At 66.7% G+C, this 57671-nt stretch carries 38 protein-coding genes, 1 tRNA gene and 1 pseudogene (1 of these 40 running past the window's edge); 17 read left to right on the top strand and 23 right to left on the bottom strand.

Annotation, left to right across the window (positions count from 1 at the left end):
• Positions 1–287: 287 nt before the first annotated feature.
• Positions 288–2273 (top strand): hypothetical protein, encoded by a 1986-nt coding sequence (locus tag AC1RRV_RS11150; RefSeq protein ID WP_492859688.1) that lies wholly within the window; start codon positions 288–290, stop codon positions 2271–2273.
• 58 nt (positions 2274–2331) lie between these two features.
• Here the strand turns inward: AC1RRV_RS11150 and AC1RRV_RS11155 are convergent, their stop codons facing one another.
• Positions 2332–3234 carry a LysR family transcriptional regulator gene (locus tag AC1RRV_RS11155; protein ID WP_492859689.1) on the bottom strand — a complete coding sequence of 301 codons (903 nt, stop codon included), beginning with the start codon at positions 3232–3234 and terminating at the stop codon, positions 2332–2334.
• A 95-nt stretch (positions 3235–3329) separates the two neighbouring features.
• Between AC1RRV_RS11155 and ilvD the strand changes: the two genes are divergently transcribed.
• Positions 3330–5183: a dihydroxy-acid dehydratase gene (ilvD, locus tag AC1RRV_RS11160; protein ID WP_492859691.1), complete on the top strand. Its 1854-nt coding sequence runs from the start codon at positions 3330–3332 to the stop codon at positions 5181–5183.
• A gap of 25 nt (positions 5184–5208) precedes the next feature.
• Here the strand turns inward: ilvD and AC1RRV_RS11165 are convergent, their stop codons facing one another.
• The gene (locus AC1RRV_RS11165; protein WP_492859692.1) at positions 5209–5964 is read right to left on the bottom strand and encodes a FadR/GntR family transcriptional regulator; all 756 of its coding nucleotides are present in this window, start codon (positions 5962–5964) and stop codon (positions 5209–5211) included.
• Between the two features lie 124 nt (positions 5965–6088).
• The gene (locus AC1RRV_RS11170) at positions 6089–8971 is read right to left on the bottom strand and encodes a TonB-dependent receptor (RefSeq protein WP_492859693.1); all 2883 of its coding nucleotides are present in this window, start codon (positions 8969–8971) and stop codon (positions 6089–6091) included.
• Positions 8972–9231: 260 nt separating this feature from the next.
• On the opposite strand from AC1RRV_RS11170, the gene AC1RRV_RS11175 reads away from it, so the two are divergent.
• The 5 genes from AC1RRV_RS11175 to AC1RRV_RS11195 are packed head-to-tail and all read left to right on the top strand — an operon-like array spanning position 9232 to position 16556.
• A complete protein-coding gene (locus tag AC1RRV_RS11175; RefSeq protein WP_492859695.1) occupies positions 9232–11409 on the top strand; it encodes a polysaccharide lyase 6 family protein in 2178 nt (725 codons plus the stop codon).
• Positions 11410–11414: 5 nt separating this feature from the next.
• Entirely contained in the window at positions 11415–13592 is a 2178-nt protein-coding gene (locus tag AC1RRV_RS11180) for an alginate lyase family protein (protein WP_492859696.1), read from the top strand.
• 8 nt (positions 13593–13600) lie between these two features.
• Positions 13601–14902 (top strand): MFS transporter, encoded by a 1302-nt coding sequence (locus AC1RRV_RS11185; protein ID WP_492859697.1) that lies wholly within the window; start codon positions 13601–13603, stop codon positions 14900–14902.
• Entirely contained in the window at positions 14902–15654 is a 753-nt protein-coding gene (locus AC1RRV_RS11190; protein WP_492859698.1) for an SDR family NAD(P)-dependent oxidoreductase, read from the top strand. The genes AC1RRV_RS11185 and AC1RRV_RS11190 overlap by 1 nt, the downstream gene beginning before the upstream one ends.
• Positions 15655–15668: 14 nt before the next feature.
• Positions 15669–16556, top strand: coding sequence for an alpha/beta hydrolase fold domain-containing protein (locus AC1RRV_RS11195; protein ID WP_492859699.1), 888 nt, complete (start codon positions 15669–15671; stop codon positions 16554–16556).
• 182 nt (positions 16557–16738) lie between these two features.
• Here the strand turns inward: AC1RRV_RS11195 and AC1RRV_RS11200 are convergent, their stop codons facing one another.
• Positions 16739–19534, bottom strand: coding sequence for a TonB-dependent receptor (locus AC1RRV_RS11200; RefSeq protein ID WP_492859700.1), 2796 nt, complete (start codon positions 19532–19534; stop codon positions 16739–16741).
• 368 nt (positions 19535–19902) lie between these two features.
• On the opposite strand from AC1RRV_RS11200, the gene AC1RRV_RS11205 reads away from it, so the two are divergent.
• The 3 genes from AC1RRV_RS11205 to AC1RRV_RS11215 are packed head-to-tail and all read left to right on the top strand — an operon-like array spanning position 19903 to position 24636.
• Positions 19903–21219, top strand: a complete 1317-nt coding sequence (locus tag AC1RRV_RS11205; RefSeq protein WP_492859701.1) for an MFS transporter — start codon at positions 19903–19905, stop codon at positions 21217–21219.
• A gap of 2 nt (positions 21220–21221) precedes the next feature.
• A complete protein-coding gene (locus AC1RRV_RS11210) occupies positions 21222–23081 on the top strand; it encodes a DUF8034 domain-containing protein (RefSeq protein ID WP_492859702.1) in 1860 nt (619 codons plus the stop codon).
• Between the two features lie 22 nt (positions 23082–23103).
• A complete protein-coding gene (locus AC1RRV_RS11215) occupies positions 23104–24636 on the top strand; it encodes a right-handed parallel beta-helix repeat-containing protein (protein ID WP_492859703.1) in 1533 nt (510 codons plus the stop codon).
• Here the strand turns inward: AC1RRV_RS11215 and AC1RRV_RS11220 are convergent.
• The 10 genes and pseudogenes from AC1RRV_RS11220 to AC1RRV_RS11265 form a co-directional block, all read right to left on the bottom strand.
• Positions 24633–26210, bottom strand: a complete 1578-nt coding sequence (locus tag AC1RRV_RS11220; RefSeq protein WP_492859704.1) for a carboxylesterase/lipase family protein — start codon at positions 26208–26210, stop codon at positions 24633–24635. The genes AC1RRV_RS11215 and AC1RRV_RS11220 overlap by 4 nt on opposite strands.
• A gap of 61 nt (positions 26211–26271) precedes the next feature.
• Positions 26272–27282: a LysR substrate-binding domain-containing protein gene (locus AC1RRV_RS11225; protein ID WP_492859706.1), complete on the bottom strand. Its 1011-nt coding sequence runs from the start codon at positions 27280–27282 to the stop codon at positions 26272–26274.
• A gap of 47 nt (positions 27283–27329) precedes the next feature.
• Positions 27330–28274 carry a 5-dehydro-4-deoxyglucarate dehydratase gene (kdgD, locus tag AC1RRV_RS11230; RefSeq protein WP_492859707.1) on the bottom strand — a complete coding sequence of 315 codons (945 nt, stop codon included), beginning with the start codon at positions 28272–28274 and terminating at the stop codon, positions 27330–27332.
• Positions 28275–28679: 405 nt separating this feature from the next.
• A complete protein-coding gene (locus tag AC1RRV_RS11235) occupies positions 28680–31574 on the bottom strand; it encodes a TonB-dependent receptor (protein WP_492859708.1) in 2895 nt (964 codons plus the stop codon).
• 314 nt (positions 31575–31888) lie between these two features.
• A complete protein-coding gene (locus tag AC1RRV_RS11240; protein ID WP_492859709.1) occupies positions 31889–32410 on the bottom strand; it encodes a glycine cleavage system transcriptional repressor in 522 nt (173 codons plus the stop codon).
• Positions 32411–32533: 123 nt separating this feature from the next.
• A tRNA-Cys gene (locus AC1RRV_RS11245) sits at positions 32534–32607 on the bottom strand.
• Positions 32608–32721: 114 nt separating this feature from the next.
• Positions 32722–34981, bottom strand: a pseudogene (locus tag AC1RRV_RS11250) (TonB-dependent receptor domain-containing protein).
• Between the two features lie 63 nt (positions 34982–35044).
• Positions 35045–35545 carry a DUF6702 family protein gene (locus tag AC1RRV_RS11255; protein ID WP_492859710.1) on the bottom strand — a complete coding sequence of 167 codons (501 nt, stop codon included), beginning with the start codon at positions 35543–35545 and terminating at the stop codon, positions 35045–35047.
• A gap of 38 nt (positions 35546–35583) precedes the next feature.
• The gene (locus AC1RRV_RS11260) at positions 35584–38004 is read right to left on the bottom strand and encodes a M1 family metallopeptidase (protein ID WP_492859711.1); all 2421 of its coding nucleotides are present in this window, start codon (positions 38002–38004) and stop codon (positions 35584–35586) included.
• Between the two features lie 89 nt (positions 38005–38093).
• The gene (locus AC1RRV_RS11265) at positions 38094–40091 is read right to left on the bottom strand and encodes a TonB-dependent receptor (RefSeq protein ID WP_492859712.1); all 1998 of its coding nucleotides are present in this window, start codon (positions 40089–40091) and stop codon (positions 38094–38096) included.
• Between the two features lie 142 nt (positions 40092–40233).
• Here AC1RRV_RS11265 and AC1RRV_RS11270 point away from each other — a divergent pair, with 142 nt between their 5' ends.
• Positions 40234–41310 carry a sterol desaturase family protein gene (locus AC1RRV_RS11270; protein ID WP_492859713.1) on the top strand — a complete coding sequence of 359 codons (1077 nt, stop codon included), beginning with the start codon at positions 40234–40236 and terminating at the stop codon, positions 41308–41310.
• On the opposite strand, the gene AC1RRV_RS11275 is transcribed toward AC1RRV_RS11270, so the two are convergent.
• Positions 41307–42254, bottom strand: a complete 948-nt coding sequence (locus AC1RRV_RS11275) for a UDP-glucuronic acid decarboxylase family protein (protein WP_492859714.1) — start codon at positions 42252–42254, stop codon at positions 41307–41309. The genes AC1RRV_RS11270 and AC1RRV_RS11275 overlap by 4 nt on opposite strands.
• 73 nt (positions 42255–42327) lie before the next feature.
• Positions 42328–43233, bottom strand: a complete 906-nt coding sequence (locus AC1RRV_RS11280) for a LysR family transcriptional regulator (RefSeq protein WP_492859715.1) — start codon at positions 43231–43233, stop codon at positions 42328–42330.
• A gap of 105 nt (positions 43234–43338) precedes the next feature.
• Here AC1RRV_RS11280 and AC1RRV_RS11285 point away from each other — a divergent pair, with 105 nt between their 5' ends.
• Genes AC1RRV_RS11285 through AC1RRV_RS11310 form a run of 6 tightly spaced genes read left to right on the top strand, consistent with a single transcriptional unit; the run spans position 43339 to position 48475 of the window.
• Complete coding sequence (locus AC1RRV_RS11285) at positions 43339–43965, top strand: glutathione S-transferase (RefSeq protein ID WP_492859716.1); 627 nt, start codon at positions 43339–43341, stop codon at positions 43963–43965.
• 1 nt (position 43966) lies between these two features.
• Positions 43967–44893, top strand: coding sequence for a pyridoxamine 5'-phosphate oxidase family protein (locus tag AC1RRV_RS11290; protein ID WP_492859717.1), 927 nt, complete (start codon positions 43967–43969; stop codon positions 44891–44893).
• 59 nt (positions 44894–44952) lie between these two features.
• The gene (locus AC1RRV_RS11295; protein WP_492860095.1) at positions 44953–45945 is read left to right on the top strand and encodes an ABC transporter ATP-binding protein; all 993 of its coding nucleotides are present in this window, start codon (positions 44953–44955) and stop codon (positions 45943–45945) included.
• A 9-nt stretch (positions 45946–45954) separates the two neighbouring features.
• On the top strand, positions 45955–46692 hold the full coding sequence (locus AC1RRV_RS11300; protein WP_492860097.1) for an ABC transporter permease: 738 nt from the start codon (positions 45955–45957) through the stop codon (positions 46690–46692).
• A gap of 2 nt (positions 46693–46694) precedes the next feature.
• Positions 46695–47873: a sensor histidine kinase gene (locus tag AC1RRV_RS11305; protein ID WP_492859718.1), complete on the top strand. Its 1179-nt coding sequence runs from the start codon at positions 46695–46697 to the stop codon at positions 47871–47873.
• Positions 47870–48475 (top strand): response regulator transcription factor, encoded by a 606-nt coding sequence (locus AC1RRV_RS11310; RefSeq protein WP_492859719.1) that lies wholly within the window; start codon positions 47870–47872, stop codon positions 48473–48475. The genes AC1RRV_RS11305 and AC1RRV_RS11310 overlap by 4 nt, the downstream gene beginning before the upstream one ends.
• Here the strand turns inward: AC1RRV_RS11310 and AC1RRV_RS11315 are convergent.
• The 7 genes from AC1RRV_RS11315 to AC1RRV_RS11345 form a co-directional block, all read right to left on the bottom strand.
• A complete protein-coding gene (locus AC1RRV_RS11315) occupies positions 48472–49527 on the bottom strand; it encodes a glycoside hydrolase family 43 protein (RefSeq protein WP_492859720.1) in 1056 nt (351 codons plus the stop codon). The genes AC1RRV_RS11310 and AC1RRV_RS11315 overlap by 4 nt on opposite strands.
• Positions 49527–51092 carry an MFS transporter gene (locus AC1RRV_RS11320; RefSeq protein WP_492859721.1) on the bottom strand — a complete coding sequence of 522 codons (1566 nt, stop codon included), beginning with the start codon at positions 51090–51092 and terminating at the stop codon, positions 49527–49529. Before AC1RRV_RS11320 ends, AC1RRV_RS11315 begins: the two co-directional genes overlap by 1 nt.
• Positions 51093–51178: 86 nt before the next feature.
• A complete protein-coding gene (gene bglB, locus AC1RRV_RS11325; RefSeq protein WP_492859722.1) occupies positions 51179–52288 on the bottom strand; it encodes a beta-galactosidase BglB in 1110 nt (369 codons plus the stop codon).
• Between the two features lie 46 nt (positions 52289–52334).
• Complete coding sequence (locus tag AC1RRV_RS11330) at positions 52335–56114, bottom strand: beta-galactosidase (protein WP_492859723.1); 3780 nt, start codon at positions 56112–56114, stop codon at positions 52335–52337.
• A 1-nt stretch (position 56115) separates the two neighbouring features.
• Positions 56116–56451 carry an L-rhamnose mutarotase gene (gene rhaM / locus AC1RRV_RS11335; protein ID WP_492859724.1) on the bottom strand — a complete coding sequence of 112 codons (336 nt, stop codon included), beginning with the start codon at positions 56449–56451 and terminating at the stop codon, positions 56116–56118.
• Positions 56452–56477: 26 nt separating this feature from the next.
• The gene (locus tag AC1RRV_RS11340; protein ID WP_492859725.1) at positions 56478–57386 is read right to left on the bottom strand and encodes an amidohydrolase family protein; all 909 of its coding nucleotides are present in this window, start codon (positions 57384–57386) and stop codon (positions 56478–56480) included.
• Between the two features lie 13 nt (positions 57387–57399).
• Positions 57400–57671: the 3' portion of an SDR family NAD(P)-dependent oxidoreductase gene (locus AC1RRV_RS11345; RefSeq protein ID WP_492859726.1), read on the bottom strand. The gene runs 481 nt beyond the window's last position; 272 of the gene's 753 nt are visible here — the last part of the coding sequence; its start codon lies off the right edge, out of view; it ends in the stop codon at positions 57400–57402.

Consider the following 57671-nt stretch of genomic DNA (forward strand, 5'->3'; position numbering starts at 1 on the left):
AGTGGGCAACCGCTCCCCCTTTCCTTTGCGCGATTGGCTTGGCGTGGAGGAGGGCGGGTGCGGCGGGCCGCCGCATCGCATGGTTTATGAAGATTCACTTCCGTGAATATTAATTTAAGTAAACTATAGCAAAACATAATAAAGAACGACGATATCCCGGTATATGTCAGCGTTCACACTCCATAAATCAGTACTTATTCCGTTTAACTACGCTCATAGCCCGCGAATTAAGCATTTAACTCTATCTCTTTCGCTGTCTGCACAGATCAGATTGCGAGATGAGATCGATGGCCACTACCGTTGCTATCAAGCCTTCGGGCAACGCCTACATCGACGGCCTCCTGGCGGGAGCCCGCTGGGCCGGGGATTCCCTGACCTTCAGCTTCCCCACGTCGTCGAGTGACTACGGAAGCAACTATGGCTCGGGCGAGTCCGGGGTCAGCTTCTCGGCGCTCAACCTCGCGCAACAGAATGCGGTGCGGACGATCCTGGCCGGCTGCGCCTGCGCCGCCTGCGTCAATTTCACCGAAGCCACCGGCAGCGCGGTCTCCGACGCGACGATCCGCTACGGCGCTTCGACCAAGGTGACGACCGCCTGGGCGTATCTGCCTGATATGGTCAGCGAGGGCGGCGACGTCTGGCTCAGCGGGACTCGCACCAGTCTGGCCAATCCGGTCAAGGGCAACTACGGCTGGATGACCCTGCTGCATGAAACGGGTCACGCTCTGGGTCTGAAGCACGCCCAGGAGGCCGTCGGAGCATTCGGCGTGATGCCGACCGACCACGACTCCCTCGAATATACGGTGATGAGCTACCGCTCGTATGTCGGCGCCACGCTGACCACCGGCTATCAGAACGGGACCTGGGACTACCCCTCGACCTATATGATGGACGACATCCGGGCCCTGCAGGCGCTGTACGGCGCCCAGTTCTCGGACGTGGGCAAGAACGTGGTCATGAAGTGGAGCTCGACGACGGGCGAACTCTTCCTGAACGGCGTCGGTCAAGGCGCTCCGGGCGCCAACAAGGTGTTCATGACGGTCTGGACGGCCGGCGCGCGCACCACCTACGATTTCTCGGACTACAGCAACGACCTGAAGGTCGACCTGGAGCCCGGCCACTGGACGATCACGTCCTCGAAGCAGCTGGCCATGCTGGGTGCGTTCGGCACCTCGCACGCCGCTGTCGGCAACATCGCCAACGCCTACTATGTGAGCGACGGCGACCACAACAACCTGGTTTCCGACGTTGTCGCCGGCAAGGGCGCGGACTCGATCATCGGCAACGCCATCGACAACAAGATCACGGGCGCTGGCGGCGACGACACTATCGACGGCGGTGGCGGCGAGAACACCTCCATCTACTCGGGCAAGGCCGCCGACTATAGCTGGAAGGCGAATAGCGACGGCACCTGGACGGTCTCCGACCTGCGTAACGGTCGTCCGGACGGCGTCGACACGCTGAAGAACATCCAGTTCCTGCAGTTCTCCGACAAGACGGTGAAGATCACCGACGTCAGCGCTGACATGGCCACCAAGGCCCTGCTGGCCGCGTATGAAAACATCATGCGCGTCGAGGTCGCCCCGGACGTCCAGACCAATTTCGTGGCCGACCTGGGTGCTCAGCTGGCCGCCAAGGCGATCACGGCGGACGCCGCGCTGGGCCGTATCATCGGGGCCGCCGCCGAGACCACCTCGGTCGCGACCATGACCTACCAGTTCTTCACCGGGAAGATCCCGTCGCTGGCCGGCCTGGACTACCTGGTCTCGCCCAACGGCGCGAACGCCTTCAACCTGAACTCGGCCTACTATCAGAACTTCAACACCGACAACCGGTACATCAACTTCGCGGTCAACCTCGGCCACGATGGTGAAGGCAAGGCCGCGTTCACGGCGAACTACGGCGCGCTGAGCCTGTTCGACGCCACAAAGAAGGCCTATGCCGAGATCTTCGGCTCGGCCGCTTCGGACGAAAAGATCCACCTGATCCTCGACGCCTCGGTGCCGGTGGACGGTCACGCCGGCACGCGGGCCGACTACTTCGCCGCCTACGGCCACGACGATCTGGGCGCGAAGGCCGCCATGGTGGGCTGGCTGCTGTCGGAAGCCGTTGCGTCCGACACCGGCGTCTACGCCAAGGCCAACGACGCCTTCCTGCTGGACCTGGCCGATGGCGCGAACTTCGACATCAGCCTGATCGGCACCTACGGGCCGTCGAGCGGCTACCAGGGCGGCCAGTTCACCCTCATGGGCGGCCAATTCACCTTCGGCTGATCCGAGCGGCTTCACGACAGAACCAGGGGCGGGGGCGCGTTGCGTCTCCGCCTTTTTCCTATGGGGCGGGCGCGTCCAGCAGGTTCAGGAAGTTGGCCAGCGTGGGAGAGATCTCGCCCCGGCGCCAGATCACGCCCGTCTCGAGCTCGGGCGCGACGCCGGCCAGGGGCACGTAACGCACGCCCGACCTGGCCAGATTACGCAGCGACGCGGGCACCAGGGCGATGCCAAGGCCGCTGGAGACCAGGCTGATGATGGTCTGCATCTGGATGGCTTCCTGGACGACCCGCGCCGAACCGCCCAAGGCGGCGTAGTAGCCGGTGACCAGGTCGTGGAAGGCCGGCGCAACCTGTTTTGGAAACAGGATCAGCGGCGAGGCCAGCACTTCTTCGTTCGACAGCTCTGTCTCGCTGCGGAACCGCCCCTCGTCGAACCAGGCGCTGGGCGCGGCCGCCACCAGCGGCTCCCGCAGCAGCCGGCGGTAGGCCAGGGATGGAGGCAAGGGCTGGTCGGCCGGCGGAATGATGATGCCCGCGTGGCGCTCGCCGTCGACGATCGCCGGGATCTGAAGGTCGCTGGTCGCCTCGAAAAGCCGGATCTCGACTTCCGGATAGGCCTGGGAATAGCGGCGCACCAGCGAGGGCAGTACGCTGTAGTCCGCCGTGCTGACGAACGAGAGCGCCAAATAGCCGGTCTGGCCGTCGCGCATGTGCCGGGCCGTTGTGGGCAACGCGTCCAGGGCGGCGAGAGCCTCCAGCACGTGCGGCAGCCATTGTTCGCCGAGCGGGCTGAGCCGCACATTGCGTTTCGTGCGGACGAAGAGCGGCGCGCCGAGGGTCCGCTCAAGGTTCATGATCGACTGACTGAGCGGCGGCTGGGTCATGCGCAGCCGCTCGGCGGCGCGCCCGAAGTGCAGGGTTTCGGCCACGGCGGCGAAGTGACGAAGTTGCCGAGTGTCCATATAATATCTCGCACGACCTAATGGTGGCCTATTAATATATTTTGAGAGTGTAGCCAACGGGCCTAGAAACCACACTCTCAACAGTGAGATCTCCCATGCCTCCCTATCGCTCGCGAACCTCCACCCACGGCCGCAACATGGCCGGCGCGCGCGGCCTGTGGCGCGCCACCGGCATGAAGGACGAGGACTTCGGCAAACCGATCATCGCCGTCGCCAACAGCTTCACCCAGTTCGTCCCGGGCCACGTGCACCTGAAGGACCTGGGTCAGCTGGTCGCCCGCGAGATCGAGGCGGCCGGGGGCGTGGCCAAGGAATTCAATACGATCGCGGTCGACGACGGCATCGCGATGGGCCATGGCGGGATGCTCTACTCGCTGCCCAGCCGCGAACTGATCGCCGACAGCGTCGAGTACATGGTCAACGCCCACTGCGCCGACGCGATCGTCTGCATCTCCAACTGCGACAAGATCACACCCGGCATGCTGATGGCCGCTATGCGGCTGAACATCCCGGTCGTCTTCGTCTCGGGCGGTCCGATGGAGGCCGGCAAGGTGATGATCAAGGGCGCGATCCGTTCGCTGGACCTGGTTGACGCCATGGTCGTCGCCGCCGACGACAAGTATTCCGACGAGGAAGTCGCCGCGATCGAGAAGGCGGCCTGTCCGACCTGCGGTTCGTGCTCGGGCATGTTCACGGCCAATTCGATGAACTGCCTGACCGAGGCCCTGGGCCTGTCGCTGCCGGGCAACGGTTCGGTCCTGGCGACTCACGCCGACCGCGAAGCCCTGTTCAAGGAGGCCGGCCGCCTAGTCGTGGACCTTTGCCAGCGCTGGTACGAGCAGGAGGACGCGACCGCCCTGCCGCGCGGCATCGCCACGCGCGAGGCGTTCGAGAACGCCATGAGCCTGGATATCGCCATGGGCGGCTCGACCAACACCGTCCTGCACCTTCTGGCGGCCGCCAGCGAGGGCGGTGTCGATTTCAAGATGGAAGACATCGACCGCCTGTCGCGCCGCGTGCCCTGCCTGTCCAAGGTGGCGCCGGCCAAGGCCGACGTGCACATGGAAGACGTCCACCGCGCCGGCGGTGTCATGGCCATCCTGGGCGAGCTGGAGCGCGGCGGCCTGATCGACGCCAGCCAGCCGACCGTTCACGCCGCCACCATGGCGGAGGCGCTGAGCCGGTGGGACATCGGCCGCACTAACAGCCAGACGGCCCGCGACCTGTTCAGCGCCGCGCCAGGCGGAAAGCCGACCCAGATCGCCTTCAGTCAGGCCGCGCGCTGGGAAGAGCTGGACCTGGACCGTGAGACGGGCGTGATCCGCTCGGTCGAGCATCCGTTCTCGAAGGACGGCGGCTTGGCCGTTCTGTTCGGCAATCTCGCGCCGGAAGGCTGCATCGTGAAGACGGCCGGGGTCGACGAGTCGATCCTGAAGTTCAGCGGCAAGGCCAAGGTCTTCGAGAGCCAGGACGAGGCTGTCAGCGGCATCCTGGGCGGCAAGGTCGTGGCCGGCGACGTCGTGGTCATCCGCTACGAAGGCCCCAAGGGCGGACCGGGCATGCAGGAGATGCTGTACCCGACCACCTATCTGAAATCGAAGGGCCTGGGCGCGGCTTGCGCCCTGATCACCGACGGCCGTTTCTCGGGCGGAACCTCGGGCCTGTCGATTGGTCACGTCTCGCCGGAAGCGGGCGAGGGCGGTCTGATCGCCCTGGTCGAGACGGGCGATCCGATCCTGATCGACATCCCCAACCGCGGTATCACCCTGGAAGTCTCGGACGCTGTCCTGGCCGACCGCCGCGCGGCCCAACTGGCCCGAGGCAAGGACGCCTGGAAGCCGCTCGACCGCAAGCGCGAGGTCTCGCCGGCGCTGCGCGCCTATGCGGCCATGACCACCAACGCCGCGCGCGGCGCGGTGCGCGACGTCAGCCAGGTCGAAGGCAAGTAGGACGAAATAGAGGAAGGCGCGGGCTTCAGCCCGCGACCTTCGCCTCGCCCATCAGGAAACGGGCGCGGCTTTCCGACAAGCGCAGGCGCACCTCGCGGATGGCTTCGCTCTCGACCGCGTTCAGCAGCGTTTCCAGCAGGCGCGAGAAGTGGCCGCGCATGGCGGCGCGGGCCCGATCGGCGTCGCGGGCCTTGAGCCCGTCGAAGATGCCCTGGTGTTCGGACTGGCGCTGGCCGGAGTGCTCGCCGCAGACGAGGCCATAGACGCGCCGGCACTCGGGCGACTGGGCGCGGATTTCCCACATCTGCTCGATCATGCCGACCATCACCTCGTTGCGGGTGGCGCGGGCGATGCTCATGTGGAACTCGCGGTCGGCGGCCTGGGCGGCGGCTTCATCGACGCCATCGGCGGCGACCATGCGGCGCAGGATCTCGTCCAGCTGTTCCAGTTCTTCGTCGGTGATCACCGAAGCGGCCACGCCGGCGGCCTCGCTCTCGATGGCGGCGCGGGCCTGGGTCAGCTCGAAGGGGCCGACATGGCGCATCCATTCAGAGCCGCCGCGCTTGGGCCTGCAGACCACAACGCCCGAGCCGGTCTTGACCTCGACCCGGCCCATCACTTCGAGGGCGATGACGGCTTCGCGCAGCATCGGGCGGCTGACGCCCAGCCGTGCGGCAAGCTCCCGTTCGGGCGGCAAGCGGGTGCCGGGCGGGAACTCCCCGCTATCGATCATGGCCAGGATCTGGTCGGCCAAGTCCATGTAGATGCGGCGCTGCGACATGGGTCTCGTGAGCTGGGAATCGAAAGGGCTGACAAATTGGTCAGCCAAAGACTAGAAGCTTTTCCTCAAGAAGAAAAGATGCCCGACGGCCGAAGGAGACCGCCGGGCAGGAGGAGGCAAGGGGTTAGAAGGTGGCCTTCAGGCCCAGGAAGACCTTGGGGCCGGTGGAGGAGAGCAGGCCGTTCATGTTGCGGACCGGACGGCTCATGTCCTGCGGTTCGTCGAAGACATTCTGCACCTCAAGCTTGGCTTCGAGGTTCTTGCGGATGTCGTACGAGGCCGACAGGTCGACGTAGTTGAAGTCCTCGACGAAGCGGTTGGCCGAAGCGCCGGCGGTCGGCTGGTAGTAGCGGGAGCGGTACTTGTAGGTCGCCGCCAGGCGCAGCGGGCCTTGCTCCCAATAGACCGTCCCCGAGATCACCCACTTGGAGAACCCGAAGATCGAGGCCGGGGGCAGGAAGCCTGGATAGGTCTCGCCGGTCGTGGCGTTGAACTGCTCGCCCAGGACCGGATCGATCGTCTCGAAGTCGGTCTCCGCCCAGTTGACGCTGCCCTTGGCGCCGAAGCCGTCGAACGGCGCGGGCAGGAACGAAAAGCGGGTCTGAGCGGTCAGCTCGATGCCGTGCAGCCCGCTCTTGTCGTTGTCCTTGATCCGCTGGCTGACCGGCACCGTGACCGTGACGCCATCGATGGTGAAAGGCTCATTGAAGATCGCCGGCTGCGATGAACCTTGGAACTGCTTGTAGTAGGCGGCCAGCGAGACCGTGGTGTCCTTGGCGAGGTACCACTCCAGCGACACGTCGAAGTTCCAGGAGTCCAGCGGCTCCAGGCCCGGGCTGCCGCCCGAGACGCCGGTCGAGAGCGCTTGCTCAAGCGTGGTGAAGCGCTCGGTGCCGCGGAAGGCCGGGAAGGTGCGGCCGGCGTTCAGGTCTTCGATGTTGAAGCGGGTCATGGCCTTGTAGACCGCGCCGCGCAGCAGGACGTCGTCCTTGAGGTCGTAGATGACGTTCACGCTGGGCAGGATGCGGGTGTAGTCGGCCTTGACGACCTGGGTTTCCAGCGTGCCGGCCACGGGGACCAGCGAGACGGTGCCGTCGGTGTTGTTGACGACGTCGAAGGCCGAGCGATAGCCGAGCGACTTCACGTTGGTCTTGACCGCCCGGACGCCGAAGTTGCCGTGCAGGCGACGGCCGCCGGCCTCGGTGTCGAAGCTGGCCATCGCATAGGCGGCCTGGGTGCGTTCGGTGACGTCGACGTCGTCGGTCGAGCGCGGATCGGCCGCCGGGCCCAGGTCCGCCGTGCCGGTCAGGAAGTGATACATGCAGGCGCCGTCGAAGGTCGCCCACGAGCCGCCGACGTTCTTGCCGGGCTCACTGGACATCCAGTCCTTCTGGATGAAGGGGATGCGGCAGGCCTTGTTGGCCGCGATCGCCTGTGCGGCCGTGTAGGTTTCGATATTGTTGGTGTTCGACAGGTCCGATTGGCGCTGGTGCTCGCCGAAGCGGACGCCGGCGTCGACCTTGGTGATGAAATCGCCGCCAACCGCGTAGTCCAGATCGATCCGCGCGGCCTTGGCCTGGTCCACGCGGTCCGACATCGGACGGCGGGCATAGGCGTTGGCCGAGAACAGGTCGGCGTTGTTCGGGTTGAAGCCCGCCTGGAAGGTGATCTCTGGGACCCGCAGGCCAGCGGTGTTGAAGTGATAGGCGACGCGGCCGGTGTTCAGGCCGGTGTTGACGCCGTTGACGTCGGTCGGACCGGTTTGCAGGCGGGTCTGGAAGTCCTGCTCGTTGCGGTGGGTCTTGGAGAACGACAGGTCCGTCGAGATCGTCAGGCGATCGGTGAAGTCATAGGCCAGGCTAAAGCCGCCGCCGTTATATTCCTCGGCGCGGCGACGGATCAGGTTCTGGGCTTCCAGACGGCTGACGCCGTCATAGGCGAGTAGGGCGCCGTCCTCGTCGACGACGCGGTTGGTCAGCTGGCGACGGCCGTCGGTCAGGATCAGGTCGTGGCGATCCTCGATATAGCGTTTGCCCGACCACTCGTAGTCGACATTGACCTCCATGCGGTCGTTGGGCCGCCACTGGACGTGGGCGATGGCCGCGTCGCGGTACTCGTTCTCGTTCTGCGAGCGATAGGTCAGGCTGTTGGAGACCAGGTAGAACGGGATCTTCGGATCGGCCGCGAGCTGCTGCTGGCGCAGTTGGGTGCAGTCGCCGGTCGGGGTCGCGATGCGGCCGTCGCAGGCCTGGATCGTCGAGCTGGGCAGATAGCTTTCCTCGGGGTTCGAGGAGTCGAAGCGCTGATAGCCGAACGAGAGGCCGAGGTCGCCACCGCCGACCTTCCACTTGTTCACGTACGAGACCGAGCCCCGATAGCCGAGGCCGTTCTCCTTGTTCAGACGATCCAGGGTCGGGTTGTAGTTGAGCTTGCCCTCCACCACGATCCGCCGCTTGCCGTAGTCGAGTGGACGCAACGAGCGCAGCTCGGTCAGGCCCGAGGTGCCACCTTCCAGCAGGTCGGCCTGCTGCGACTTGTAGACCAGGACCTGGTTGACCAGCTCCGACGGGAACTGCTGGAAGTTCACCGAGCGGTCGCCGCTGCCATTGGTGACTTCACGGCCGTTGAAGGTCGAGAAGCCCAGGAACGGACCGAGGCCACGGATCGAGATTTCCGAGCCGCTGCCCTTCAGGCGGTGGCTGGCCGCGCCGGTGATCGTCTCGATCGCTTCCGAGATCGACAGGGCGGGAATGTCGCCGATTTCGCCCGGCGCCAAGGCGTCGACGATGGCCGTCGTGTTGCGCTTGAGCTCGACCGAGTTGCGCAGGGTCGCGCGGATGCCGGTGACGACGACTTCTTCGACCTGGTCGGCGGGCTTGGCCGAGGGGGTGTTTTGGGCGTGGGCGGCGCCCGCCAGCAGCGGCAGGGCGGCGCTGGCCATCATCAAGGCCAGGCGCGCGCGGCCTCGCGGAAGCATGGTGTTCTTGAGTCGGAATGGCCCAGCCATCGCGGTTCCCCCTTACGCCTCCGGAACGGCCGGAGATCTTTGAATTGTCGGGGACGCTAGCATCCGCGACCATCGTGTCAACCGTCTGGCCGACCCGTTTGGTGGAAAATGCCTCCATTATGGTCGACCAATTATCCGAGTAATTTCTGAAATTGGCTGGCAATCTGGTTGACAGCGCGGTCCGCTGCTCTAGCCTGCGCCTCAACAGAGGTCGCCGTCACGTCGATCCTTGGGGAGAACATCGGGTGGGAAACATGCGCGTGAGAAGTCTCGCCGTCCTTGCGGGTCTGGGCATGCTGGCCGGCTCGATCCATGCCTATGCGGCCGATCGTCTGGTCAAGACGCCCGAGGAGTACAAGGCGGCCGTGAAGGCCTCCACGGCCGGGGATTCCGTGATTCTGGCCAACGGCGTCTGGCGCGACTTCGAGATGGTGTTCACGGGCGAGGGGACGGCCGCCAAGCCGATTACCTTGCGGGCCCAGACCGCCGGCAAGGTCGTCATCTCCGGCAAATCGAACCTGCGCATCGGCGGTCGTCACCTGGTCGTCTCGGGCCTGACCTTCAAGGATGGCCATAGCCCTTCGCCCGAGGTCATCTCGTTCCGGCGTGACAGCAAGACCCTGGCCTACGATTCCCGTGTCACCGAGACGGTGATCGATGGCTTCAACAATCCCGACCGCGCGGCCGTCGATTACTGGATCGGCCTCTACGGCAAGAACAACCGCGTCGATCACGTCCACCTGCAGGGCAAGCTGAACAGCGGCGTCACCCTGGCCGTGGTGCTGAACTCGGCCGAGAGCCAGCAGAACAACCATCGCATCGACCACAACTATTTTGGTCCGCGCCCGCCGCTGGGTTCGAACGGCGGCGAGACCATCCGGGTCGGCACCAGCGAATATTCGCTGACCAACTCTCTCACGGTCGTCGAGGACAACTATTTCGAAGGCTGCAGCGGCGAGGGCGAGATCATCTCGAGCAAGTCGGGCGGCAACATCTATCGCCGCAACGTCTTCGTGCGCTCCCAGGGCGCGCTGGTGCTGCGCCATGGCAACGGCAACCTGGTCGAGGACAACGTCTTCCTGGGCGGCGGCGTGCCCCACACCGGCGGTGTCCGGGTGATCAACGCCGACCAGACCGTGCGCAACAACTACTTTCAGGGGCTGGGCGGCAGCGACTTCACCAGCGCCCTGGTGATGATGAACGGCGTGCCGAACTCGCCGATCAACCGCTACAATCAGGTGCTCAACGCCCGTATCGAGAAGAACGTCTTCGTCGATGTGAAGGAGGTGCTGTTCGGCGCTGGCGCGGACCAGGAACGCACCCTGCCGCCGGCCCAGAGCGCCATGACGGGCAATGTCTTCCTGGGTTCGAGCGGCAAAGCCGTCTTCAAGGCCATGGCGCCGATCGACGGCCTTGCTTTCGCGGGCAACGTGGTCGACGGCGTCGCGCCGCCGGCCGGCGCGGCGGGTTTCGAGACCCGGACGATCGGCCGCGAAACCTTGCCGGACGGCCGGGTCTATCCCGACGCCGCCGCCCGCAAGGCGCTTGGCCTAGGCGAGCCCGTCAGGCTGCTGAAGCGCGAGGAGACCGGCGTGGCCTGGTATCCGAAGGGCGATCAGACCGTGGCCTTCGACAGTGGCCGCGTCCTCAAGATCAAGCCGGGCCAGGACCAGCTGTCGGCCGCCGCCGCCAAGGCCAAGGCCGGCGATGTCATTGAACTGGCCGCCGGCGACTATGCCGAAGGCCGCGTGGTCGAGGTCAGCCAGCCCCTGACCTTTCGCGCCGAGAAGGGCGCCAGGCCGGTCGTGACCTTCGATCGTTCGACCCTGTTCAGCCTGGTAGGGCGAGGCTCTCTGAAGCTGCAGGGCCTGCGCCTGTCGGGCGCCAATGCGCCGGACGCGGTCGGCAACGCCATGATCCGGGTGAACCCGAGCTATCCGCTGAACAACTATGCGGTCGAGCTGGTCGACAGCGAGGTCGCGGACCTCAAGGTCAACAAGGCCTTCGCGGTGCTGAAGGGCGAGAAGAACACCTTCGCCGACCACGTGACGATCCGCGGTTCGCGCTTCTCCGACATCAGCGGCGCGGTGCTGCAGATCACGGGCGAGACCGACAATTTCGGCATCTACGGCGTTGAGAAGATCGACGTCACCGCCAGCCAGTTCGCCCGCCTGGGCGCACCCGCCTTCGACATCCTGCGCGGCGGGGTCGATGAGAGCACCTTCGGGCCGCAGGTGCGGATCAGCGGCTCGGCCTTTCGGGACGTGGCGCCGGGGCAGCCGTCGATGAAGCTGGACGGCGTCCAGGTCGTCCGGCTGGAGGCCAACGCCTTCGAGCGGGCCGCTCCGGCTCGCGTCATCATTCACGTCGGCAAGCCCGATCTCAGCGAAGCCGGCAACACCGGCGCGGCGCTCGAGATCGTCGATCAGCGCAAGTAGGTCCGATGTCCAAGCTTAGAACCCAACTCTGCGCCGGCCTCGCGGTCCTGGCCTTGGCCGGGACGGTCCAAGCCGCCACGCCGGCCAAGTCTGCTCCGACTGCCGCCGCGCAGGTCCCCCCGCTGTTCGCCGCCACCCTGGCCAAGAGCCGGGCCTTCGTGGACCCGCAGCTCTCCAAGACCATCGACGTCCCGGTCCCCGCCGACTCCGGCGGCGGCTACACGCACGAACGGCACAAGGACAACTATCGCCTGATCTACGAGGCCGGGATGCTCTACCGGCAGACTGGCGACAAGGCCTATGCCGACCTCGTGCGGCGGGTGCTGCTGGACTACGCCAAACTCTATCCGTCCCTGCCGCTGCACCCCAAGCAAGCGAACCAAAAACCGGGCAAGCTGTTCTGGCAGGTGCTGAACGACAGCGTCTGGCTAGTGAACTCGGTCCAGGGCTATGAGGCGGTCAAGGACGCCATTCCCGCCGCCGACCGCGCGACGATCGAGGCGGGCGTGTTTCGGCCCATGGCCGCTTTCCTGTCAACCGGATCGCCCCAGACCTTTGACAGCATCCATAACCACGGCACCTGGGCGCTGGCCGCCGTCGGCATGACCGGCTACGCGATCGGCGACCAAGGGCTGGTCAAGCAGGCGCTGTACGGCCTGGACGGTTCCGGCAAGTCCGGCTTCTACAAGCAGCTGGAAGAGCTGTTCTCGCCTGACGGCTACTACGCCGAGGGGCCGTACTATCAGCGCTACGCCCTGTCGCCGTTCCTGCTGCTGGCCCAGTCGGTCCAGCGCCACGAGCCGACGCGGAAGATCCTCGACTATCGCGATGGCGTCCTGCGCAAGGCGGTCTACGCGACGATCCAGCAGAGCTACGGCGGCCTTCTGTTCCCGATCAATGACGCCATCAAGGACAAGGGGCTCGACACGCCCGAACTGGTCCATGGCGTGGCGGTGACCTATGCCGTGACCCATGATCCGGCGCTGCTGTCGATCGCCGTCCAGCAAGGCTCGGTGGTGCTCAGCCCCGAAGGCCGCGAGGTCGCCGCCGCGATCGCGCGCGGCGAGGCCAAGCCGTTCCCGTACGCCTCGATGCGCCTGCGCGACGGGGCCAAGGGCGACAGGGGCGCGCTGGTCGTGTTGCGTTCGGGCCCAAAGGCCAAGGACCAGGCGCTGGTGTTCAAGGCCACGTCCCAGGGTATGGGCCACGGCCATTTCGACAAGCTGTCCTGGATGTTCTTCGACGCCGGCCGGGAGGTCGTGACCGATTACGGATCGGCGCGGTTCCTCAATGTCGAGGCCAAGTCGGGCGGGCGCTATCTGCCTGAAAACGACAGTTGGGCCCAGCAGACCGTCGCCCATAACACCCTGGTGGTCGACGAGAAGAGCCAGTTCGGCGCCAACACCGACACGGGCGAGGCGCATTGGCCGACCGTCCTGGCCTTCGACTCCAAGGACGGCGTGCAGATGACCGCGGCCAGCATCGACGACGCGTGGCCGGGCGTACGCTACCGCCGGGCGATGGCCATGATCGACCGGCCCGAGGTCGGGCGGCCGATCGTGCTGGATCTGATCCGCGCTGCCAATCTTGGTGAAGGGGGCGGCGGCAAGCATCGCTTCGACCTACCGCTGCACTATGACGGCCAGATCGTCGACTCCGGCCTGAAGTTTCAGGGCGGAACGAGCGAGTTGAAGCCGCTGGGCAAGGCCGACGGCTACCAACACCTGTGGGACCGCGGCCGGGCCCAGGTGAAGGGCGGGGCGCGTGTCGCCTGGTTCGACCAGGGCCGGTTCTACGACTACGTTTTCGCCTCCAGCGACGTCGACCAGGTGGTCCTGACCGAGCTGGGCGCCAACGACCCCAACTACAACCTCCGTAGCGAGCGAGCCTTCATCCTGCGCGGCGATGAGCGGGAAGGCTTCGTCCTGGCTGGGGTGCTGGAAGCGCACGGTTCGTACAGCGCCGCCGAGGAGTACGCGCGCGACACCATCGCGTCTGTAATGGCCGTCGAGCGCGCGTCCGAGAACGGCGCGGATCTCGTCTTCATCCGTCTTTCGTCGGGCAAGACCCTGACGGTCGGCGTCTCCTGGGATCCCGATCCCGCAAAGCGCCACCGGGTTACGACCCCCGGCGGCGTCTACGCCTGGACCGGGTTCTCCGGCCTGGCGGTTCCAGAACAGTGAGGCGCGAGATGCGGATCAAGGGCCTTCGTTGGCTGATCGTCGGGCTGGTCGGCCTGGCCACGGTGATCAACTATATCGACCGCAACGCGCTCGCCGTGATGTGGCCCCAGATCTCCAAGGACATGGGCGTCGGCAAGGAAGAGTACGCCCTCGTCCTGACCTGCTTCATGCTGTCCTACGCGGCCGGCCAGTCGATCTTCGGCAAGATCTTCGACGCCCTGGGCACGCGGCTCGGCTTCATCCTGTCGATCCTGGCCTGGTCGGCCTCGATCGCCCTGCATTCGGCGGCGCGTTCGATCCTGACGCTGGGCGTGCTGCGCGCGGCCCTGGGCGTCAGCGAGGCCGGCAACTGGCCCGGCGCGGCCAAGGCCAACGCCGAGTGGTTCCCGGTCCGCGAACGCGCCTTCGCCCAAGGTATCTTCAACGCCGGCGCCTCGGTCGGCGCCATCGTCTCGGCGCCGCTGATCGCCTGGCTGTTCCTGAGCTTCGGCTGGCGCGCCACCTTCCTGATGATCGGCGTCCTCGGCGTGCTCTGGGTCGTGCCGTGGGCCATTGTCTACCGCTCGGGTCCACAAGATCACCCGTGGCTTTCGGACGATGAGCGCGAGCACATTCTCACTGGTCAGCGCCCGTCTTCGGGCGACGCCGAGGTCGACTACAAGCCGACTTGGCTGGGCCTGCTGCGCCATCGCGAGGCCTGGGGCCTGATCCTGGCGCGCTTCTTCATCGACCCGGTCTGGTGGTTGTTCGTCTCGTGGCTGCCGATCTATCTGGCCGAGCGCTTCGGCTTCGACATCAAGCAGATCGGCCTGTTCGGCTGGGTTCCCTATGTCGGGGCGGCGGCGGGCAGCCTGTTCGGCGGCTGGATCTCCGGCTGGCTGATCGGTCGCGGCTGGCGTCCGGGCCTGGCCCGCAAGTGGGCGATCACCCTGGGCGGCGTCTTCATGCTGCCGGCGCTGCTGCTGACCATCAGCGCATCCACGCCGCTTCACGCCGTGCTGCTGATCGCCGTGATCCTGTTCGGCTTCCAGATCGCCATCAACAACATCCAGACCCTGCCCAGTGACTACCTGCCTGGCCGCTCGGTCGGTTCGCTGGCCGGGATCAGCGGCACCGCCGCCGTGGCGGGAGTGCTGATCACCACCTGGATCGTCCCAGTCGCCACCAAGGTCAGCTACGCCCCGGTCTTCGCCATGGGCGCCAGCCTGGTTCCTCTTTCCATCCTGTCCATCTGGCTCTTGGGCGGCCGAGGTGAACGCCTCGTCGATCCCGCCCTCGCGGCCCGCACTACCAACGGAGCAAAATCCTGATGCGCCTCAAGAACAAGACCGTCCTCGTCACTGGCGGCGCGCGCGATATCGGCAGGGCCGTGTCGCTGAAACTGGCGGCCGAAGGGGCCAATGTCGCGATCAACTACTTCGGCAGCGAGGCGGGCGCGCAAGAAACCCTGGCCGAGATCGAAGCGGCCGGCGGGCGCGCCCTTATCCTGAAAGGCGACATGACCTCGGCCACCGACGTCCAGGCGCTGGTCGACACCGCTCTGTCGACCTTCGGCGGACCAATCGGCGCTCTGATCAACGTCGCCGGCGGCATGGTCGCTCGCAAGACGCTGGACGAGATGGACGAAACCTTCTTCGACCATGTCCTGCGCCTGAACCTGACTTCGGTGTTCCTGGCCACCAAGGCGGCCGTCCCGCACATGACCGCCAGCTCGGCGATCGTGAACCTGTCTTCGCAGGCGGGCAAGGACGGCGGCGGTCCGGGCGCCACGGCGTATGCGACCGCCAAGGGGGCGATCATGACCTTCACCAAGGCCATGGCGAAAGAACTGGGCCCGCAAGGCATCCGCGTGAACGCCCTGTGCCCGGGCATGATCGGCACCAGCTTCCACGACACCTTCTCCAAGGACGAGGTCCGCGCCCGCGTCGCCGCCAGCACCCCGCTGCGCCGCGAGGGCCGCGCGCCCGAGATCGCCGACGCCGTGGCCTATCTGGCCAGCGACGAGTCCAGCTTCCTCACGGGGGTCTGCCTGGACATCAACGGCGGCCTGTTGATGAGCTGACGGGAGCGAGGTCGATGATCGCCAAGGCCCTCGCCGCCGCCCTCCTGCTGGGCGCGACTCCGGTCGCCGCCCAGACCTGGACCGACCCCGCGACCTGGACCTCGGTCAAGGCTCCCGAGGCGACCAAGGACGTCGTCTACCTGCAAGCCAGCGGCAAGGACCTGCATCTCGACGTCTACCGCAACACCTCCTTCAAGGGGCCTCGGCCGGTGCTGGTCTATGTCCACGGCGGGGCCTGGTGGAAAGGCGAGAAGCCTGCCGGCTGGGGCGGCTTTCGCGCCTATCTGGCGGCGGGCTTTTCGGTGGTCACGGTGGAGTACCGTCTGACCGACGTCGCCCGTGCTCCGGCTGCCGTTCAGGACGTCCGCTGCGCCTTGTCGTGGGTGAAGGCGAACGCCAAGTCCTACGGCTTCGACGCCAAGCGGGTCGTGCCCTACGGCACCTCGGCGGGCGGCCATCTGGCCCTGATGGCCGGGATGCTGCCCAAGGACAACGCTATCGATCCGCCAGCCTGCCGCGACCAGCCCAAGGTGGCGGCGATCCTCGATTTCTATGGGCCGTATCATCTGCGGCCCGACCTACCCGGGGCGTTCAAGAGCCCCTCGACCGGACGCTGGTTGGGCGATGGCCCCGACGCGGCGGCCCTGGCGCTGTCGATGTCGCCGGCGAGCTATGTCCGCAAGAGCCAGCCGCCGGTGTTCATCGTCCACGGCGACGCCGATCCGACCGTCCCCTATGAGGCCTCGACCTCGCTGAAGGCGGACCTGGACAAGGCGGGCGCCCTGAGCCGCTTCCACCCCGTGGCGGGCGGCGTGCACGGCAAGTTCCCCAAGGAGGAGCAGGTGAAGGCCGAGCTCGACGCGCTCGATTTCCTCAAGCCTCTGGCGCTGAAGGATCGGTAGTTCGCTCAGGCCTGCAGGCGGCGGAACCAACGAGAAACGCCGACCCGCGTCGGTCGAAAATCAAGAGAGGGGGCGGGCGTTGCTCGCCCCCTTTTCCGTGCACCGCGCAAAGAAAACGCGCCGCCTCCGGGAGGAGAGGCGGCGCGAGTTGCTAGGCGGGGGGTGACACGAAGGAAGGACGCCTAGAAATTGTAGCGGAGGCCGACGATGAACTGGCGGCCGCTGTGGGTGTAGACGTTCAGTCGGTTGCTATCGCCGACGTACTGGTCGTTGAACTCGTCGGTCAGGTTCACGCCTTCGACCGAGAGCTTCAGGTTCTCGCGGATGCTCCAGCTGGCCTGCATGTCGACGTTCAGGGTCTCGTTGGTGCCATGGACAGTGTTGCCGTCGCTGCCCGGGACCTGGGTGAGGTAGCCGGCGCGATAGGCCAGCGAGCCCCGCACGCTCCACTTGTCGGTCTCGTAGTAGAGCGTCGCGTTGGCGGCGTTCTTCGACAGGCCGATCAGGTCGTTGATCACCACCGGCGCGCCCGCCGTCGACGAGGTCGGATATTCGATCTTCGAGGCGACGTAGGTGTAGTTGGCGATCACACCGAACTGGCTCAGCCAGCCCGGCAGGAAGGTGAAGGGCTGCTGGACGTTCAGCTCGAAGCCTTTCAGGTCGCCGCCCTTGGTGTTCACCGGCTTGGAGACCTGGAACAGCATGTCCGGCGTGGCGGTGGTGCCGGCGATCAGCGAGTCCGGCAGGCCCAGCGTGTTGTAAACGCGCTGTTCGCTCTGGTTGGCGACGAAGGTGTCGATCTTCTTGTAGAAGAAGCCTGCGGCGAACATCGTGCCCGACGACGGATACCATTCCAGCGAGACGTCGACGTTCTTGGACTGGGTCGGCCGCAGGTAGGGATTGCCGGAGCTGAAGCTGCGGTTGGCGCCCTGCACCGCGACGTCGCCCCCGGGCGACAGCGAGCCGATGCCGGGACGAGCGATCGTCTTGGCGGCGCTGACGCGGGCCACGAAGGTGTCGGTGACGTCGGCGGCCAGGTTGAACGAGGGCAGGGTCAGGTCGTAGTCGCGCTTGACCTCGACGCGCTGGACGCTGCCGCCGACGGCGGCATAGCCGGCCGACTCCTGCTCGGTGTGGACGCGGCGCAGGCCGGCGTCGCCCCGGAACGGAACGCCGAAGGCCTCGAACCGATAGTCGGCCTGGATATAGGCGCCGGTGTCGCGCTCCTCGACAGCGCCGTACTGGCCGCGCGCCGAGGTGTTGTTGGTGCCGGTCAGGGCATAGATGCCGGTGTTGCTGTAGATGCTCAGCAGGGCGTTGTACTTGTCGATGTCAGGCACGAGCCAGGCGGTGGCGTTGCCGGACGGCATGTCCAAGTTCTTGCCGAAGCCGCTGAACACTTTCGACACCGAAGCCAGTTGGGTCGGGGTCAGGGTCTGGCTGACCGTTTCGCTGGTCCGGTACAGGCCGTAGCTGTCGTACTCGAACTTGCGCCAGTCGACGCCGGCCCGGAACTTCAGGTTCTGGTTGGCTTCCCACTCGCCATAGACCTTGGCGGTCGAGAACTGGTTCTCGACGAAGGTCGGGCGGATGCGCACCTCGGAGGTGCCGTTGATCGCGGACCAGTTGGCCGGATCGGTGGCGTCGAAGCCCAGCAGGATCTGCGGCGCGCGACCCTTGCGGAAGTCGTAGCTGTAGTTCTGGCTGTTCAAGCGGTCGAAGGTGATGATCGTGGAGACCGGCTGGGTGAAGGTCGAATCCGCGAAGCCGACCAGGGCGCCGACGACGACGCGGTCGCCGAAGTTGTGCTTGGCCGACAGGGTGGTTTGCTTAAACTCGGTGTTCAGCTCGTCATAGGCCGACTGGGTACGCAGATCGACATTGTCCATGCGGGCGAAGACCAGGTCCGTGCCCTGGACCGCCCCGTCGCGGATAATGGTTTCCGGCTTGCCGGTGGTGGCGCGGGACAGGCCGATGGCCTGCAGCTGGGCTTCCTTCCGCACGCCCGCCAGATAGGCGTACAGCATGTCGAGGGTGATCTCGGTGTTGGCGTCCGGCTTGAACTGGATCGAGCCGGCCAGACCCGTGCGCTTGTTTTTGATGTCGTAGCTGACATAGGCCGGGATGCGCGGGGCGAAGATGCCGGTGGTCGTATTGGTGTTGTTGATCTGGGCCACCGTGTAGCCCGGCACCGTCGAGGCGGCGTTGAAGCCGCCATTGCTGCCGCCCACCGCCCAGCGGGTGATGTTGGCGCCTTCTTCCTTCAGGTGGCGCTCTTCGTAGGCGGCCGAGATCAGGACGCCGAGCTTGCCGTCGAAGAAGGTGCGGCTGGCCAGGGCCGAGAAGCGGGGCGAGGTCTTCTCCGCGAGGTCGTTGTAGCTGGCGCCGGCCGCCAGAACGAGCTGGGGCTTGCGGCTGTCGAAGGCCTTCGACGTGGTCAGATCGACCGTGGCGCCCAGCGAGCCTTCCTCGACGTCGGCCGAGGCGGTCTTGCGCACGGCGATGCTGTTGAAGAGGTCCGAGGCGAAGACGTTGAAATCGAAGCCGCGGCCGCGATTGGTGCCGCCGCTGTTGGCCGTGCCGCCGGTCGTGGAGATGGCCTCCATGCCGTTGATGCGGACGCGGGTGTATTCCGAGCCCAGGCCGCGCACGGTGATCTGGCGGCCTTCGCCATTGATGCGCGAGATCGAGACGCCGGGGATCCGCTGCAGGGACTCCGCCAGGTTCAGGTCAGGGAATTGGGCGATGTCCTCGGCCTTGATGGCGTCGACGACGCCGGTCTCGTTGCGCTTGAGGTTCATCGCGCTTTGAAGGCTGGCGCGGAAGCCGGTGACGACGACGGCTTCGACTTCGTCCGGGCCAGCCTGGGCCGCGGCGGGGGTCTCCTGAGCCGAGGCGGCGCTCGCCAGGGTCAAGGCCAGGGCCGAGGCGCTGAACGCCAAGGCGGCGCGCATGGCGGGTTTACGGTTGGTCGACATGGTCCCTCCCAGTGCCCGCGTTTCGCGGGTCTCTTTCGCGGTGAAGGCGGTCGAACCACCTTCTTTGTTGGCTTCAGGATAGGGACGGGTTTTCGTCTAGGGCCAATCTCAATCAGGTATGGACCAATGCGCGTTCGGCACGGATCGACGGTGCATAGCGATCGAAAAGGCTGATTTCGGCCGGTTTTCCTGGAGATAGCGCTGTCGTCGCGTTGTCCCGGCCAGGGTTTCCATACGGAAACCGTCTCGATCCATGTCGCACGTGGATCGGTCCATAGGCGAATTGACTTAGACCTGTGGCCCGGGGGCCTCTAGCGTCGATGATGACGAACGCCGACGACAGATCGGCTCACTGGGAAGGGACGCCGATGACCGAAACCACCAAGCGGACGCGGGTGCGCTGGCTGATCATCGCGGTGCTCTTCGTCATCACCACGATCAACTACGCCGACCGCGCGACCTTCTCGATCGCCGGCCAATCGGCGTCGAAGGAGCTGGGGCTGGACCCGGTGGCGATGGGCTACATCCTGTCGGCCTTCGCCTGGGCCTATGTCCTGGGCCAGATCCCGGGCGGGGCGCTGCTGGACCGGTTCGGCTCAAAGAAGATCTATACGATCGCGCTCCTGGCCTGGTCGGCGTTCACGGCGCTGCAAGGCTTCGCGGGCTTCTTCACCGGCCTGACGGTGGTGATGGTGCTGTTCGCGATGCGCTTCGCGGTCGGCCTGGCGGAGTCGCCGTCCTTCCCCGCCAATGCTCGCATCGTCGCGGCCTGGTTCCCCGGCCCTGAACGCGGCACGGCCTCGGCCATCTTCAACTCGGCGCAGTATTTCTCCCTGGTCGCTTTCGCGCCGCTGATGGGATGGCTGGCCCACACCTTCGGCTGGCGCTCGGTGTTCTGGGTGATGGGCGCGGTCGGCATCGTGGCGGCCGCGTTCTTCGTCAAGCTGATCCACAGCCCACTGCTGCACCCGGCCGTCAACAAGGCCGAGGTCGATTATATCGAGGCCGGCGGCGGCCTGGTGCGGATGGAGGAGGCGGCCGCCTCGAACGGCGCGGCCTTCACCTGGCCCAACGTCAAACAGGTGCTGACCAACCGCATGCTGCTGGGCGTCTATCTCGGCCAGTACTGCATCAATGTGCTGACCTATTTCTTCGTCACCTGGTTCCCGATCTACTTGGTCAAGGAGCGCGGTCTGTCGATCTTGCAGGCGGGCTTCACCGCCGCTCTGCCGGCCTTGTGCGGCTTCGCGGGCGGCATCCTGGGCGGCATGATCTCGGACGGCCTGCTGAAGAAGACCGGCAATCTCGACATCGCCCGCAAGACGCCGCTGCTGCTGGGCATGGTGCTGGCCACCTGCATCATCCTCTGCAACTACGTCGAACAGGAGTGGCTGGTCATCGTGATCATGGCGGCGGCCTTCTTCGGCAAGGGCGTGGCGTCGCTGGGCTGGGCGGTCGTGGCCGACACCTCGCCCAAGGAGATGGCCGGTGTCACCGGCGGCATCTTCAACACCTTCGGCAACGCCGCCGGCATCGTGACCCCGATCGTCATCGGCTACATCGTCAAGGCGACCGGCTCGTTCGATGGAGCTCTGATTTTCGTCGGTGTCCACTGCGTCATCTGCATCCTGGCCTATTTCCTGATCGTCGGGAAAATCCAGCGCCTTGAGCTGAAGGCGGTCTGAGCATGACGACCCGACGCTCCGTCCTGGCCGGCGCCTCGGCCCTGGTCTTCGCCGCCTTGGCCCGACCGGCCGCCCCCCAAGGCAAGAGTGGCGCGCCGATGCTCAAGGTCTCGACGCCGATGGCGCCGCCCGAGTGGGCTCTGTTGCAGCGTGAACTGCTCAAGGCCAACGAGCAGGCCTGCGCGGCCTTCTTCGCCCACTATTTCGATGACCGCGGCTACCTGCTGGCGGTCGAGCGCTGGGGCGCCAACGACGGTCCCGACGACGCCATCGAGAACGTCAACGACTGGCCGACCCTCCACGCCCTGGGCGCGGGCGACCAGGTCCTGGCCATGGCCAAGAAGGCCTTCGAAGGCAATGTCCGCCAGTACACGGCGGCCAAGACCAAGGACGTGCCGTTCGCCCGCGACGGCATGTACTTCAAGGAGTTCCCGGTCATGACCGACTGGCAGCACCTCTCCGAGGGGCTGTCGGTGTTCAATCTTCTGGGCCTCTCGGATCCGCACGACCCGCGCTATCGCGAGCGGGTGAAGCGGTTCTCCGGCTTCTACACCGGCGAGGATCCGTCGACGCCGAACTACGATCCCAAGCTCAAGATCATCCGCAGCATGATCACCGGCAGCCGGGGTCCGATGCTTCGGCAGGCCACGCCGCTGGACTGGGCCGGCGACCCGTTCGACGTCACCAAGTTCTACATGGAGCACGGCGAGCGGACCTACGAAGAGACGCTGGACCACTACGCGGAATACGGCGACGTGGTCGGCGACGCGCCACTGAACCTGCAGGCCACCAGCCTGGTGCTGAACGCCTACATGCTGGACCACGAGCCGAAGTACCGCGACTGGATCGTGAGCTATGTCGACGCCTGGATCGACCGGGCCAAGGCCAATGGCGACGTCCTGCCCAGCAAGGTCGGCATCGACGGCAAGATCGGCGGGCCCAAGGGCCAGTGGTGGAGCGGGACCTATGGCTGGGGCTTCAGCCCGGTGGTGCCGCAGACCGGCAAGCGCGAGGACCGCAACCGCGTGCCGCGCGCCATCGTCGGCTTCCTCAACGCCTATCTGCTGACGGGCGACGACAAGTACCTCGACGTCTGGCGCCGCCAGAACGACGTGATCAACGCCCAGAAGAAGACCGTCGATGGCAAGGTCATGGCCCCACGCATGTACGGCCCCAAGGGCTGGTACGGCTATGCGCCCGGCGAGTACCGGCTGAACGGCCTCGAGATCTGGTACATGTCGCAGAAGGCGTCGGACCGTGTTCGCGCCGCTGATCACCCCTGGGTCTCGTACCTGGAGGGCAAGGATGCCGGCTATCCGGCGAAGGCCCTGCGCGCCGACCTGGAGCGTGTTCGCGCTCGCGCCCAGGCCCAGCGCGACGATCACACCTCGCCTGATACCCGCCTGGCCGACGCCACCCTGGACATCAATCCGGCCAGCGTCACGGCCCTGATCCACTTGATGGAGGGCGGCATCAACATCGCCCGTCCGTCATGGGCGCCCAGTTCGCCGTCCCAGGGTGGCGCGCTGCACTATGCGCGCCTGCGCTACTTCGACCCCGAGCGACGCCGGGCCGGCGTACCCGAGGATGTCGCGGCCCTGGTCGAGAAGCTCGGCGAGGACGAGACGGTCGTGATCCTGGTCAACACCAACCAGGTCGGCGCGCGCACCGTGACCGTGCAGGGCGGCGCCTATGCCGAGCACCACATCCTGAGCGCCGCGATCGGCGAGGGGCCCGCCACAGCGGTCGACTCCTCGGCATTCACGCTTCGATTGGCGCCCGGCGCCGGCGCACGAGTGACGCTGAAGATGAAGCGCTATACCAACGCGCCGACCCTGAGCTTCCCCTGGGAGCGGGCGTAGGCTTTTCGACGAGGAGAATGGGATGATCGGCTCGGCTTCCCGATGGGCGATGCTGATGGCGCTGGCGGCCGCGCCCGTCCTGGCTCAGACGCCCGATCCCCAAGCGGCCCCCAAGCCGATCGCGGCCGTGGCCGCCGGCGGTCCGGCCAACACCGGCGGCGAGACGACCCTGCTGCTCGTCGATCGTGACGCCGACGACGAGGCGCAAGGCTCGCTGCGCTGGGCCGTGACGACCAGCAACGCCGAACCCGGCCGCTATCGCATCGAGATCGCCGCGCCGCGCATCGTGCTGAAGTCGGCCCTGCCGGCGATCAAAGGACCGGTCTCGATCGAAGGGCGGGCCTTCGCGCGTTCCGGCGGCCACAACGTCATCGATGGTTCAGGCTATCTGCCGCGCGACCTGAAGTCCTGCCCCGGTATGGTTTCGGGCCAGTACGGCACCAATGTCCGCACCGCCAGCAATCCCGGCTTCGCCCTGGTCGACACCAAGGGGGTGACGCTGAAAGGCCTGGAGATCCGCAACTTCTGCATCGGCGTGCTGATCCTGCGGACGTCCAACGTGGTGGTGGCGGACAACCGGATCGTCCGCAACATCGGCGGAGCCGGCGTGATGCTCAGCGGCGATGACGGCAAGGGCGGCTCGACCTCGAACACGACCCTGGACAACAAGGTGCTGCGCAACACCTTCCTGGAGAACGGCGACGGCCTGGAGCTGACGCGTGGCGCGGCCTTCAACCTGATCGCCGACAATGTCTTCGACGGTGGGACCGACAACCTGGAACCTTCGCAGGGTATCGAGATCCTGTGGGGCAACGACAACACCGTCGTGCGCAACCGCTTCGTCCGCTATTCGGATGGCCTGCAGTCGAACTGGGGCGCGCGCAACTACATCGGCGCCAACACCTTCCGCGAGAATGCCTTCGGGATCAGCCTGACGGGCGCCGGGAATATGGTCGAGGGCAACGACATTCAGGGTAACGGCATCGGCATCGCGGTCCGGCCTGAGGCGAAGGTCGCCACCAACCGGATCAGCCAGAATGTGATCGCCGGCAACGGCCTGCCGATCATGCGCTGCTCGGCCGGCGGCTCCTGCGACCCGAAGATGGCGCGAGGCGGTATCGTCATCGGCCCGCCCGGCCTTGAGCACGGCAGCTTTGTCGGCTCACGGGGCATGGGCGTGGTGTTCGACAAGGCCGGTGCGGCGGTGATCTGCCTGAACCAGGACGACCCGGCCAACTGTCATGCGCAGCCGCAGTTCGGGCTGGCGCCACCGAGCCTCTCGGCCGTTCAGCTGGCTGGCGCAAAGCTCTCGGTGAAGGGCGTGCTGCAAGGCCCTCCGGCGAGCCTGGTCACCGTCGAGGTGTTCGGCGGCAAGGCCGGAACCGCGGAGGGCGAACGCTATCTGGGCTCCATCCAGACGGTCACGGATGGGCTGGGCAATGCGGCCTTCGCCGGAGAGGTGGACGGCGCGGCGCCCGGCTCGGCGATCACCGCGACGAGCACCACGGCGGTCGGGGCGAGCTCGGCGTTCTCCAAGCCGGTGGCCCTCCGCTAGGTCCCTTCTTTCAGGAACGGCGCGACCGAGAACAGCTCGCGTTCTTCCTTGCGGGGGTCGTCGACCATGGCCGAGGTCTCGTTGAACAACAGGGTCGGCCGGCGGGGCAGGGTGTATTGCTCCCACGCCGGGATCGCCGCGCCGTTCGGATCGCCCGTCCGCGCGAAGTTCACGAAGGCCGCGCTCATCTGATCGCGGACCTTCCGCGCCGCCGGACCGGTCCCCGTCATCGAGCCCTTGGCGTCCAGCGTCCCGAACACCAGGGCGATGTCGTAGCTGTGGTAGGCGCCCATCTTCGGGTCGGTCTGCGCGCCGAAGTCCAGCTGGTACATCCAGGCCGGCGCGCCGATCTTGGCCCGTTGCTCGGCCTGGATCAGGTGCCCGGGCCACGACCGGCCGGCCGTGGTCGCGGCGAAGAACACGTCGGACGGGCTGTAGTTCGGATAGAGCTGCCGGTAGCGGGCGATGACATATTCCGGCGCCACGTCCAGGACGAGCTCCCCTTCCATCCGACGCGGCAGCTCCTCCCAGGTCAGGGCGAAGTTCTTGGGATCGCCACCGAGGAAGGCCTTGGTCTCGTCGTGGGTGTTGCCGATGATCATCGGGATGTGGGCGCTCTCGCGGGGTGCATCCGGATAGAACGGGTGGCGCGCCAATACGCCGTGGTCGACGACCGACCAGAAGACGATATTGCCCTTGCGCTCCAGCGGGTCGCGCATCTTGAGCGCATCCACCAGCTGGGCGGCGGGCAGGGTCTTGAGCGCCTCGGTCTGGTCCGGCTTGAGGCCAAGTTTCTCCATGAAGGCGCGAGCGCGCACCGTGGCGTGGAACGGGCCCATGGCGGTGACGTGCTGGCCGCTCATGGTCGCGACCTTGTGGTAGAGGCCCGCCGCGCGGGGCATGGCCATCAGGGTCACCAGCTTCCCGCCGCCGCCCGACTGGCCGAACGTCATGACGTTGCCGGGATCTCCGCCGAACGCGGCGATGTTGTCGCGCACCCACTGCAGGGCCAGGATCAGGTCGAGATTGCCGACATTGCCACTGTCCGCCAGTTCGGGGCCGCCGAGGCGCGCCAGATAGGCGTAGCCGAAGCAGTTCAGGCGGTGGTTCACCGTCACCACCACGACGTCGTAGGTCTTGGCCAGCCAGGTTCCGTCGTAGAGCGGGCTCGAGCCTGAACCGTTCGCGTGGGCGCCGCCATGGACGTAGAACATCACCGGCCGCTTGCGCCCATCGGCCAGGTTCGGCGTCCAGACGTTGAGGAACAGGCAGTCCTCGCTGGTGTTCTCGTCGGCCTTGGTTTGGGGACTGGACGCGCCATAGGCGAGGGCGTCGACGACACCTTTCCAGGGCTGGACGGCCTGAGCCGGCTGGAAGCGGCGTGAGGCGGTGTCGGCGCCGTACCGGACACCCTTGAAGACTTTGATCCCATCGACCTCGGCGCCGCGCACGCGGCCGGCGGTGGTGATCGCGACCGGTGCGGCGCGACCGGCGGCGTTGACCCTGGGCCCGACGGCCAGAGGGACGGCGAGCGCGGCGGCTCCAGCCAGCACGGCGCGGCGATCGAGGGTCATGGTGTCTCTCCCAGTCTTGTCGTCGTTGGGCGTTGGCCCGCCGAGGGAGAGACGGTGCGCCTCAGTGCGCGCCCGGCTCCGTCGGCGAGGCCTCGGCCCGGCATAGATCGATGAAGGCCTGCAGGATCGGGCTCTCGTTGTCCTTGCGCCAGGCCATGTAGAGCTCGACCGGCCGGTCGGGCGTGGTCGCCACGGGACGGAATTGCACGTCGTCGAAGTGCAGGCTCATGGCCGCCTCGGGCACGATCGCCGCGCCCAGGCCCGCATGGACCAGGGCCAGCATCGAGTGGATTTGCGTGACGTGCTGGATGTAGTTCGGGGCCACGCCGTTGGCGTCGAACAGCGTCGTCAGCATGTTGTAGAAATAGCCCGCGCCCTCGGGCGAATACATGATCAGCGGCGCGGCGTCGAAGTCGGCCAGGGTCAGGGACGCCTTGGCCAGGCGCGCGTCGCCGGTTGGCAGGGCGGCGACCAGAGGCTCAGACAGCACCCGGGCGGTGGCGAACTCGACCCGCTCCATCGGCGGACGAACCAGACCGATGTCGATGCGACCGGTCAGCAGGGCTTCGACCTGCTCGCGGGTGACCATCTCGCGCAAGGTGAGATCGGCGTTGGGCAGCCGGGCCTTGGACAGGATCACCAGCTGCGGCAGGAAGTTGTAGCCCGAGGCGGCCGTGAATCCGATGGCGATCTGGCCGGCCTCGCCGCTGGCGATGCGGCGGGTGGCCAGGGCGGCGCTCTCGGCCAGGCGCAGGATGCGGCGGGCCTCCAGCAGGAAGGCGCGGCCAGCGGGCGTGAGGCGTACCGAGCGGCTGGTGCGGTCCAGCAGGGTGACGCCGAGAATCCGCTCCAGCAGCTGCACCTGCCGGCTGAGCGGCGGCTGCGTCATGTTCAGACGCTGGGCCGCTCGCCCGAAATGCAGCTCTTCGGCCGTGGCGACGAAGCAGCGCAGCTGGCTCAGTTCGAACATCGGAAACCGCCCGTCGACAACACCTTGAAGGCGCGAAGCTAGACGCTCGTTCGGGCCGATGGCCAACGCCTTCTTGCCGGGCAGGGGTGTGTGGGCGTTCATTGCGCGGCCGGGACGGGTCGATGCGCCGGACGCATCGACCCTTTTCGCTAGGCGTTGGCGGCGCGGCGGGGCTCGTCCAGGTTGGCCCGGGCGATCAGGCCCTGCAGTTCGCCGAACTCCGCGGGGGTCAGTTCGGTCAGGGGCAGGCGCACCGGCCCGGCGTCACGGCCGATGGCCTTCATGCCCGCCTTGACGATCGAGACGGCGTAGCCTTTGCCGCGATTGCGGAGGGTGATGTAGGGCAGGACGAAGTCGCGCAGGCCGGCCATGACGGCTTCACGGTCGCGGGCGCGGACCGATTTGTAGAACGACAGGGCCCATTCCGGCATGAAGTTGAAGATGGCCGACGAATAGGTCGTCACGCCCATTTCCAGATAGGGCAGGGCGAAGGTCTCGGCTGTCGGCAGGCCGCCGATATAGGTCAGGCGGTCCCCCATGCGGGCATAGACCCGCATCATCAGCTCGATATCGCCGACGCCATCCTTGAAGCCCACGAGGTTCGGATTGCGATCGCAGAGCTTCTCGAGCGTGTCCTCGTTGATGATCGCGTTGTCGCGATTGTAGACGATGACGCCCAGCTTGGTGGCCTTGCAGACCGCCTCGATATGGGCGGCGAGGCCCTCCTGCGTGGCGTTGGTCAGGTAAGGCGGCAGCAGCAGCACGCCATCGGCGCCGGCCGCCTCGGCGTCGGCCGCCAGGTCGGTGGCGATGGCCGTGCCGTAGCCGCAGCCGGCAATGACCGGGATCTTGCCGGCCGTCTCGGCGACGGCGGCGCGGACCACCTGGCCGACTTCGGCGGGACGCAGAGAGAAGAACTCGCCGGTGCCGCCGGCGGCGAACAGGCCAGCCAGCTCGCGCTCCAGCATCCAGCCGCAATGCTCGCGGTAGGGCGCTTCCAGGAACTGCTGCTGGTCATCGAAATGGGTGACGGGGAACGACAGCAGGCCGCCGCCGAGCTGGCGGGCCATTTCCGTCGGCGACATGCGGCTCATTGAGTCCTCTCCGAACGGCGGCGCTCGTCTCGGATCAGTCCGGGAGGCCGCTTGTTGATCGTCACGGTAGAGAGGGCAGGCGTCGCGGTCTAAGCCAAAGGCGCTATCGACCGATACAGGATTTGGCTTGATGGCCATTTGGGAGACCAATGGTCTGACCAATCTGCTTGCTTGTGGATAGAATCAGGCGTCAGCGTGGGCATCAGTTGAGTTAGGGGCGTTGCATGTTGGCGTTGAACAAGACCAAGGCTTGGCTGGTTCGTAACTTCGCGGGCAGCCTGTTGTTCGGGTGGGTGGTGATCGCCGTGGTCGGCTGTTCCAACCTGGGTCAGTAGCCGGACAAAAGAACGCCTGGCGCGTTCGCACGCACCAGGCTTGATGATGATCGGGGAAGCGGCGTCCGCCTCAGTAGCGGAAGCGCAGGCCCACGAAGTATTGCGGCCCGCTCTCGCTCACCTCGGTGATCGAGTCCTCGCCGGCCTTGTACATGATGTCCCGGGCGCTGGTGACGTTGAGCGCCTGGAGCTTCAGCTGCAGGTTCTTGGTCAGGTCGTAGTTGGCCGACAGGTTCAAGATGCCCGAGCCGCGAACGCTGCGGTTGGTGCTGCTATTGGGCTTCGAATAGTCCGAACGATAGCGGTACGACGCACGCAGCTGCAGTTTGCGGCCTTCCCAGAAGAGCGAGCCATTGACGTTGTGCTTGGACAGGCCGCGCAGGTTGGCCGGATCCGTATAGGGCGCGACCGTCGACGGGTCGGGGAATTCGAAGTCGGCCTTGGCGTAGTTATAGCCGACCGTCGCGCCCAGGCCGTCCAGCGGCGCGGGCAGCATGGTGAACATGTAGCTGCCAGTGGCCTCGAAACCGTAGAGATGGCGGGTCTCGGTATCGTTGGCCGGGGCGACGGCATTGAACGTCACCAGCTGACCGTTGGCGATGATCGAGGTGGTGAACGGCTGCACCGCGTCGAAGGCCGCGCCCTTGATCCACTTGTAGTAGGTCGCGAACGAGAAGGCGCTTTCCGGCGTCAGGTAGAACTCGAGCGAGGCGTCGAGATTCCAGCTCTCCAGCGGCTTCAGCTTCGGATTGCCGGTGTTGGAGTTGGCGAGGGCGCCTTGGACCGTGGTGGCCGTGGCGTCGACCACTGGCGTGATGCCAACGTTGAACTCCTCGATGCCGACGCGGGCGATGGCGCGCGAGCCGGCCAGGCGCAGGCGGGTCTTGTCGTTGAGGTCGAAGTTCACGTTCAGGCTGGGCAGCCAGTAGTGGTACTTGCCCTCGCCCTCGATGGTCGAGATCGTGCCCGGCACCGTGGTGACGGTCGCCACCGAGCCGCCGACCGACGGCGTCACGAGCACTTCCGAACGGTAGCCGGTCGACTCTACCTTGGTCGTCACATAGCGCAGGCCCATGTTGCCGCTGACCGGCAGGCCGTTCAGCTCCGAGCGGAACTGGCCCATGACATAGAGCGCGCCGATCTTCTCGGTGACGTCGGTGTCCTCGGGTCCGCGGCTGTCGGTAAGCAGCGGGTTGCTGTCGCGGCCGGTATAGGCGCGGAACAGGCAGCTGTTGTCGAACTGGGCCCACGACCGGATGTTGGTCTGCGAGTCCTTCATGAACCGCGTGGTGGCGTAGGGCGTGCGGCAGTTGGCGTTGGCCTGGGCCACGATCTGGGCGGCGGTCAGACCGTCGCGGGCGATCGGGATGGCGACGTCGCTGTTATTGTTGGCGTCCGTCTCGCGCTTGTGCTCCGAGTAGCGGAAGCCGCCGCTCAGCGTGTGGAAGAAGCCCTCGCCCAAGTCGTACTTGCCGTCGAGGCGCACCGCGCCGATGGAGTCCTTGCGGTCGGTGACCAGGCGATAGCGGGCGTAGTTGGTGTTGCTGGCCGGAACGGCGATCGCGAAGTTGGCCGGATCGTTGATGTCGAAGCCGACGAAGGTGACGTTCGGGACTACGTCGTCCGTGCCGTCCAAGGTGTAGACCACGCGGCGGTTGGACCGCATGTTGGTGGCCTTCTGCAACTCCGTGCGGTGCGACCGCGAGTACGAGACGTCGCCGTTCAGGGTCAGCTTGTCGCCGCTCCAGGTCGTGTTGAGGCCGCCGCCGACATACTCTTCCTCGCGCAGGCGATCCTCGAGCTGGATCTCAAGGTTCGAGTTGCCCGTGTACTTGATCAGGGCGCCGTCGCTGTAGTCGTTGTTCTGGCCGCCGATGACCAGCGGCGTGACGCCGCGCGCGGCCTCGGTGATCACGAACTGGTTGCGGTTCTCCAGGCTGGAGCGCTTGGAGTACTGGCCGTCCAGGACGAAATCCAGGCGCTGGGTCGGGCGCCATTGCAGCGCCCCGATGACGCCGTCGCGAATCTCGCTGGTGTTGATCTGGCGGAACGAGCGCGAGGTGGTGCCGAAGTAGATCGGCGTCTCGGTGGTCCCGGCCTGGTTGGCGGCCGATAGGGTGGGACGCACGGCGCAGTTGAAGCTCGTGCCCGCCGCCGTCTGCACAGCCGCCGTGCCGGTGATCACGTTCGGATCCTTGGCCGAGGTGGAGCAGGGGATGAAGGCCGAGTTGGTGCTGTAATAGTCCTCGGGCTGGGACTGGTCCTGGTGCTGCCAGCCGACCGACAGGCCGATGCGGCCGATCTTGGTGTCCCAGCGGTTGGTGGCCGAGACGTTGTAGCGATAGCCGAAACCGTCACGCCCCCGGATGGCGTCGTCCTTCGGCGAGTACATTTCTCGGAACTCGGCCTGGATGCGCGGCTTGGCTTCCAGCGGGCGGATCGAGCGCAGGTTGATGACGCCGGCGATGCCGCCCTCGGCCATGTCGGCCTGCTGGGTCTTGTAGACCAGCACGCCGTTGACCAGCTCGGACGGGAATTGCTGGAAGGCCACCGAACGGTCGGGGCCTGCGGTCGAGACCTCGCGGCCGTTGAAGGTGGAGAAGCTCAGCGTCGGGCCGAGACCCCGCACGGACAGCTCGTTGGCGTTGCCCTTGAAGCGGTCGGCGGTGACGCCGGTGATGCGCTCCAGCGTATCGCCCACCGAGTTGTCGGGCAGGGCGCCGATCTCGTCGTTGACGATGGCGTCGACGACCGTCTCGGTGTTGCGCTTGGTGGCGATCGAGTTGCGCTGGGTCGCGCGCATGCCGGTGACGACCACTTCGTCGACCTGCGCGGCCGGAGCCTCGGCGGGCGGCGGAGCGGCGGTGGTCTGGGCGTGGGCGTGGGCGTGCGGCGCGAGGACGATGGCCAGGGCGGCTGAAGCGAAGAGCGCGGTGCGCTGTGAGCGGACGGTGCGAGCGAGCATGGATACCTCCCCAAAGGTCGCGCCCCTGGAACGGGCGTCTTGGCGAGGGGCAGCAGTGTCAGATCATGACACCGGTGACAATAGTGGTATGACCAGATTTCCGAACTGTCCAACCAGGTTTCGGTCGCAGTAGCGGCTGTGCAACAGGTGGTATGACCGGTTATGCCGCGATTGGCGCGCAAATGTAGGATAAATAGGTTAAATTGGAGGTAAAACTTTACCGGTTTAGTAAGTTGATCCGCCGATTGGGCAGGGGGATTGATTGAATTGGTATGGCCAGTGGCGGCCTGTCGCGCCGAAACTTGGCGCTGGCCTCAACCCGCCGCCGGGGCGAACGAGACATCGACCATGATCTCGGCCGAGATATTTTCCAGCGCCGCCTGAACCGCGTCCGGCTTCAATCCCGTGGGCAGCCGCAGGCTGGCGTCCATATGGAACAGTGGAGCGCCCGAGTGCGGTTCGACGCTGATGCAGGTGTCGAACGCCTCGATATTCGCCTCGATACCTCTCAGGACTCCGGTCACCTGGTGCACGATCCCGGGGCGATCCTGTCCGACCAAGCTGAAGCGAACGATCTCGCCCGTGGCGCCGGGCGCCTCGATCGTCGGAGCGATGCGGACCTCGAGGCCCTGGGCGTCGACCGCGCTCACCGCGGAGCGCAGGGCGTCGACGTTGTCGGTGTCGAGCTCCACCAGCACCGATCCGACATAGAGGCCGCCCAGCCGGCTGAGGTGGCTCTCAAGCCAGTTGCCGCCGGCCGAGAGAACGGCTTGCGCCAGAGCCTGGGTGAGACCTGGCCGGTCGCTGCCAATAACGCTCAAGATCAAGGTGGCCATGGAGGTCTCACTGGGCTGACGGGCGCTAGCGCCCTTTGGCCGATCGGAGCGACGCGCGTCAGCCGTGTCAATCCGCGTTCGCACGGAAGCCGGTTCGCTGGATCGAGGAGGCTGGGAGAAGGTTGGAGGCCCGGCCCGGAATCGAACCGGGGTGCACGGATTTGCAGTCCGCTGCGTCACCACTCCGCCACCGGGCCACCGGGTCGACGACGTTTAAGCGTCGGCGAAGAGGAAGGGTTCGATACAGGACGAGGCCGGCCCCTGCAACGGATTCGTCGCGGGGGCCGGCCGTTTTGTCTGGCTTGCGTGGCCTACATCGGACCGACGCCGCCCGGGCTGGTCTGGAAGTCGAAGGCCGGCTCGCGGGGACGGCGCGGGTTGGGGACGCCCTGGCCGCCGAAGCCGTAGGTGAAGCCGATGAACACCGCCCGCAGGTCGAGGTCCATGGTCCGGCGGTCGCGCAGGGCCGGGGTGTCGATCACCGTCTTGTCGCCGAAGGTCTTCAAGGCGTCCTGCACCGTCACCACGCCCGACAGGCGGTCGTTGAATTTGTGGCGATAGCCCAGGAGCAGCATGCCGGTCGGCTCCTTGTAGCCCTGCGGGGTCAGGCGCTTGCCGGTGGCGAAGCCGCTGACCTGGAGGAAGTCCTTGGGCGTGGCCTGGATGTTCAGGGCCGCGTAGCCCGAGACGGTCCAGGTCGAGCGCTTGTCGGGAAAGCCGAGGTCGGTCGCGCCCAGCTCGTTCCAGGCCGCGTTGCCGCTGATGGTGTAGGAGACCTTGGGCGTCAGCTTGGCGTTGGCGACCAGCTCCAGGCCGCCGGCGCGGCTCTTGGCGAGATTGGCCTTGGTCGTCAGCAGCACGCCGTTGCCGATGTCGCGCACCACGTCGGTGACGCCGTCATGGGCTTCGCGCCAATAGAGCGTGCCCAGGTAATAGTTGAAGCCTTTTCGCATCTGGTAGGCGACTTCGAACGAGTCCGTCACCTGCGGCTTGAGGCGCGGATCGCCTTGCCGATAGCTGTAGGGGTCCTGATAGATCCGGTAGGGATTGAGGTCCTGGGCCGTCGGACGCTGGATGCGACGGCTGTAGCTGGCGTTGACCTGGCGGGTGTCGTCCAGCCGGTACTGCACATGCAGCGACGGATAGAAGCGCAGGTAGTCGTAGCTGTCCTTCAGCTTGGTGGTCACCTGGTTGGTGTCGACCGTGACCTCCTCGATGCGCAGACCCGGCATCACGGTCCAGTCGCCCATCGCGCGGCTGTAGGTGGCGTAGAAGCCGTGAACCGCCTGATCGTACTTGAACTGGTTGGTCAGGGCCGGATCGACGACCAGCGCATTACCGGTCGGACCCCGGGCGCCAAGGTTGTCGTAGTCGTTGTCGTCGACCTGAAGTTCGTAGCCCGCCACCAGCTTGGCCCCGCCGGGCAGGGGGCGCTTGTATTCGGCCTTCAGTCGGGTCTGGACCAGTTCGTCGCCGATGCGGACGTTTTCGACATAGTTCGAGACCGTGGGCAGCTGGTTGAACGCGTCGGACAGGGTCGTCTGGCGGTCGCGGGTGCGCTCGACGCTGGCGCGGAGGGTCAGCTCGTGCTCGTCGCCGGAGAACTTGTGACGCAGGTCGCCCGACAGACCAGCCACCGACTTCTTCATTTCGCCGTCAGCGCGGCGCTGGAAGCGGGCGATCGGCGTCCCGCTCGAATCCCGGCCCTCGTAGGACGAGCCGGCCTTGGAGCCGTAGGACATGTCGTTGTAGCGGGCCTCGGCGCTGACGCGCGTCTGCTTGTCGAGGTCGTAATCGACGCTGGCGCGGGCGTTGTGCGACAGGCCCCGGCTGGCGAAGGCGATCGTCTGGCGGCTATCGGCATAGCGGCCGGTGGCCGTATCCAGCCGCGACCGATCGTCGGTGATCTCGCCCTTGACCTTGTCGCGACGCCAGCCGGCGTCAGCGGAGACGGTCAGGGCCTTGGTGTTATGACTGACGCTGACGCTGCCGTTCTTGCGGCCTTGGTTGCCGACATTGGCGCGCACCGAGGCGACCAGGCCGACGCCGCGCTGCTGCTTGGTGATCAGGTTGATGACCCCGGCCGTGCCCTCTGGACTGAAGGCGGCCGAGGGATTGGTCATGACCTCGACGCGCTCGAACTGGGACGCGGGAATCTGTTGCAGCACCTGTCCGCGGTTCTCGCCCTTGAACATGCCGGACGGCTTGCCGTCGATCATGATCGTGACGTTGGGGTCGCCGCGCAGGCTGACATTGCCCTGGACGTCGACCTGCACCGAAGGGACGCCGCGCAGGACGTCGGCGACCGAGCCGGTGGTGGCCTGCAGGTCCTTGCCCAGGCTGTAGCTGCGGCGGTCGATCGAGGTCTTGAGGTCCTGCGACGAAGGCGCGGTGATCGTCACGCCCTGGACCTGGTTGGATTGCTCCTTTTTGGCCGGAGCGGGCGCGGGCGTCGTCTGGGCGAAGGCGTTGGCGCTGATCGCGGCCAGGCCCGTGGCGGCCAGCATGGCGGCGCGGCGGGTCGGGAAGGTCATGGGGAGGTCTCCTCTGTTGGCGAGGAAACTGCCGGATCGACCCGAAGCCTTGCAGTGCCGGGAGTCAGGCCGCTCGGGTGACGTTTGTCACCTCAAGCCTTCAGGGCTTTAGGAGATCGACGGGGTCGAGATATTGACCCACCACGGCCTCGGCGCCGGTGAAGACCAAGGTGCGGGTCACGCCAAACCGGCGGACGTTCACCTGGTTCACCTCGTCGCTATAGGCGTCCGAGAACATCGCCGCCTTGATCCCGATGGTGGCGGCGACGTCCGCGGGCGCGACCTTGCCGGTATATTCGAAGCGCACTTCGTCCGCGCCCAGCGTCATGTCCTTGAGGGTCAGCTCGACGATCTTGCCGTCAACCGCCACACAGAACTGCTTGAGCATGTAGGCCTTCAGCGCCTCGACCGCCTCGGGATCGTCAAGGCTGGCCTGGGCGTCCGGCGCGATCACGGCCAGGGCGGGTTCGGCGTCGTGCGTCGGAACCCGGTGGCTGACCGTGACCGCGCCGGTCTTGGCATTAATCTCCACGACGCTCAGCGCGCCATGGCCGCGATGCGCGGCCGCCGGGAGCGGGGCGAGCACGAGGCCCGCCGCCATGATCACCCCCAAGAAAACCGGGGCAGCCGCACGCAGGATCACTTCGGACCTTCGTCCTTCTTGGGCTCACCCGCCGGCTGAGTGGCCAGGCTGTCGGGGTCGATCTTCAGATTGGCGTCCTTCATCCGGTTCGAACCGGCCTCCGGCGGCTTGGTGATCTTCAGGGTGGTCGGGGCGATCACGCCGTCGAAGACGTTGTTCGAGCGGTCGGCGTCGGCGGTTTCCCAAAGTGGGTCGAGCTCGGCGCCCTTGACCTGCTTGGCCGAGACATATTGCCAGGTGACCTGCTTGGAGCTCTTGCGCCAGATCTCGGCCGGGATGCGGATCGTCTCGGTCGTGCCGTCGGTGTAGTCCAGCTTCAGGATCACCGGCATCACCAGCCCGCCGATGTTGCGGAAAGTGAAGCGATAGAAGTTGTCCTTCACGTCCTGGGCGGCGGCTTCTTCCGGCGTCAGGTCGTCACGCGCGGTCTTAGCCCGCTTCTTGGCGCCTTCGGTCACGGTGAACTCGTCGGTCTGGTCGTAGAAGTCGCGGGTCTTGGGATCGGTCTCCACCACCGTCTTGCCGGTGTTGCGGGCGACGGTCAGGGAGCCGGGCTCCTTGGCCTTCTCGGCCTTGCGGGCGGCGGACTCGAGGTCCGGATCGCCGCTGTCCAGGCGACCTTGGGTGACCTTGTCCAGCGCGATGTCGACGTGGTCGGTCGAGTAGAACCAGCCGCGCCAGAACCAGTCGAGGTCGATGCCCGACGACTCTTCCATGGTGCGGAAGAAGTCGTATGGGGTCGGGTGCTTGAAGCGCCAGCGGTTCGAATATTCCTTGAACGCGCGGTCGAACAGCTCGCGGCCCATGATGGTCTCGCGCAGGATCACCAGGGCGGTCGCCGGCTTGCCGTAGCCGTTGGCGCCGAACTGCAGCACCGAGTCCGACTGGGTCATCAACGGCACCTGGTCTTGGCTGACCATGTACTCGGCGATGTCCTTGGGCTCGCCGCGACGCGACGGGAACTTGGCGTCCCACTGCTTCTCGGCCTGGAACTGGAGGAAGGTGTTGATGCCCTCGTCCATCCAGGTCCACTGGCGCTCGTCGGAATTGACGATCATCGGGAAGTAGTTGTGGCCCACCTCGTGGATCACCACGCCGATCAGGCCGTACTTGGCGCGGTCGGTATAGGTCAGCTGGCCCGTCTTCTTGTCCTTCACCGGCCGAGGGCCGTTGAAGCTGATCATCGGGTATTCCATACCGCCCTGCGGACCGTTCACCGACTGAGCGATCGGGTAGGGGTAGGGGAAGGTGAAGTCCGAATAGACCTTGATCGTCTGGGCGATGGCCTTGGTCGAATAGGCGTCCCACAGCGGCCGGGCTTCCTTGGGGAAGAACGACATGGCCATGACCAGCGGGTATTTGGCGCCCGGATCCTGCTTCACGCCCATGGCGTCCCAGGCGAACTTGCGCGAGGTGGCCCAGCCGAAGTCGCGGACGTTGGCGGCCTTGAACACCCAGGTCTTCTCGCCGGTCGGCTTGCCAGCCTCGGCGGCGGCGGCTTCCTGCGGGGTCACCACATAGACCGGTTCGCTGGCGGTGCGGGCCTTGGCCAGGCGCTCACGCTGGGCGGCGCTCAGGATCTGGGCGGCGTTCTGGAGTTCACCGGTGGCCGAGACCACGTGATCGTTCGGCACGGTCAGGGCGACGTTGTAGTCGCCGAATTCCAGGGTGAACTCGCCGCCCGACAGGAACGCCTTGTTGTGCCAGCCCTCGTAGTCCGAATAGACGGCCAGGCGCGGGAACCACTGGGCGACCTCGAAGATGCAGTTGCCGTCATCGCCCTTGGCGGTGAAGCACTCGTAGCCGCTGCGTCCGCCGATCAGCTTGGTCTCCACCATCGGGAACGACCATTCGATCGAGAACTTGGTCTCGCCGCCGTTGGCGCGGACCGCCGCTGGCAGGTCGATGCGCAGCATGGTGTCGACGACGGTGAACTTCAGCGACCGGCCTTGGGCGTCCTTGACCGACTTGATGGTCATGCCGCCTTCCCAGTCCTGGAAGCGCTTGGCGCGGCGGACCTGGCCCAGCGTGACGCCGTCGCCCGAGACGGTTTCGGTCATGTGGCTGATGGACGAACGCTTGAAGTCGTTCTGGTCCAGCATCAGCCAGAGATACGGCAGGTCGTCCGGCGAGTTGTTGCGGTAGACCACCGACTCCTTGCCGATGATCGACTTGGTCGGCTCGTCCAGCTTGGCCGAAATGTCGTAGTCGACCTTCTGCTGCCAGTAGCGATAGCCCGGCGCGCCCGAGGCGTTGCGATAGTCGGTGGGCGTGGGCCAGTCCTCGCCTTCCAGCTGGCGGAACTTGTCCTCGAACGGCGCCTTGGTCTGCTTGATGGCGTCGGCGTGAGCAACGGAAGCGGCGAGCGCGGCCGCGATGACGCCGGCCACGGCGTAACGGATGGAACGCTTGGACAAGTTCGAGAGCCCCTCAGAAGGCGGACGGAAACCGCGAGGGGACCTTGGCGAGGCTCCAAGGGAAAATCATCCCATTTTCGCGACCAGGGTCAGAAATTGATCTTCATGCCCGCTCTGACGGCGCGGGGCTCGACGGGATGGAAATGGACGTCCTCGACACCGCCGGCGGGCTCTCCGGGCAGGCGCGAGGCGTAGAAGTAGGCGATGTCGTCTTTCTTACCGTTGGTCAGGTTCAGAACCTCGATCATCAGACTGGCGAGACCGAAGTCCTGGACGAAGAGAGCATTGACCAGGCTTGTGGCGCGCGAGCGCACGGAATTGTCCTCGACCAGGGGCGCTGGCCCCAGGCGGCGCCAGGTCAGGGACAGGGTCGAGGCGTCGGCCAGTTTCCAACTGGCCCCGGCGCTCGTCACCGCGCTTACCGCGTTGGGGATGCGGTCGCCCCCGGGCGGGTCGCCGGTGAAGCGGGCGTGGGTGGCCGCGTAGGAGGCGGTCAGGTTCAGTCGCGCGGTCGGTCGCCAGTCGGCCAGCAGCTCGACGCCGGCGCGCCTGGTCGCGCCACTGGCCTCCGTGAAGCCGGCGTCGCCGACATAGACGAGCTCGGAGTCGACATGCAGCGCCCAGGCCGCCGCCGTCAGGGTCAGGCCGTCATGCTTCCAGCGCAGACCTAGCTCGGCCCCGTCCGACGGCGACAGCAGAGGCGAGCGCTCGGCCGGATCGCCGGTCACCGGATCGACCGTGATCACCGCGCCGCGCGCATCGTTGGAGTGAAAGCCGCGCCCGGCGTCGGCATAGATCTCGAAGGTCTTGGAGATCCGCCAGGCCAGCGCCAGCTTCGGGCTGACCAGTAGGTCGCTGACCTTCCCCGCATTGCGCGGATCACCGGCCTCGACGTCGGCGCCCATGGCGTCGGCGCGCAGGCCGAAGGTGGCGTCCAGTTTGCCGAAACGCTTGGAAGCCTCGCCCCACAGCGCCGTTGACCACTCGGTCAGGGCGTCCTGGCGAACGGTCTGGCGGCGGATGCGGGCGGCGGTGCGGTAGAGGCCGACCTTGCCGATGTCGTCTACCCGCGCCGAGACGCCTGTCCGGGCGCTCCAGCCTTCGCCCAGCGTCCAGCGCTTGGCCAGTGAGCCGCCGTAAATCCAGCGCTGATCGACCTGCTGGAACTGATCGCCATTGATTGGATCGTCGAGGAAGTAGGTGAAGTTCGACCACAGATCGAGCTTGTAGCGCTGGACGTAGACCACGGTGTCCAGGCCACGCAGCAGGTCGCGTCGACGGGCCGACAACATGTAGCGCGAGGTTCTGCCGTCGTCGGTCGCGTCGATCGTGTCGAGCCCTCCGAGCGCGCCGTTTTCGACCGCGCGGCGTGGGATCTGGTCGGTGGCATTCCAGTCGGCGTCGTAGGCGAGGGCGGTGATCGACCAGCCGCGGACAATGGCGCGGCCCAGCATGTTTATCTTTCTCAAGTCCTCTGGCGTCGACCAGGCGCCGCGCGCGGTCGAGAGATCGGCGGCGACCAGGACATTTTCGCTCAAGGCCTTGGAGCCGACCGCGCGGTAGTAGTCGTCCTGGCCAGCCCAGGCCTGGAGGCCGTCGCCGTGCAGGTGGTCGGCGGTCTCGAACGCGACCGCCCCGGCCGTCGCGAAGTCGCCGTTCTCGGCCGAATAGGGACCCTTCTTGAACCCGATGTCGTGGACGAACTCCGGCGTCAGGACATTCAGGTCCAGATAGCCCTGGCCGTGGCCGTGCGAAGGCAGGTTCAGCGGCACGCCGTCTAGCGAGGCGGCCAGGTCCGTGCCGTGATCCAGGTTGAAGCCGCGCAGGAAGTATTGGTTGGCCTTGCCCGCCCCGGAGTGCTGGGTCGCGGCCAGGCCCGGCACCGCCTCGATCAGTTCGCCCGGACGCAGCAGCGGCCGCACGGCGAAGTCGGCATAGGCGATGCGGCCCTCGCTGGCCGAGGTCGCGCGGCCCAGATCATTGGCGCGGCGGCCCCAGACCGAGATCGCCTCGACCTCCTGGGCATAGGCGAGGGCGGGCGCCGAAGCAGCGAGAAGCAGGGCCAGCAGGGGCGCGGAGCGCGTCATGACGCGGCTGTTATGCCGGAGCGACAGCTACGGCAAGGACCTCGGTCGATGGCGTCTCGTCCGCAGGTTGCTTGGCCACACCAAGTTTTAACGGCGCTCGGGCATCAATGGCGGCCTGTAATCCCCGGGGGAGTGGGACGTCTTGAAACCTGCAGCGCTACACGCGGCCGCCGAGATCGGTGTCGAGACCCCGCCCGCGCGTCATGGCCTGGGCCGCGCGGCGTTGATCGCCGGCTTCGCGATCTATGCCGCCGGCGCCGTCGCCGCCTGGTGGCTGGCGCTTAAGCTGATCCCGGCCGAGCTGACCCTGACCTTCCTGGGCAAGTCGGTGCACTCGGACTCCGTCCACGATCACCTCAACAACATCTTCCTGGTCTTCCTGCTGCTGCCGACCGCGCTGTGGATCGAATGCGTGACGGTAGGCTGGGAGGAAAGCTCGCTGCGCCAGCTGCTGTTCGCCCGCACGGCGTCGCTGAACACCGACCTGACGGTCTTCGTTTTGGGCCAGGGCCATGTGCTCGACATCGCCGGTCGCGTGCTGATGCTCGGGGCCTCGATGATCTCCGGCGGCTGGATCCACGATGCGATCAGGACCGCCACGGGCGTGAACCTGGGCCCGCCGCCACTGCCGTTCGTGCTGCAACTGCCGCTGTATTTCGCGGTCTACAGCTTCTTCGACTATTGGACCCACCGGACCGACCACACCAAGTTCTTCTGGCCGCTGCACCGCTATCACCATTCGGCCGAGGATTTCGGCGTGGTGACCTCGGTGCGCCAGCATCCGGTGACCTTCACGGCCATCTTCCTGGTCAACCTGCCGCTGGCCGTGCTGGGCGCGCCGCCCGAGGTGATGATCTATGTCAACGTGCTGGTCGTCGGCCTCGGTCTGGTGATCCACGGCAAGATCGACGCCAATTGGGGCTGGGTCGGCCGTTGGCTGATCCAGTCACCGAACCATCATCGGGCCCACCACAAGCTGGACATGACCCACCCGACCGGCCACTTCGGCATCGCGCCGATCTGGGATCGCCTGTTCGGCACCTGGTACGAGGATGCGCCCGATCCCAAGCTGGCGATCGGCGTCGACACGCCCTACAGCCATGGCTTCTTCGTGCCGCGCGACATGGCGCGGGACTACATCCACTTCTGGATGGGCTGGTTCGGCGGCCGCAGCGACGGTCCGGATTCCGACCTGAAGCTTTTCGGCCGGAAGCGCTAGTCGGCCTTCAAGAGTCCGTCGAAGTACTCGATCGTCCGCATCAGCCCGACCTTGAGCGGCGCCGTCGGCGCCCAGTCCAGGTGTTGCTTGGCCAGGGTGATGTCGGGCTGGCGCTGGCGCGGGTCGTCCGAGGGCAGGGGGCGGTGAACGATCGCCGACTTGCTGCCGGTCAGTTCCAGCACCAGGTCCGCGAGCTGCTTCATCGTGAACTCGACCGGATTGCCCAGGTTGATCGGACCGGTCACTTCGTCGCCGGTGTTCATCAGCCGCATCAGGCCATCGACCAGATCGTCGACATAGCAGAACGAGCGGGTCTGGTTGCCGTCGCCATAGAGGGTGATGTCCTCGCCCTTCAGGGCCTGGACGATGAAGTTGGACACGACGCGCCCGTCGTTCGGGTGCATCCGTGGGCCGTAGGTGTTGAAGATCCGCGCCACCTTGATCTGCAGCCGATGCTGGCGCCAGTAGTCGAAGAACAGGGTCTCGGCGCAGCGCTTGCCCTCGTCGTAGCACGAGCGGATGCCAATCGGATTGACGTTGCCCCAATAGGTCTCGACCTGCGGGTGGATTGTCGGATCGCCGTACACCTCGGAGGTCGAGGCCTGCAGGATCTTGGCCTTCACCCGCTTGGCCAGGCCCAGCATGTTGATCGCGCCATGGACGCTGGTCTTGGTCGTCTGCACCGGGTCGAACTGGTAGTGCACGGGGCTGGCCGGGCAGGCGAGGTTGTAGATCTGATCGACCTCGACATAGAGCGGCATGGTCACGTCGTGCCGCAGCAGTTCGAAGCGCGGATTGGTCAGGTTCTGCGCCACGTTCTGGCGCGAGCCGGTGTAGTAGTTGTCGACGCAGAGCACCTCCGCGCCGGTCGCCAGCAGCCGGTCGCAAAGATGCGACCCGACGAAGCCCGCGCCGCCCGTCACCAGAATTCTCTGCGTATGCATCGCCGATCAGACCTTTCGAGGACTCATGTCCTTTGAGTCTTTTATAGCCGGGCTTGGGCCAGGACCAAGACTGCTAGGCCGCGTCTTCTTGCAGCACCGCCAGGCCTTCCAGGCGCGGCGTGGCGTAGTCGAGGAAGGCGCGCACCAGTGGCGGCCTGAAGCGGCCGCCGGCGGTCAGAAGCTGAACGGGCAGGGGCGAGGGCTCGAAGCCGCGCAACAGGCGGACTAGGCGTCCGTCGGCGACCTCGTCGGCGACCTGATAGGAGAGGGCGCGCCCGATCCCCTGGCCGGCGACGACGGCGGCCAGGGCGGCCTCGACGCTGTTGACCCGCAGGCGCGGATCCAGCCGCACGGCGCGAGGTCGGCCGCCGGCCTCGAAGCGCCATTCCGGGGTGACGGTGATCACCGTGGTCAGGATGGTGTCGTGGTCGGCGAGGTCGGCCGGCGCGTTCGGCTCTCCACGTCTGGCCAGGTAATCGGGCGAGGCGACCGTGACGCGGCGCACGGCCCCCACGCGTCGCGCCAGTAGGCTGGAATCGGCCAGCGCGCCGATGCGCAGGGCCACATGCAGCTCGGACTCGATCAGGTCGAGGTTTCGGTCGTGGAGGGTGACGTCGGCGCGGACGCCGGGATGCTCGGCCAGGAAGCCATTGACCACCGGCACCAGGTGGCGGCCGCCGAACACCGTGGGGCCGGTGATCCGCAGCAGGCCGCGCACGGCGTTGGGCGCGGAGGTCTCCAGCGCCGCCTCGTAGTCGGCCAGCAGGCGGCGGGCATGGTCGGCAAGTTCCCGTCCGGCCTCGGTCGGGGCAAGCTTGCGGGTCGTGCGTTCGATCAGCCGAGCGCCGGCCCGCTCTTCCAGCGCGGCCAGGGCGCGGGTCATGGCGGCGGGAGAGCGCCTCAACCGCCTGCCAGCCGCGGCCAAACCGCCGGCGTCGATCACGGCCACCAGCAGAGACAGTTCGTCGAGACGATCCATCGGCGTTTCCAAATTCGCAAAAATCTATTGCCGATTTGGTCAATTCATTGCGCTCAACGCAACAGACATCATGCCGGCATCGAAACGAGAGACGGAGCATCTCCAATGGCCGACACCAACATCGTCCTGCACGGCATGGGCCTGTCCGGGCACACGCATCGGGTGGCTCTGATGCTGAACGCCCTGGGCCTGCGCTACGCCTTCGTGGACTCGCCGGGCGACGTGCGCGCCACGCCCGCGTTCCTGGCGCGCAATCCGCTGGGTCAGATCCCGGTTCTGCAGGACGGCGACCTGACCTTGGCCGACAGCAATGCGATCCTCGTCTACCTCGCCCGCCGCTACGCTCCCGACGCCCAATGGCTCCCGCAGGAGCCTGTCGCCGCCGCGTCGGTGCAACGGTGGCTATCGATCGCGGCGGGCGAGGTGATGCACGGCCCGGCCGTTGCGCGGATGATCACCCTGTTCGGCTTGCCCGACGATCCGGCCCGCGCCGCGCGCATCGCCGCGCGGGTGCTGACCTTCATGGACGCCCATCTGGCCGAGCGAACGTTCCTGGCGGCCGAGCAGGTCACCATCGCCGACCTGGCCTGCTACAGCTATGTCGCCCATGCGCCGGATGGTGGGGTGTCGCTGGAGCCCTATGCCCATGTCCGCGCCTGGTTGGCCCGGGTTGAGGCGCAACCGTGGTTCCAGCCGATGCCCGACTTCGTCCAGGCCGCGAAGGCGGCCTGACATGGACGCGCCATTCCACGCCGGGGAACTGATCGCCCAGGCGCGCGGGGGCGTGGGCGAGCCGGGCGCGGGCGGGATCCGCGACTTCATGCCGGACCAGCACCGGGCGTTCTTCGGGCTGCTTTCCTATCTGTTCATCGCCACGGTGGACGAGGACGGCTGGCCGGTCGCGACGGTGCTGACCGGCGAACCCGGCTTTGTTTCCAGTCCAGATCCGACGACGCTGGAGATCCGGGCCCTGCCGCGTGAAGGAGAGCCCGGTCATGCGCTCTTCCGCGCCGGGCGCCCGTTCGGGACCCTGGGGCTGGACTTCTCGACCCGTCGCCGTAACCGCGCCAACGGGATCATCGAGGCGGACGACGCCGAGGGCCTGCGGCTCAAGGTGCTGCAGAGCTTCGGCAACTGCCCGCAATATATCCAGACCCGGACGGTCGAAGCGGCGGCGTCCTCTGGTAGGCCCGCCGAGGCGGTCGCCGCCGACGCGCCGGAGGTGCTGGCCCAGATCGCGCGGGCCGACACCTTCTTCGTGGCGACGGCCTCGGGCGCGGCCGGGAGCGACAACGGCGGGGTCGACATCTCGCACCGGGGCGGCCTGCCGGGTTTCGTGAAGGTCGAGGATGGCGCACTGGTCGTGCCGGATTTCCGGGGCAACCGCTTTTTCAACACCCTTGGCAATCTCGTCGCCGACCCGCGCGCGGCGCTGTTGTTCGTCGACTTCGAGACCGGCGACCTGCTTCACTTGCGCGGTCGGGTCGTGATCGACTGGGATCCGCCGGCTGGCGAGACCTGGCCGGAGGGCGTCCAACGACGGTGGCGGTTCTTTCCCGAGGCGGCCTGGCGTCGGCCGGGGGCCCTGCCGCTGCGCTGGAGGTTCGGCGACTATTCCCCGGTGACCCTGATGACCAGGGCCTGGAACGCGGCGGCCTGAACGGAGCGCCGCTGGGGGAGGTGACACTTGTCATGTTCGTCCCGTGACGCCCGGCACTGATCGGCGGCGCCGCGGGCCGGCATGGTGGCTTCACACTGAGGGAGCCAAAGATGTCACCCAAACTTTCGGAGCCGCCGGTCGCGGAACTTCGCCAAGCGACTAAGCGTCGGGGCGCGACCCTGGCGTTGAACGGCCTGGACCTGGTCATTCGCCCCGGTCAATGCGTCGCCCTGCTGGGCCCGAACGGCGCCGGCAAGAGCACCAGCGTCGCCCTGTTGACCGGTCGCCTGCGCGCCGACACCGGCGAGGCCCGGCTGTTCGGCGGCGATCCGCGGGACGTGGCCATGCGTGGCCGGATGGGTGTCATGCTGCAGGACGCCGGCCTGCCCGCGACCCTGACCGTGAGTGAGCAGGTCGACCTGTTCCGAGGCTACTACCGCAAGCCCCGCGCTCTGGAAGAGGTGATCCGGTTGGCGGGCCTGGAAGGCCTGGAGCGCCGCCGCTGCGGCGCGCTGTCGGGCGGCCAGCAGCGCCGCGTGCAATTCGCCCTGGCCATCGCCGGGCGCCCGGACTTTCTCGTCCTGGACGAGCCGACCACCGGTATGGACATCGAGGCGCGCCGGGGGTTGTGGACCGCCGTCCGCGCCGAGATCGCCCGTGGGGCGGCGGTGCTGCTGACCACCCACCATCTCGACGAGGCCGAAGCCCTGGCGGACCGCATCGTGGTCATCGACCATGGCCAGGTGATCGCTGACGGCTCGCCCGAGGCCATCAAGTCCCAGGTCTCGGGCGTGGCGATCCGCTGCCGTTCGCGCCTGTCCGACGCCGAGTTGTCGGCCCTGGCCCGCGTCACCGGCGTGAGCCGCGACGGCGGTCGGGTCACCCTGCTGACCACTTCAGCGCCGGCCACACTGCGCGAGCTGCTGGCTCGCGACGACACCGTCGACGACCTGACCGTCTCCGGCGCTTCGCTGGAGGACGCCGTCACCCGTCTCGTCCAGGCCGGCGCGCCGGCTGGCAAAGCCAATCAAAGCCAAGTCGAGGTCGCCTAGATGTCCGCCCTGCACACCGTGGCCGTCTACGGCCGTGAAGCCCGCGCCCAGATCGTCGCGACCTGGCGCACCCCGCAGTTCCTGGTCCCCAGCGTGGCCCTGCCGCTGCTGTTCTACGGGATCATGGGTCTGGGCCTGGCCAAGGGGCGCGAGGAGATCGCCCACATGATGCTGGCCAACTATGTGATCTTCGCCGCCATCGCGCCCGCCATGTTCGGTTTCGGCGCCGCCGTCGCCGCCGAGCGCGAGGCCAAGCTGATCGAGCTGAAGCAGATCGCTCCGCTGCCGGCCGGCGGCTATCTGGCCGGACGCCTGGCCGCCGCCCTGGCGCTGGTCGCCGCGGCTGTCGGCCTGCTGGGCTTGCTGGGCTATTTCGGCGGGGTGACCATGGTTCCCTGGCGCTGGGCCGCGACCTTGGGTCTGGGCCTGTTCTCGGCGATCCCGTTCGCCCTCATCGGCCTGAACTTGGGCCTGCGCATGGGGTCGCAGGGTGCGACGGCGCTGGCCAACCTGTTGTTCCTGAGCTTCAGCCTGTTCGGCGGTCTGTGGATCCCACTCAAGGTCATGCCTGGCTGGATCGCCAAGGTGGCCGAGTTCACGCCGTCGTACCACTTCAGCCAGCTGTCGCTGATGCTGTCTGGCATGCAGCCGATGGCCAACGTCCAGCATCATGTCTCAATCCTGGCGGCCATCAGCATTGCCGCCGCGATCGGCTCCTGGGCGGCCTGGCGCCGGCAGGCGGCTTGACCGTGGCGAGCCTCGCGCGCGACATCGCCGGCATGGACAAGGACCCGATGACTCGGACGACCTCCGGCGAGCACGTCGACCGCGCGGGGCTGGCCTTTGGCGGACGGCGGTTCGACGTGCGCTGGAGCTTTGTCTTCCTCGCCTACCTGCCGTTCTACTTCGTCTCGTGGTTCTTCCGGGCGCCGGGGCAGATCGAGATGACTGCGTCCCTGGTCGGCCTGGCGGCTTTCCTGGGCCTTTTCTTCAAGATTTTCCGCAGCAAGGGGCTGCCGCGGTTCTGGGAAGTGCTGGCGATCTTCGGCATCGGCATGGCGCTGTCGCCGTTCAAGGCTGGATGGAGCGTCTATACCATCTACGCCATGTCCTTCGCGGCGCGGATGCCGTCGCGCAAGCTGGCGATCCGCACGCTGATCGGCCTGGAGCTTGTACTGTTCCTGGTCGGCGCGCTGTTCCTGCGCTCGACCTGGCCGATCTGGGCCTCGGGCGTTCTGTTCGGCGGCATCACCGGTTTCGCCGGCCTGATGCAGGCCGACATGGAGCGCAAGAACCGGGAGCTGGCCGTGGCGCACGAAGAGGTCCGCGCTCTGGCCACCATGGCCGAGCGCGAGCGGATCTCCCGCGACCTGCACGACCTGCTGGGCCACACCCTGACTCTGGTGGCGGTGAAGGCCGAGCTGGCCGCGCGTCTGGTCAGCCGTGACGCGGAGGCCGCCGAGCGCGAGATGCAATCAGTGGCCACCGCCGCGCGTGAAGCGCTGGCCGAAGTCCGCACCGCCGTGGTTGGCATGAAGGGCGCCTCGCTGGCCGTCGAGCTGGATAAGGCCCGCCAAGCCCTGGCGGCCGCGAACGTGAAGGTCGAGGTCTCGGCCCTGACGACCGACGGTCATCCTGGCCAGGAGGCCGTGCTGGCCATGGCGCTGCGCGAGGGCGTCACCAACGTCATCCGTCACGCCGGCGCCTCGCGTTGCGAGATCCGGCTCCAGCCCAGCGCCGAGGCCCTGGTGCTCAGCATTGTCGACGACGGCGCTGGTGGTCGTGTGGTCGAGGGTTCGGGGCTGAAGGGCATGCGCGCGCGCCTCGCCGCGATCGGCGGCGGGCTGGAAATCAGATCCGACAAACGCGGCACGCGCCTCGTCGCCACCGCGCCGCTGGAAACCGCCCTTGGGGAGGCCGCCTCGTGATCCGCGTCGTCATCGCCGAAGACCAGAAGATGGTGCTTGGCGCGCTCAGCGCGCTGCTGGAGATGGAAGGCGACATCCAGGTGGTGGGCCGCGCGCCCGACGGCGCCGTGGCGCTGGAGCTGGTGCGCGCCGAGAAGCCCGACGTGCTGATCTCCGACATCGAGATGCCAAACCTGACCGGCATCGACGTCGCCGCCCGGTTGAAGGCCGACGGCGCGAGCACTCGAGTTCTGATCGTCACCACCTTCGGCCGGCCGGGCTATCTGCGCCGGGCCATGGACGCGGGGGTGAAAGGCTATCTGCTGAAGGACGGGCCCAGCAGCGTGCTGGCCGCCGCCGTCCGCACTGTCGCCGCCGGCGGTCGGGCCATCGCGCCGGAGCTCTCCGAGGCGATCTGGGACTCCGAGCCCGATCCGCTGAGCGACCGCGAACGCGCGATCCTGCGCTTGGCCGAGGAGGGGCGCTCGAACAAGGATATCGCCGAGGTCTTGGATCTCTCGCCCGGCACGGTCCGCAACTACTTGTCGGAAGCCGCTCAGAAGCTGGGCGCGGCCAACCGGGTCGAGGCCGGTCGGATCGCTCGCTCGAACGGCTGGCTCTAAGGGCTGCCGATCAGCTCCGCCGGATCGCCGTCGAGATCGGTGCGCTGGCGGACGATTTCCAGGTGATCGTCGGCGTCGCGCATTTCGTAGAGCTTGCCGCGCGCCCTCTTGAAGGGCCGATGAACGATCATCATCAGCTGGTCGTCGAACCGACGAAACAGCATGCCGTGGCCGCTGTCGTAACGGACCAGGGGTTCCAACTGCTCCCACGGACCGGCCAGGGTTCCGCTCTTCGAACGCGCCTGGCTTTGGACGTAGCCCTTGGCGTCGTAGCTCGACCACAGCATTAGCAGGGTTCCGGTCTTGGTCCGGAACAGCTCTGGGCCGTCAGTGACGTAGATCTTCGCGCCGCTCGGCTCTTCACGACCGGCCGCCCAGGAGGCTTCACTGGCTTTGAACAGGGTGATTGGCGGACCGGCCGCCGCCAAGTCAGCGGTGAGCGGCAGGGCTTCCATGGTCCCGTCCGTGGCCTGCAGCCATTCATGGGCGTAGACGAACCACGGCTTGCCGGCCGGGTCTCGGTACAGCGTACCGTCCAGAGTCATCAGGTCCTTCGACGCTACCGGCTCGCCCTGGCGGACCAGGGTGAACGGACCCTCGGGACGGTCGGCGACAGCGACGACCGTGCCGCGCCGATACGGCGCGCGCGCGCCGGTCGGCGGAAGCTTGGCGGCCTCGTCGTGGAAGGTGGTCAGCAGCCACCAGCGGCCACGCCAGGCATGGACCTCAGGCGCCCAGGCGCCGCCTTTGAACCAGACGTCCTTGGGGGCCACGAACACCGCCTTCGGCCGGCTCCAGGCCTTCAGGTCGCGGCTGACGTACATCATGGTCCCGAGGCCCGGCGCGCCACTCACCGCCGGGATATTCGAGGTGTAGAGCCGATAGAGCCTCGCCTTCTTGTCCGCGACAATCCAGGGATCGTGCAGAGGCATGTCCGGTAGGCGCATGGATGCGACCTGGGACGCGGCCTGAGCGGCCGGTTTCGGCGCGGGCTGGGCCAAGGCGGGCGAAGCCGACAAGGCCAGCAGCAGTGTGAGCGGCAGAGCCTTCATCAGCGCCCCCAGAGCCGCTCCCACTTCCAGCCGGTCAGATCCTCGACGATGAGGCGGGACTCCTCGCTCTCCGCGTCGGCCTCGCCGGCGCGCAGACGCTCGACCTCCTTGACCAGGACCTCATGGGTGCGGGCGTTGAGACGGAACGACCACGAGATGATCATGCCGGCCACCATGACCAGGATCGGCAGGCCGACCATGACCAGCACGAGGATTTGGATCGCCTCGGGCGTCTGTTCCGGCATCGGCTTGCCCTTGGGGGCCGAGACGAAACCGCCCATGCCGATCAGGCTGGTGGTCAGCAGGATGGCGCCGGACTGGGCGATCTTGCGCACGAAGGTCATGACTCCGGCGAAGATGCCCTCGCGGCGCTGGCCGGTGACCGCTTCGTCGACGTCCGGCAGGTAGTTATAGACGCCCCAAGGCACGAAGTTCAGCGTGCCGCGACCCAGGCCCGCCAGGATGATCGGCACGAACAGCCAGAACATCACCACGGGGCTGGCGAGGTTGAAGATGTTGCCGCCCAGGCCCGTGACACCCTCGGCGAAGCCCGCCGGCTTGATCAGATAGAAGGCTAGGAATAGCAGCAGCGCCGCGCCGACGAAGCTGATGGCCATGCGGTAGGCGGCGGTCGGCCCGGTGCGGATGATCACCCGGATGGCGATCATCACCGAGATCAGCTGGGCGACGTACATGGTCGTCATCAGCTGCGAGATCAGCAGGGTCGAGCCCAGCATCACCGTCGCCACGAACAGCGGGAAGGCGGTGTTGAAGATGTCCTGGCTGATATAGCCGCCGAGATACAGCGACAGGTGCTGGCGGAAGGCCCGCAGCTTCAAGGTCGAGAACAGGTCGCGGAACATGTTGACCGGGATCAGCGCCGCCTTGGCCCAGTCCATGGGCTCGGGCTGGATCAGCTTCTCGGCCTCGGTGTAGGGGCGCTCCCAGGACAGCAGGACGACGATCGTCACCACCAGGCTGAACAGCACGCCGAAGATCGCGGCCATGATCAGGAAGGTGTTGGACGAGTCCTTGCCGCCGAAATTGTTGATGATCAGGGTCGGCAGGTACGAAGCCAGGATCGCCGAGCTCTGGGCGACCAGCATGCGCGCGCCGGCGAATTTGGCCTTCTCCTTGTAATCCTTCGTCATTTCCGCCGCGAGGGTTTCCCACGGGATCAGGAACATCGTGTAGACGAACTCGAAGAAGATGAAGGTCGTCAGGTAGTAGGCGAAGGTCTGGCCGGTCACGAAGATCAGGGCGAAGGCCGGCAGCAGCGGGATCGTGATGATCAGGAAGATCTTCCGCCGCCCGATCTTCCGGCCGACCCAGGTGTGGCGCAGGTTGTCGGAGATGTAGCCGATCAGCGGGCAGGTGATCGCTTCCAGCAGGCGCGGCAGGCCCAGGATCAGGCCTGTCTCGACCGGCGACAGCCCGCAGAAGGTGATGAAGAAATAGGCCAGCCAGCCGGTGATGACGGCCTGAGCGCCGGCCCCCAGCATGTCGCCGGAACCCCAGCCCCAATAACTGACCCACGAGGGTTTGCGGGTGTCCGGCGTGGCCATGGTCGTCTCTCTTCCCTTTGAGGAGGGGTCTTGGCGCCCCTTGCGGTCCGGCCTTGGCGGCCGGACCGGTTGATGCGGTGGTGGCGTTAGATGAAGGCGCGCTGGAACTCGCCCAGGGCCAGCATGGCCAGGGACTGGCCGTACGGCATCGAGGTCAGCGGGATGTCCTTGTAGCCCTGGATCGTGTCGAACACCGGGGTGCCGAACGAGACCTGCTGAAGCTCGCCGGCTTCATCGATATTGGCCAGCACGCCCTTGATGGCGCGGATGGCGACGGCTTCGTATTCCTTGCCGATATAGCGCTTGCGCACGGCCTTCAGCACGCCGTAGGCGAAGCCCGCGGTGGCCGAGGCTTCAAGGTACGAGGTCTTGTCGTTGATGATCGTGTGCCAGAGGCCGGTCTCGGCGTCCTGATACTCGGTCAGCGCCTTGATCTGGGCCTCCAGGGCGTCGATCAGGAAGGCGCGCAGGCCGTCGCCCGGCTTCAGGTCCAGGAGCTCGATGAACTCGGGGATGGCGATCGTCACCCAGCAGTTCCCGCGCGCCCACAGGGCGTCGGCGAAGTTGTGGCGGCCCTCGAAGGTCCAGCCGTGGAACCACAGGCCGGTCTTGCGGTCGGCCAGGTATTTGATGTGGACCATGAACTGGCGCTTGGCCTCCTCGACGAAGTCGGGGCGGTCCATCAAGAGGCCGATCTTGGCCAGCGGCAGCACGCTCATCATCAGCGTGTCGTCCCACAGCTGCTGCGGGTTCTCGCTGTTGAAGACGATGTGCTGGAAGCCGCCTTCCTCGGTGCGCGGGCCCTCGTACATGACGTAGTCGGCCCAGGTCTCGAGATAGGGCAGGTAGGTGTGGTCGCCGGTGGCCTCGTACAGATAGGCCAGGGTCAAGAACGGCGAGACGGTGTTGATGTTCTTGGTCGGGGTGCCGGCCTCGAAGCGGTCGGCGAACCACTGTGTCATGATGTCGAAGGCGCGCTCGTCGCCGTACATCTCGTACTGCTTCCACAGGCCGTAGAGGCCGACGCCGTGGGTCCATTCCCAGTCGTTCCAGCCCTTGGTGTCGATCACCCGGCCGTCGTCCAGGCGCAGCAGGAACTCGCCGGTCTCGTCTTTGATGTCGACGAGGTTGCTGATCAGCAGGGCGATCTTGGCCTTGATGTCCTTGGCCTCGAGGCCGTGGGCGAGATTGGGCACGGTAGTCTCCAGTATCGATCGAGAAGCGGCGGGGGAGCGCCGGGTCTTAGGGTTTGAAGTCGGGCGCGGGCACGCGGGCGACGGGGATGCCGCCGCGCACGCTGCGCAGGTTCACGAGTTTGACAGTTTCCAGGGCGTCGCCGGGAGCGCCGTCGCTGGTCACGGCCAGGGCGATGGTGTTCTTGCCGTTGGGATCGACGATGCCGTTCGGCAGGACGAAGGTCCGCTGCGGGCCGACATGGGCGATGAATTGGCCCATGTTCCAGCCATTGACGAAGATCAGTACGCGGTAGCGCTTGTTCGGCGAGCGCGGCTTGTCGGGATCGCCGATCGACAGGCCCAGGGTCACGTCGTGATCCTTGGGCAGGGCGAGGTCGAAGCTGGTCCGGTACCAGGTCGTGCCGGCATAGGGCTTGGTCGCGGAGACGTCGGCCTTGGCCCACGACGCGTACGGGAAGCCCGGCAGGTGCCAGCCCTCGCGCTCGCCGTACTGGCCGCCGTTGTTGGCGTTGCCGCGCACCGGGTCCTGGATGTCCTCGCCGCCCTTGTTGCCCTGGATCTTCCAGGCGATCGGCACGGCGAAGCTGTAGCTGCCGGGACCCGACAGCGAGGCCGAGACCAGGCCGCGCGCTTCCTTGTGGAAGTCGTCGGCGTCGAGGTCCCAGTTGTGGCCGTTGTTGCGGACCATGACCGACAGCACGTGCTCGCCGGTCCCACGCAGGTCCTCGGGCAGCTTGAAGGTCGCCACGCCGGTCGTGATCGGGCGGGGCAGGCCGCCGTCCAACTCATGCTCGCCCAGGAACCGGCCGTCCAGCCAGACCTGCAGCAGCCCCGCGCCGCCGGCGCCGTAGTGCAGGGTCAGGGTGTCGATATCGGCCTTGCCCTGGTAGCGGCCGCGATACCAGACGTCGCCCTGGTGGAAGCCGTAGGCGCTCATGTCCAAGGCGGGCTGACCGGTGGGACCGCGCACGGTCGAGCCGCTGCGGCGGCCCTCGGTCTTCAGCCAGGCGCTGTCGTCGAACTTCGGATCGGTCTCCGGCGAGCCGGGCGCGGTCTTCCAGTCGAGCTTGGCGAGGTTGGGCAGGGTGACGGCGCCGGGGCCGGCCAGGGCCTTGTCGGCCAGCAGGCTGCCCGAGGCGGTGGCCTTGGCGGCCACCGTGGCGCCGTTCCAGCGGACGGAGGTCACGGCCTTGGGCGCGAAGACTTCCAGCGGACTGTCGGTTTCGGTGTCGCCGATCAGGGACAGCACGCCGCCCTTGATCGCGTCGCTGCGCACCAGACCTGGCCCCCGGACCAGCGCGTTGTCGCGCCGCCAGAAGGTCTGGCCCGTCTCGGCGTCGGCCAGCAGCAGGGTCAGGGGCGGGCGATCGCCGCCGGTGATCCGCACGCGTGCCAGGGCCTTGTGGGCGTAGGTCAGCTTCAGGTCGCCCTTGGCGGCGTCGAAGGTCGAAGCGATTTCCCCCTCGATCACCTCGACCTTGGGCGCGCTGGCGTAACGCAGCACCGTCTCGCCCGCCTCGCCGGCGCGGCCGTAGAGGAGGGCGAGATCGCCGTCATTCCACTTCAGGTGCGTCTGGATCTCGGAGGTCGAATAGACCAGCCGCTGGCCGCCCAGGTCGTAGCTGGCCATCAGCATCTTGCTGTCCTGGCCCTTGATCCGCGAGGGGACCACATACTCGCCGTCGCGGGTCTTCAGCTTGAAGGTGAAGGCCTCGTCGCCGGTGGCGCTGCTGGGATTGTGGACCACCACATAGAGGTGGCTGCCGGTCTCGGCGTTGAGGTTGTGATAGACGCGGACCTTGTCGTTCGAGGGAACGACGGCCTCGGCCTTGTCCATGCGCGTGAGATCGGGGACGGCGGCGATGAACTCGCCCATCTGCTTGATCGAGCGGATCTTGTCGCGCAGGCCCCGGGTCTCGTCGATGGCTGAGCCGTAGTCGTACGAGGTGAACACCACCGGCGCCGGCAGCCAGCCCCAGCTGGTGCCGCCATAGGTCATGTAGAAGCTCTGCAGCGTGATGCCGTTGGCGATGTTGGTTCCGTAGAACACCCGCTGATAGCCGACTCCGCGGTGGATGGCCGTGCAGTCGTAGTCGCCGTTGCTGCCCCAGTAGTCGAACCAGCCGCCGCCGAACTCCGCCGCGAAACCCGGGGTGTTGGGGCTGGCCGAGGCGCCGCCCTTGGCTCCACCAGGACCATGGATGCCCCAGTCTGGCGCGACGCCAGGACTGGACGGTTTGGAATCGACGCGGCAGCTGCCGCCTGGATAGCCGTCGAAGGCGTAGAGGTCGTTGGGACCTTCCACGGTTCCCGGCACGTTGGAGCCCTTGGGCACCCAGTAGCCGTTGCGGCCCTTATCGTTGTGGAAGATCGGGACGGTGATCCCGTCGGCCTTGGCCTTGTCGTACAGCCACTGCATGTAGCGCTGCTGCGGCGCGCCGACGACGTCGAGCTCGTTCTCGATCTGGTGGGCGATCACCGTGCCCTGGCCGTTGGTCAGCTGGTGGCGGGCGATGATGGCGTTCATCCGCGTCAGCCACTCATCGGCGGCGGTGATGTATTCCGGCGCGTCGGTGCGGGCGCGGGCCTGCTGATTGACCAGCCAGCCCGGGAAGCCGCCTCGGGTCAGCTCGGCGTTCACATAGGGCCCGGCGCGGGTGATGACGTAGAGGCCTTCTTCCTTGGCCATGGTCAGCACGCGATCCATGTCGCGCACGCCGCTGAAGTCGTAGACCCCCTGCTTGGGCGAGTGGTAGCCCCAGTCGAAATAGATCGCGACCGTGTTGTAGCCGCTGGCCTTCATCTTCTGGAGGATGTCGCGCCACAGGTCCGGGCTGGGCACGCGGAAGGGGTGGAACTCGCCGCCCCAGGAGAAGACGCGCTGGCCGTCGACCTTCAGGGAGTACTTGTCCCAGGTGATCTTGTGGATGTCGGCGGGCTTGGCCGCGACGGCCTGGTCTCCGCCTTCCTTCAGCACGGTGAAGTGGCGCACCGTGCCGGAAAGCTCAGGCAGTTCCGCCTTCTGGGTCCAGGTCCTGAAGCCGTCCTTGCTGTCGGAGTACCAGTAGCGCTTGGCCATGTACTCGTCGAAATAGATCCGCCACGCGCCCTCGGGCGTGCGGGTCATGGCCGGGCCCTCGAGATGGCGGCCCCAGCCGGCCCAGTCGCCGGTTCCCTTCGGCGCCCATGGCCCGTCCAGTGACGGGGCGGTGTAGAGTTCGATGAACTTGGTCGTCTCGTTCTTGGCGAAAGCTTGGTAGAGGCCGTCCTGGCGCACGACGAAGGTGTCGATGAAGTTCGGACCCAGGCCCGAAAGCGGCTTCGGCGCGCTCCAGTTCGCCAGCGCGCCATCGGCGGCGGTGATGCGATAGGGCTGGAACTGGCCCGCGATGCCGGTGGTCGAGACCGACAGGATCAGATTTATGGAGCCGTCCTGGTCGACGAACCACTCGGGCGCCCAGCTGTTGGTCGCGCCCGGAATCTCGATCTTGACGTCGCGCAGGAAGGTCCAATCGACCATGTCCTTGGAGCGGGCCAGGCCGATCGTGTCGCCGGTCCAGCCGGTGGTGTAGGCCACATAGAACCAGCCGTCCGTATGCTTCATTACGCTGGGGTCGCGGATGAGGCCCTTGGGCGGGGTATAGGCCAGCGGCTTCTTCAGGGTGAAGCGCGTTCCGTCGACCGAGTCGTACACGCTCATGTTCGACTGGCTGGCGTTGGTGAACGCCGTCATCGTGTAGCGGACGGGCTCGGCCCAAACCTGTTGAATTGGGGCGGTGGTCGCCAGCAGCGCTGCCGTCAGGCCCAGGAGGAGAGAAGAGCGCACTTCAACCCTCGAAGTAGAAGACGGGCTTCAGCGGCCACTCGACGGGCTTGTTGTCCGGATGCACTTCCATCAGGTCGGCCATGAAGTCCCACCAGCGTTTCATCACGGGCTGCAGCGGCAGGGCGTCCTTCTTGTTGTCGGGGCGCAGGCGCAGCACGGCGAAGAGGCTCATGGTCTCCTCGTCCAGGAAGATCGAATAGTCGTGGATGCCCGCGTCGCGCAGGGCCTCGGCCAGGTCGGGCCAAAGTTCGTCGTGGCGGCGCTCGTACTCAGCGGCGACGCCAGGCTTCAGCTGCATGCGGAAGGCGAGGGGGCGGCTTTCGGTCGTCGTGCTCATCGTCTTCCTCCCAGTCTTGTTCTTGTTCAGCGCGGCAGTCGGTAGATCCGCCGGGCGGTCCCGGCGAACAGCGCCTCGCGCTCGTCGTGGCTGAAGCCGGCCGTGATCGCGTCATAGGCGGCGTAGAAGGCGCCGAAGCTGCCGTGCACCCTCTCGACCGGGAAGTTGCTAGCGAACATGCAGCGCTCGACCCCGAAGGTCTCGATGACCTGGAGGACGAAGGGTTTCAGGCTCGCCGTGGTCCATGACCGGTCGACCATGGCCAGGCCCGAGATCTTGCACGAGACGTTCGGACGCTGCGCCAGCACGGCGAGCCCCTCGCGCCAAGCGGCAAGACCAGCCTCGTCGCGATCGGTCGGCATGCCGGCGTGATTGACGATCACCGGGATGTCCGGATGCGCGTCGGCCAGTTCGGCGGCGGTCGCCATCTGCGAGGCGTAGAGCTGCAGATCGAACGACAGGCCGTACTTGGCCAGCAAGGCGTAGCCCGCCCGCCATTGCGGATCCCGCAGCTTGTCGCTCGACCCGTAGGTCTTGGTGGGATCGGCGTGCCAGTTGACGATCTGGCGGATCCCACGAACAGCCTTGCGGCTGGCATGAGCCGCCAACATCGCCTCGACGTCCGGATCGTCCAGGTTGGCGCCGGCGACGATGCCGCCGATCACGCCGCGCTGGTCGGCGATCGCCTGCAGCCAGTCGGTTTCCGACAACTGATCCTTCGGCGGCAAGCCGCACTCGACGTGGACCGTCTGGACGACGTTCCAGCCCTTCGCGTCGGCCAGATAGTCGTCCAGCCCATAGGACTTGTAGGCGATCGAGGCCATGTCGCCGGCCGGATTGTTCGGCAGCGGGGTATCCTGAAGCCAGGCGTAATAGTGCCGATCGAGGTCCCACAGATGCATGTGGGGATCGACGATAGGACCCGTGTACGCCATGGCTCAGGGCTCCCTAGAAGGTGGTCCGGCCGCCGGAGGTGTCGAAGGTCGCCGCGGTGGTGAAGCTGCACTCCTCCGAGGCCATGAAGCAGACCATGGCCGCGCTTTCGTGGACTTCGCCCAGGCGACCCATCGGGATCTTGCCGCGCATGTAGTCGACTTGGCTCTGGGGCAGCTGCTCCAGGATCGGGCTTTCGAAGGTGGCCGGGGTGATGCTGTTGGCGATCACGCCCTTGGTGGCCAGCTCCTTGCCCAGCGACTTGGTAAGGCCGATCACCGCCGCCT

Source organism: Caulobacter sp. GW821-FHT11E10, from assembly GCF_058808375.1.

What these genes read in the sequence shown, in the direction of transcription:
- AC1RRV_RS11150 (WP_492859688.1), top strand. Translation starts at nt 288, where the DNA reads ATGGCCACTACCGTTGCTATCAAGCCTTCGGGCAACGCCTACATCGAC.
- AC1RRV_RS11155 (WP_492859689.1), bottom strand. Translation starts at nt 3,234, where the DNA reads ATGGACACTCGGCAACTTCGTCACTTCGCCGCCGTGGCCGAAACCCTG.
- ilvD (WP_492859691.1), top strand. Translation starts at nt 3,330, where the DNA reads ATGCCTCCCTATCGCTCGCGAACCTCCACCCACGGCCGCAACATGGCC.
- AC1RRV_RS11165 (WP_492859692.1), bottom strand. Translation starts at nt 5,964, where the DNA reads ATGTCGCAGCGCCGCATCTACATGGACTTGGCCGACCAGATCCTGGCC.
- AC1RRV_RS11170 (WP_492859693.1), bottom strand. Translation starts at nt 8,971, where the DNA reads ATGGCTGGGCCATTCCGACTCAAGAACACCATGCTTCCGCGAGGCCGC.
- AC1RRV_RS11180 (WP_492859696.1), top strand. Translation starts at nt 11,415, where the DNA reads ATGTCCAAGCTTAGAACCCAACTCTGCGCCGGCCTCGCGGTCCTGGCC.
- AC1RRV_RS11185 (WP_492859697.1), top strand. Translation starts at nt 13,601, where the DNA reads ATGCGGATCAAGGGCCTTCGTTGGCTGATCGTCGGGCTGGTCGGCCTG.
- AC1RRV_RS11190 (WP_492859698.1), top strand. Translation starts at nt 14,902, where the DNA reads ATGCGCCTCAAGAACAAGACCGTCCTCGTCACTGGCGGCGCGCGCGAT.
- AC1RRV_RS11195 (WP_492859699.1), top strand. Translation starts at nt 15,669, where the DNA reads ATGATCGCCAAGGCCCTCGCCGCCGCCCTCCTGCTGGGCGCGACTCCG.
- AC1RRV_RS11200 (WP_492859700.1), bottom strand. Translation starts at nt 19,534, where the DNA reads ATGTCGACCAACCGTAAACCCGCCATGCGCGCCGCCTTGGCGTTCAGC.
- AC1RRV_RS11205 (WP_492859701.1), top strand. Translation starts at nt 19,903, where the DNA reads ATGACCGAAACCACCAAGCGGACGCGGGTGCGCTGGCTGATCATCGCG.
- AC1RRV_RS11210 (WP_492859702.1), top strand. Translation starts at nt 21,222, where the DNA reads ATGACGACCCGACGCTCCGTCCTGGCCGGCGCCTCGGCCCTGGTCTTC.
- AC1RRV_RS11215 (WP_492859703.1), top strand. Translation starts at nt 23,104, where the DNA reads ATGATCGGCTCGGCTTCCCGATGGGCGATGCTGATGGCGCTGGCGGCC.
- AC1RRV_RS11220 (WP_492859704.1), bottom strand. Translation starts at nt 26,210, where the DNA reads ATGACCCTCGATCGCCGCGCCGTGCTGGCTGGAGCCGCCGCGCTCGCC.
- AC1RRV_RS11225 (WP_492859706.1), bottom strand. Translation starts at nt 27,282, where the DNA reads ATGAACGCCCACACACCCCTGCCCGGCAAGAAGGCGTTGGCCATCGGC.
- kdgD (WP_492859707.1), bottom strand. Translation starts at nt 28,274, where the DNA reads ATGAGCCGCATGTCGCCGACGGAAATGGCCCGCCAGCTCGGCGGCGGC.
- AC1RRV_RS11235 (WP_492859708.1), bottom strand. Translation starts at nt 31,574, where the DNA reads ATGCTCGCTCGCACCGTCCGCTCACAGCGCACCGCGCTCTTCGCTTCA.
- AC1RRV_RS11240 (WP_492859709.1), bottom strand. Translation starts at nt 32,410, where the DNA reads ATGGCCACCTTGATCTTGAGCGTTATTGGCAGCGACCGGCCAGGTCTC.
- AC1RRV_RS11255 (WP_492859710.1), bottom strand. Translation starts at nt 35,545, where the DNA reads ATGGCGGCGGGCCTCGTGCTCGCCCCGCTCCCGGCGGCCGCGCATCGC.
- AC1RRV_RS11265 (WP_492859712.1), bottom strand. Translation starts at nt 40,091, where the DNA reads ATGACGCGCTCCGCGCCCCTGCTGGCCCTGCTTCTCGCTGCTTCGGCG.
- AC1RRV_RS11275 (WP_492859714.1), bottom strand. Translation starts at nt 42,254, where the DNA reads ATGCATACGCAGAGAATTCTGGTGACGGGCGGCGCGGGCTTCGTCGGG.
- AC1RRV_RS11280 (WP_492859715.1), bottom strand. Translation starts at nt 43,233, where the DNA reads ATGGATCGTCTCGACGAACTGTCTCTGCTGGTGGCCGTGATCGACGCC.
- AC1RRV_RS11285 (WP_492859716.1), top strand. Translation starts at nt 43,339, where the DNA reads ATGGCCGACACCAACATCGTCCTGCACGGCATGGGCCTGTCCGGGCAC.
- AC1RRV_RS11290 (WP_492859717.1), top strand. Translation starts at nt 43,967, where the DNA reads ATGGACGCGCCATTCCACGCCGGGGAACTGATCGCCCAGGCGCGCGGG.
- AC1RRV_RS11315 (WP_492859720.1), bottom strand. Translation starts at nt 49,527, where the DNA reads ATGAAGGCTCTGCCGCTCACACTGCTGCTGGCCTTGTCGGCTTCGCCC.
- AC1RRV_RS11320 (WP_492859721.1), bottom strand. Translation starts at nt 51,092, where the DNA reads ATGGCCACGCCGGACACCCGCAAACCCTCGTGGGTCAGTTATTGGGGC.
- rhaM (WP_492859724.1), bottom strand. Translation starts at nt 56,451, where the DNA reads ATGAGCACGACGACCGAAAGCCGCCCCCTCGCCTTCCGCATGCAGCTG.
- AC1RRV_RS11340 (WP_492859725.1), bottom strand. Translation starts at nt 57,386, where the DNA reads ATGGCGTACACGGGTCCTATCGTCGATCCCCACATGCATCTGTGGGAC.